Annotated in this window: 55 protein-coding genes (2 of these 55 running past the window's edge); 17 read left to right on the top strand and 38 right to left on the bottom strand. The window is 53.0% G+C overall.

The window, feature by feature from the left end:
• Nucleotides 1–1,155, top strand: the 3' portion of a protein-coding gene (locus BCM14_RS06945; RefSeq protein ID WP_106227275.1) for a type II toxin-antitoxin system HipA family toxin. Its footprint begins 21 nt before the window's first position; the window shows 1,155 of its 1,176 coding nt (coding positions 22–1,176); its start codon lies beyond the left edge, outside the window; the stop codon is at nucleotides 1,153–1,155.
• A 50-nt stretch (nucleotides 1,156–1,205) separates the two neighbouring features.
• On the opposite strand, the gene BCM14_RS06940 is transcribed toward BCM14_RS06945, so the two are convergent.
• The 5 genes from BCM14_RS06940 to BCM14_RS06920 all read right to left on the bottom strand — a co-directional run bounded on the left by BCM14_RS06940 (nucleotide 1,206) and on the right by BCM14_RS06920 (nucleotide 7,050).
• Nucleotides 1,206–2,453: a TIGR03862 family flavoprotein gene (locus BCM14_RS06940; protein ID WP_259673469.1), complete on the bottom strand. Its 1,248-nt coding sequence runs from the start codon at nucleotides 2,451–2,453 to the stop codon at nucleotides 1,206–1,208.
• On the bottom strand, nucleotides 2,453–3,328 hold the full coding sequence (locus BCM14_RS06935; RefSeq protein WP_259673468.1) for a dienelactone hydrolase family protein: 876 nt from the start codon (nucleotides 3,326–3,328) through the stop codon (nucleotides 2,453–2,455). Before BCM14_RS06935 ends, BCM14_RS06940 begins: the two co-directional genes overlap by 1 nt.
• 49 nt (nucleotides 3,329–3,377) lie before the next feature.
• Entirely contained in the window at nucleotides 3,378–4,409 is a 1,032-nt protein-coding gene (locus BCM14_RS06930) for a Bug family tripartite tricarboxylate transporter substrate binding protein (protein WP_106227274.1), read from the bottom strand.
• Between the two features lie 97 nt (nucleotides 4,410–4,506).
• Nucleotides 4,507–6,270 (bottom strand): IlvD/Edd family dehydratase, encoded by a 1,764-nt coding sequence (locus BCM14_RS06925; RefSeq protein WP_106227273.1) that lies wholly within the window; start codon nucleotides 6,268–6,270, stop codon nucleotides 4,507–4,509.
• A 102-nt stretch (nucleotides 6,271–6,372) separates the two neighbouring features.
• Nucleotides 6,373–7,050 carry an SOUL family heme-binding protein gene (locus BCM14_RS06920; protein WP_259673467.1) on the bottom strand — a complete coding sequence of 226 codons (678 nt, stop codon included), beginning with the start codon at nucleotides 7,048–7,050 and terminating at the stop codon, nucleotides 6,373–6,375.
• Nucleotides 7,051–7,312: 262 nt separating this feature from the next.
• Here BCM14_RS06920 and BCM14_RS06915 point away from each other — a divergent pair, with 262 nt between their 5' ends.
• On the top strand, nucleotides 7,313–7,741 hold the full coding sequence (locus tag BCM14_RS06915; protein WP_106227272.1) for a PRC-barrel domain-containing protein: 429 nt from the start codon (nucleotides 7,313–7,315) through the stop codon (nucleotides 7,739–7,741).
• A gap of 59 nt (nucleotides 7,742–7,800) precedes the next feature.
• On the opposite strand, the gene hpxZ is transcribed toward BCM14_RS06915, so the two are convergent.
• The 8 genes from hpxZ to ssb all read right to left on the bottom strand — a co-directional run bounded on the left by hpxZ (nucleotide 7,801) and on the right by ssb (nucleotide 14,823).
• On the bottom strand, nucleotides 7,801–8,175 hold the full coding sequence (gene hpxZ / locus BCM14_RS06910) for an oxalurate catabolism protein HpxZ (protein WP_106227271.1): 375 nt from the start codon (nucleotides 8,173–8,175) through the stop codon (nucleotides 7,801–7,803).
• A complete protein-coding gene (locus tag BCM14_RS06905; RefSeq protein WP_311042724.1) occupies nucleotides 8,176–9,612 on the bottom strand; it encodes an AtzE family amidohydrolase in 1,437 nt (478 codons plus the stop codon).
• Nucleotides 9,575–9,766 (bottom strand): AtzG-like protein, encoded by a 192-nt coding sequence (locus tag BCM14_RS06900; protein ID WP_106227269.1) that lies wholly within the window; start codon nucleotides 9,764–9,766, stop codon nucleotides 9,575–9,577. Before BCM14_RS06900 ends, BCM14_RS06905 begins: the two co-directional genes overlap by 38 nt.
• Nucleotides 9,763–10,584 carry an ABC transporter ATP-binding protein gene (locus BCM14_RS06895; protein ID WP_106227268.1) on the bottom strand — a complete coding sequence of 274 codons (822 nt, stop codon included), beginning with the start codon at nucleotides 10,582–10,584 and terminating at the stop codon, nucleotides 9,763–9,765. Before BCM14_RS06895 ends, BCM14_RS06900 begins: the two co-directional genes overlap by 4 nt.
• A 2-nt stretch (nucleotides 10,585–10,586) precedes the next feature.
• The gene (locus BCM14_RS06890; protein ID WP_106227267.1) at nucleotides 10,587–11,357 is read right to left on the bottom strand and encodes an ABC transporter permease; all 771 of its coding nucleotides are present in this window, start codon (nucleotides 11,355–11,357) and stop codon (nucleotides 10,587–10,589) included.
• 2 nt (nucleotides 11,358–11,359) lie between these two features.
• On the bottom strand, nucleotides 11,360–12,379 hold the full coding sequence (locus BCM14_RS06885) for an ABC transporter substrate-binding protein (protein ID WP_106227410.1): 1,020 nt from the start codon (nucleotides 12,377–12,379) through the stop codon (nucleotides 11,360–11,362).
• Between the two features lie 26 nt (nucleotides 12,380–12,405).
• Nucleotides 12,406–14,142, bottom strand: coding sequence for an allophanate hydrolase (gene atzF / locus BCM14_RS06880; RefSeq protein ID WP_259673466.1), 1,737 nt, complete (start codon nucleotides 14,140–14,142; stop codon nucleotides 12,406–12,408).
• Nucleotides 14,143–14,331: 189 nt separating this feature from the next.
• The gene (ssb, locus tag BCM14_RS06875) at nucleotides 14,332–14,823 is read right to left on the bottom strand and encodes a single-stranded DNA-binding protein (protein ID WP_106227266.1); all 492 of its coding nucleotides are present in this window, start codon (nucleotides 14,821–14,823) and stop codon (nucleotides 14,332–14,334) included.
• Nucleotides 14,824–15,124: 301 nt separating this feature from the next.
• Here ssb and BCM14_RS06870 point away from each other — a divergent pair, with 301 nt between their 5' ends.
• The 5 genes from BCM14_RS06870 (at nucleotide 15,125) to BCM14_RS06850 (ending at nucleotide 19,594) form a co-directional block, all read left to right on the top strand.
• Nucleotides 15,125–16,021, top strand: a complete 897-nt coding sequence (locus BCM14_RS06870; protein WP_106227265.1) for a TauD/TfdA dioxygenase family protein — start codon at nucleotides 15,125–15,127, stop codon at nucleotides 16,019–16,021.
• Between the two features lie 25 nt (nucleotides 16,022–16,046).
• Complete coding sequence (locus BCM14_RS06865) at nucleotides 16,047–17,036, top strand: Bug family tripartite tricarboxylate transporter substrate binding protein (protein ID WP_106227264.1); 990 nt, start codon at nucleotides 16,047–16,049, stop codon at nucleotides 17,034–17,036.
• A 19-nt stretch (nucleotides 17,037–17,055) separates the two neighbouring features.
• Entirely contained in the window at nucleotides 17,056–18,210 is a 1,155-nt protein-coding gene (locus BCM14_RS06860) for an alpha-hydroxy acid oxidase (protein ID WP_259673465.1), read from the top strand.
• Nucleotides 18,211–18,292: 82 nt separating this feature from the next.
• Complete coding sequence (locus tag BCM14_RS06855) at nucleotides 18,293–18,598, top strand: HigA family addiction module antitoxin (RefSeq protein ID WP_106227262.1); 306 nt, start codon at nucleotides 18,293–18,295, stop codon at nucleotides 18,596–18,598.
• An 18-nt stretch (nucleotides 18,599–18,616) separates the two neighbouring features.
• Nucleotides 18,617–19,594 carry a tripartite tricarboxylate transporter substrate-binding protein gene (locus BCM14_RS06850; RefSeq protein ID WP_106227261.1) on the top strand — a complete coding sequence of 326 codons (978 nt, stop codon included), beginning with the start codon at nucleotides 18,617–18,619 and terminating at the stop codon, nucleotides 19,592–19,594.
• A 53-nt stretch (nucleotides 19,595–19,647) separates the two neighbouring features.
• Here the strand turns inward: BCM14_RS06850 and BCM14_RS06845 are convergent, their stop codons facing one another.
• Nucleotides 19,648–20,874, bottom strand: a complete 1,227-nt coding sequence (locus BCM14_RS06845; protein ID WP_106227260.1) for an MFS transporter — start codon at nucleotides 20,872–20,874, stop codon at nucleotides 19,648–19,650.
• 148 nt (nucleotides 20,875–21,022) lie between these two features.
• Between BCM14_RS06845 and uvrA the strand changes: the two genes are divergently transcribed.
• Nucleotides 21,023–23,911, top strand: a complete 2,889-nt coding sequence (gene uvrA / locus BCM14_RS06840) for an excinuclease ABC subunit UvrA (RefSeq protein ID WP_106227259.1) — start codon at nucleotides 21,023–21,025, stop codon at nucleotides 23,909–23,911.
• Between the two features lie 32 nt (nucleotides 23,912–23,943).
• Here uvrA and BCM14_RS06835 read toward each other — a convergent pair whose 3' ends face one another.
• The 4 genes from BCM14_RS06835 to BCM14_RS06820 form a co-directional block, all read right to left on the bottom strand.
• The gene (locus tag BCM14_RS06835) at nucleotides 23,944–24,582 is read right to left on the bottom strand and encodes a hypothetical protein (protein ID WP_106227258.1); all 639 of its coding nucleotides are present in this window, start codon (nucleotides 24,580–24,582) and stop codon (nucleotides 23,944–23,946) included.
• Between the two features lie 61 nt (nucleotides 24,583–24,643).
• Complete coding sequence (locus BCM14_RS06830; RefSeq protein ID WP_106227257.1) at nucleotides 24,644–25,780, bottom strand: deoxyguanosinetriphosphate triphosphohydrolase; 1,137 nt, start codon at nucleotides 25,778–25,780, stop codon at nucleotides 24,644–24,646.
• A gap of 21 nt (nucleotides 25,781–25,801) precedes the next feature.
• Entirely contained in the window at nucleotides 25,802–26,881 is a 1,080-nt protein-coding gene (gene aroB, locus BCM14_RS06825) for a 3-dehydroquinate synthase (RefSeq protein ID WP_106227256.1), read from the bottom strand.
• Entirely contained in the window at nucleotides 26,869–27,525 is a 657-nt protein-coding gene (locus BCM14_RS06820) for a shikimate kinase (protein ID WP_106227255.1), read from the bottom strand. Before BCM14_RS06820 ends, aroB begins: the two co-directional genes overlap by 13 nt.
• Before the next feature lie 79 nt (nucleotides 27,526–27,604).
• Between BCM14_RS06820 and BCM14_RS06815 the strand changes: the two genes are divergently transcribed.
• Nucleotides 27,605–30,049 carry a penicillin-binding protein 1A gene (locus BCM14_RS06815; protein WP_106227254.1) on the top strand — a complete coding sequence of 815 codons (2,445 nt, stop codon included), beginning with the start codon at nucleotides 27,605–27,607 and terminating at the stop codon, nucleotides 30,047–30,049.
• Between the two features lie 39 nt (nucleotides 30,050–30,088).
• On the opposite strand, the gene cyaY is transcribed toward BCM14_RS06815, so the two are convergent.
• Entirely contained in the window at nucleotides 30,089–30,418 is a 330-nt protein-coding gene (cyaY, locus tag BCM14_RS06810) for an iron donor protein CyaY (RefSeq protein WP_106227253.1), read from the bottom strand.
• Nucleotides 30,419–30,451: 33 nt separating this feature from the next.
• On the opposite strand from cyaY, the gene BCM14_RS06805 reads away from it, so the two are divergent.
• Both BCM14_RS06805 and lysA read left to right on the top strand, forming a co-directional pair.
• The gene (locus tag BCM14_RS06805) at nucleotides 30,452–30,727 is read left to right on the top strand and encodes a lipoprotein (protein ID WP_106227252.1); all 276 of its coding nucleotides are present in this window, start codon (nucleotides 30,452–30,454) and stop codon (nucleotides 30,725–30,727) included.
• Between the two features lie 15 nt (nucleotides 30,728–30,742).
• A complete protein-coding gene (gene lysA / locus BCM14_RS06800) occupies nucleotides 30,743–32,035 on the top strand; it encodes a diaminopimelate decarboxylase (protein ID WP_106227251.1) in 1,293 nt (430 codons plus the stop codon).
• Between the two features lie 23 nt (nucleotides 32,036–32,058).
• Here lysA and BCM14_RS06795 read toward each other — a convergent pair whose 3' ends face one another.
• The 5 genes from BCM14_RS06795 to BCM14_RS06775 all read right to left on the bottom strand — a co-directional run bounded on the left by BCM14_RS06795 (nucleotide 32,059) and on the right by BCM14_RS06775 (nucleotide 38,602).
• On the bottom strand, nucleotides 32,059–33,078 hold the full coding sequence (locus BCM14_RS06795) for a histone deacetylase family protein (RefSeq protein WP_106227250.1): 1,020 nt from the start codon (nucleotides 33,076–33,078) through the stop codon (nucleotides 32,059–32,061).
• Nucleotides 33,079–33,126: 48 nt separating this feature from the next.
• Complete coding sequence (locus tag BCM14_RS06790; protein ID WP_259673464.1) at nucleotides 33,127–34,344, bottom strand: MFS transporter; 1,218 nt, start codon at nucleotides 34,342–34,344, stop codon at nucleotides 33,127–33,129.
• Entirely contained in the window at nucleotides 34,345–35,694 is a 1,350-nt protein-coding gene (ccsB, locus tag BCM14_RS06785; protein WP_106227249.1) for a c-type cytochrome biogenesis protein CcsB, read from the bottom strand.
• Nucleotides 35,691–37,790, bottom strand: a complete 2,100-nt coding sequence (locus BCM14_RS06780) for a cytochrome c biogenesis protein ResB (RefSeq protein ID WP_375318470.1) — start codon at nucleotides 37,788–37,790, stop codon at nucleotides 35,691–35,693. Before BCM14_RS06780 ends, ccsB begins: the two co-directional genes overlap by 4 nt.
• 113 nt (nucleotides 37,791–37,903) lie before the next feature.
• Nucleotides 37,904–38,602, bottom strand: coding sequence for a c-type cytochrome (locus BCM14_RS06775; protein ID WP_106227248.1), 699 nt, complete (start codon nucleotides 38,600–38,602; stop codon nucleotides 37,904–37,906).
• A gap of 88 nt (nucleotides 38,603–38,690) precedes the next feature.
• Between BCM14_RS06775 and yihA the strand changes: the two genes are divergently transcribed.
• Together yihA and hemB are read left to right on the top strand one after the other, a co-directional pair.
• Nucleotides 38,691–39,317 carry a ribosome biogenesis GTP-binding protein YihA/YsxC gene (gene yihA, locus BCM14_RS06770; RefSeq protein WP_106227247.1) on the top strand — a complete coding sequence of 209 codons (627 nt, stop codon included), beginning with the start codon at nucleotides 38,691–38,693 and terminating at the stop codon, nucleotides 39,315–39,317.
• Nucleotides 39,314–40,330 (top strand): porphobilinogen synthase, encoded by a 1,017-nt coding sequence (gene hemB / locus BCM14_RS06765; protein WP_106227246.1) that lies wholly within the window; start codon nucleotides 39,314–39,316, stop codon nucleotides 40,328–40,330. Before yihA ends, hemB begins: the two co-directional genes overlap by 4 nt.
• Here hemB and BCM14_RS06760 read toward each other — a convergent pair.
• From BCM14_RS06760 to cutA, 5 genes are all read right to left on the bottom strand, one after another.
• Nucleotides 40,288–41,502, bottom strand: coding sequence for an MFS transporter (locus BCM14_RS06760; RefSeq protein WP_106227245.1), 1,215 nt, complete (start codon nucleotides 41,500–41,502; stop codon nucleotides 40,288–40,290). The genes hemB and BCM14_RS06760 overlap by 43 nt on opposite strands.
• 6 nt (nucleotides 41,503–41,508) lie before the next feature.
• A complete protein-coding gene (locus BCM14_RS06755) occupies nucleotides 41,509–42,747 on the bottom strand; it encodes a M20/M25/M40 family metallo-hydrolase (RefSeq protein WP_106227244.1) in 1,239 nt (412 codons plus the stop codon).
• Nucleotides 42,744–44,465, bottom strand: coding sequence for a hydantoinase/carbamoylase family amidase (locus tag BCM14_RS06750; protein ID WP_106227243.1), 1,722 nt, complete (start codon nucleotides 44,463–44,465; stop codon nucleotides 42,744–42,746). The genes BCM14_RS06755 and BCM14_RS06750 overlap by 4 nt, the downstream gene beginning before the upstream one ends.
• A gap of 61 nt (nucleotides 44,466–44,526) precedes the next feature.
• The gene (gene dsbD, locus BCM14_RS06745) at nucleotides 44,527–46,461 is read right to left on the bottom strand and encodes a protein-disulfide reductase DsbD (protein WP_106227242.1); all 1,935 of its coding nucleotides are present in this window, start codon (nucleotides 46,459–46,461) and stop codon (nucleotides 44,527–44,529) included.
• Nucleotides 46,461–46,823: a divalent-cation tolerance protein CutA gene (cutA, locus tag BCM14_RS06740; protein WP_106227241.1), complete on the bottom strand. Its 363-nt coding sequence runs from the start codon at nucleotides 46,821–46,823 to the stop codon at nucleotides 46,461–46,463. Before cutA ends, dsbD begins: the two co-directional genes overlap by 1 nt.
• A 191-nt stretch (nucleotides 46,824–47,014) precedes the next feature.
• Here cutA and BCM14_RS06735 point away from each other — a divergent pair, with 191 nt between their 5' ends.
• Genes BCM14_RS06735 through BCM14_RS06720 form a run of 4 tightly spaced genes read left to right on the top strand, consistent with a single transcriptional unit; the run spans nucleotide 47,015 to nucleotide 51,285 of the window.
• Entirely contained in the window at nucleotides 47,015–48,304 is a 1,290-nt protein-coding gene (locus BCM14_RS06735; RefSeq protein WP_259673463.1) for a malonyl-CoA decarboxylase, read from the top strand.
• Nucleotides 48,305–48,349: 45 nt separating this feature from the next.
• Nucleotides 48,350–49,390 carry a TRAP transporter substrate-binding protein DctP gene (dctP, locus tag BCM14_RS06730; RefSeq protein ID WP_106227240.1) on the top strand — a complete coding sequence of 347 codons (1,041 nt, stop codon included), beginning with the start codon at nucleotides 48,350–48,352 and terminating at the stop codon, nucleotides 49,388–49,390.
• Between the two features lie 9 nt (nucleotides 49,391–49,399).
• Nucleotides 49,400–49,915 (top strand): TRAP transporter small permease, encoded by a 516-nt coding sequence (locus tag BCM14_RS06725; protein ID WP_106227239.1) that lies wholly within the window; start codon nucleotides 49,400–49,402, stop codon nucleotides 49,913–49,915.
• Nucleotides 49,916–49,917: 2 nt separating this feature from the next.
• On the top strand, nucleotides 49,918–51,285 hold the full coding sequence (locus BCM14_RS06720; RefSeq protein ID WP_106227238.1) for a TRAP transporter large permease: 1,368 nt from the start codon (nucleotides 49,918–49,920) through the stop codon (nucleotides 51,283–51,285).
• Here BCM14_RS06720 and BCM14_RS06715 read toward each other — a convergent pair.
• The 9 genes from BCM14_RS06715 to secY form a co-directional block, all read right to left on the bottom strand.
• A complete protein-coding gene (locus BCM14_RS06715; RefSeq protein WP_106227237.1) occupies nucleotides 51,275–52,900 on the bottom strand; it encodes an NAD(P)/FAD-dependent oxidoreductase in 1,626 nt (541 codons plus the stop codon). The genes BCM14_RS06720 and BCM14_RS06715 overlap by 11 nt on opposite strands.
• Nucleotides 52,901–52,988: 88 nt before the next feature.
• Nucleotides 52,989–53,384 (bottom strand): 50S ribosomal protein L17, encoded by a 396-nt coding sequence (rplQ, locus tag BCM14_RS06710; protein ID WP_106227236.1) that lies wholly within the window; start codon nucleotides 53,382–53,384, stop codon nucleotides 52,989–52,991.
• 111 nt (nucleotides 53,385–53,495) lie between these two features.
• Entirely contained in the window at nucleotides 53,496–54,482 is a 987-nt protein-coding gene (locus BCM14_RS06705; protein WP_106227235.1) for a DNA-directed RNA polymerase subunit alpha, read from the bottom strand.
• 118 nt (nucleotides 54,483–54,600) lie between these two features.
• On the bottom strand, nucleotides 54,601–55,224 hold the full coding sequence (gene rpsD, locus BCM14_RS06700) for a 30S ribosomal protein S4 (RefSeq protein ID WP_106227234.1): 624 nt from the start codon (nucleotides 55,222–55,224) through the stop codon (nucleotides 54,601–54,603).
• 11 nt (nucleotides 55,225–55,235) lie between these two features.
• Nucleotides 55,236–55,637 carry a 30S ribosomal protein S11 gene (gene rpsK / locus BCM14_RS06695; protein ID WP_106227233.1) on the bottom strand — a complete coding sequence of 134 codons (402 nt, stop codon included), beginning with the start codon at nucleotides 55,635–55,637 and terminating at the stop codon, nucleotides 55,236–55,238.
• Between the two features lie 13 nt (nucleotides 55,638–55,650).
• On the bottom strand, nucleotides 55,651–56,016 hold the full coding sequence (gene rpsM / locus BCM14_RS06690) for a 30S ribosomal protein S13 (RefSeq protein WP_106227232.1): 366 nt from the start codon (nucleotides 56,014–56,016) through the stop codon (nucleotides 55,651–55,653).
• Between the two features lie 43 nt (nucleotides 56,017–56,059).
• Nucleotides 56,060–56,173: a 50S ribosomal protein L36 gene (gene rpmJ / locus BCM14_RS06685; protein WP_003805360.1), complete on the bottom strand. Its 114-nt coding sequence runs from the start codon at nucleotides 56,171–56,173 to the stop codon at nucleotides 56,060–56,062.
• A gap of 35 nt (nucleotides 56,174–56,208) precedes the next feature.
• Entirely contained in the window at nucleotides 56,209–56,427 is a 219-nt protein-coding gene (gene infA, locus BCM14_RS06680) for a translation initiation factor IF-1 (protein ID WP_028816445.1), read from the bottom strand.
• A 9-nt stretch (nucleotides 56,428–56,436) separates the two neighbouring features.
• Nucleotides 56,437–57,671: the 3' portion of a preprotein translocase subunit SecY gene (gene secY / locus BCM14_RS06675; RefSeq protein WP_106227231.1), read on the bottom strand. It continues 91 nt past the right edge of the window; only the last 1,235 of its 1,326 coding nucleotides appear in the window; its start codon lies off the right edge, out of view; the stop codon is at nucleotides 56,437–56,439.

Genomic DNA, 57,671 nt, shown 5'->3' with positions numbered 1-57,671 from the left:
TATATTCATACTACCCAAGGCTACGCGGGTGAATTGGCACGCGAAAGCCAATTTGTCTTCAATTATCGATCGGATCGCCCCGAGACAGAAATATCTCTGACAATGCCGCTACGATCTAAGAGTTACTCGGCCAATATTTTGCCCGGAGCGATTCGGCAAAATCTCCCTGAAGGCTTTCTCAAAGATTGGATCGTCGAACATTTTGCCAAGGTCACCAAAATGGACGATATGACTGTTTTGGCAATATCTGGGCGGGAAGTCATCGGTCGCGTGCGTAGCTTGATGACTGAAAATGAAAATCCCACTGAGTTCAGAAGTGAAAGCCTAAGTGACATTTTGAGCTGGAAGGGTACAGAGGATCTTTTTGACCATCTTGCGAACCAGTACGCGCTGGCGTCTGGCATCTCAGGCATCCAGCCAAAAGTGCTTGTCGCCAGCAGAGTTCACGAAGCTAACGACTCAATCGACAAAGTATCGATGAAAAACCGAAGCTTGATCATTAAGTCGAGCGGCTTTGATTATCCGGATCTCGCTGAAAACGAATTCAACTGTATGTCCATCGCACGCAAAGCGGGATTACAAACGCCCGATTTCTGGTTGTCTGACGATAAGAAACTTTTCGTCATTGAAAGATTTGATTTGTCTGAAGAGGGCTATCTTGGTTTTGAAGATATGACTTCTTTGATGAATAAGCAAAACGAGGATAAATACAACAGTAGCTATGAGGATGTCGCCAAAGCGATTGGGCTATTTGCCTCACCCGCTCATGTCACCGAGTCATTGCTCGAGTTCTTCAAATCCGTCACGTTGTCGCTTGCGTTACGTAACGGCGATGCGCACTTAAAAAATTTCGGTTTGTTATATACCAACCCACAAACTGAAGACTGTCGCTTATCGCCACTATACGACGTAGTCAACACCACAAGCTATATCCCGACAGACTCTTTGGCGCTAAAACTCAACAAGACAAAGTCCTGGCCCACCCGTCAAGATTTAATTGACTTTGGTCAGACGCATTGCAGGTTGCAGCACGCCAGCGAAATAGTCGACCAAATCGTGGATGTTGCACAAAGCTGGACACCCGCCGAAAACTCGACAATCTGGGACTTAATGAAGCCACAGATTGATAAAGCCTGCTTTACGTTGACGCACTAAGCTAGTTAAGCGAGCCCAATTCTATTTGATGTGTCGTTCGTGAGTTTTTCTCATGGCATTGTCTTGCTTTCTGCTAACCACTCAATCGCGCCCTCGGCGGCTGCTTTACCTGAGGCCAGACAACCATTGAGCAAATAGCCACCGGTCGGGGCTTCCCAATCGAGCATTTCACCGGCCACGAACACACCGGGCAGCTGTTTAGACATCAAACCTTTTGTCAGGCCCTCAAACTTGACGCCCCCAGCAGTGCTGATTGCCTCGTCAATGGGACGACAGGCCACCAGCGTGATTGGCAATGCTTTGATCGCCCTGGTCAGTTTCAAGGGATCTTTGAAGGTCTCTGCGCTCGTACATTCGCGTAACAAGCCAGCCTTGAGGCCATGTAAGCCCAAGCGAGTGCGCAAATGCGAGGACATGGATTTGGATCCTCGTTCACGTGTGAGTTCATCAAGCACGCGTTGTGCTTCGTGATCGGGCAGCAGATCGATGGTGAGGCTCGCCTTGCCTCGGCTCAGGATCTGATCGCGCAACTCTGCGGATAAAGAATAAATAACCCCACCTTCAAGCCCTTGAGCTGTCAGCATGCATTCGCCACGGATAGCCACCGATTTGGCAGCTGAGGTCTTAAAGGTCGCGGTCTTGATCGGTTGCCCGGCATACTGGTCAATGAAGTGTTGAGACCATTTCGCCTCAAAGCCACAATTGCTTGGCAGCAAAGGATTCAGTTCGACGCCTTGTGCTTGCAGCCAGGGCCACCACGCACCGTCAGAGCCAAGCGATGCCCAGCTACCACCGCCCAGGGCTAGCACTGTTGCATCAGCGCTGACGTGTTTGGCGCCAGCTGGTGTTTCAAAGTGCAGCACGTGACTAGGGGGGTGAGCCAACGCTGCATCCCACCCCAGCCAACGATGTCGCATATAAAACTGGACACCCTGACCGCGCAACCTGTGCAACCAGGCACGCAACAAGGGAGCAGCTTTCATTTCTTGCGGGAAAACACGGCCTGAGCTACCGACGAAAGTCTCTATCCCCAAGCCCTGTACCCAAGCGCGTAAAGCTTGTGCGTCAAAGCCCGCTAACAAGTCACGCATCTCTGTGTGCCGACCGCGATAACGGGTCACGAACTTCTCTGGCAGCTCTGAGTGGGTGATGTTCAACCCGCCGCGCCCAGCCATCAGAAATTTTCTGCCGACAGAGGGTTTGGCTTCGTAAACTTGAACAGTAAGACCCTGTTTGACAAGGGTCTCTGCCGCCATCAAGCCTGCAGGTCCTGCGCCAATGACGGCAATCGTAGTCACTACAGGTACTGCTTAAACCACGCTTGCATCTTGAGCCAACCGTCTTTTGCTTCCTTTTCGCGGTAGCTTGGACGGTAATCTGCGTGAAACGCATGACCCACGTGAGGATACAGAACAAACTCAGAAGCCTTGGCAGCCGCATCACCCGTTTCTAACGCAGTCTTCATCATGTTGATGCTGGCAACCGGGATGCCCGCATCTTCACCGCCATACATGCCGAGAACCGGCGCATGCAATTTGCCGGCCAGCTCAACGGGTTGGACGGGATGCAACGCATCTTTATCACCCACCAAACGGCCATACCAGGCCACAGCAGCTTTGAGCTTGGGATTGTGTGCAGAGTAAAGCCACGCCACGCGTCCACCCCAGCAGAATCCTGTGATACCCAGCCGCGCGGCATTGCCGCCATTCGCGGCAGCCCAGGCCGCCGTCGCATCGAGATCACCCATCACTTGTGCATCAGGCACCTTGTTAACGACTTCGGTAAATAACTTGCTCATTTCAGGGTATTTGGACGGATCGCCCTGACGCGAGTACAAATCGGTCGCGATGGCCAGGTAACCGAGCTTGGCTAAACGACGACAGACATCCTGAATGTATTCATGAACGCCAAAGATCTCCTGCACGACCAGAACGGTAGGTAGATTTTTCTTACCAGCGGGTGCTGCGCGGTAGGCAGGCACACTGCCGCCTGCAACAGGAATCTGCACTTGACCGGCGATCAAGCCTTTGTCGTCAGTCTTGATGGCTGTTTGTGCCATCACGGGACCAGCGGCCAAGGCAAAGCCACTCATCACCGAGGTCGTCAAAAAACCACGACGATTCAACACCAAAGGCGGTAACAAACTATCAAATTCAGGGGTAGGTTTATTCACGGCAAGTCTCCTGAGAGGATGGGCGGGCAAGAAGCGGGAAGTCAAAAGCTTAATTCAGTTTGATATTAGCTGCCTTTGCAACGGCTGCCCACTTAGCAATCTCGGCAGCAACATATTTGCGGAAATCTTCTGGCGAGCCCCCCGCCACAAAAGCGGAATCCTCGGCAAACTGCGCCTGTGTCTCTGGTCTTGCCAGCACGGTCAGTGCGGCTTGTGACAACTTCTGAACAATAGCGGGAGGCGTGCCGGCTGGCGCAAAGAGGCCGTTCCATGAGCTCACCTCAAAATCTGGTATGCCCTCTTCTTCAACCGTTGGCACGTTCGGCAATTGTGGCAAGCGCTTAACCCCTGCTACCGCAATCGCCCTAAGCTTGCCGCTTTGTATTGAGGGCACCAAACCCGCAGCAGTCATGAAGCCCATCGACACATTACCTGCCATGATGTCGGTGATCGCTGGTGAAGCCCCTTTGTAAGGCACATGCAGCACATCGATGCCCGTTCTCAGTTTAAGGAGTTCACCTGCAAAATGGGTTGAACCGCCCGTACCCGTCGTTGCATACGTCAGTTTTCCTGGGTTTGCTTTCGCGTAGGCGATCAGCTCTTTTAAGTTGTAGATGGGCACCGCGGCATTCACCACGAGAACACTAGGCGATGACATGAAGTGCGTCACATGCACGAAATCCTTCATCGTGTCGTAACGCATGTTGTCGTACACCGACATATTGGTGGCGTTAGAGATCGTGCCGACGAATAAGGTGTAACCGTCAGGCGCAGCGCGCGCAACTTGCTCGCTGGCAATGTTCGAACCGCCACCGGGCTTATTCTCGACAATCATGGGCTGCCCAAGAATCTGCTCCATCCCGTGGGCCATGTAGCGTCCGATCAGATCGGTGGGGCCGCCAGCCGAATAACCGATCACAAGCTTGATCGGCTTAGATGGATAAGGTGAAGCAGGTTGTGCTTGCGCAGTTAACCCGCTTAGCCCGGTTACCTCGGTTAAGCCAGTCAGCGCGAGCGCTGCTAAGCTCAACAAGGCTTGATTCAAGCTTCTGCGCACGATCCCGCATTTATTTTCTGACATACTTTGCTCCTCACTTACTTTGGCTTGGCTGTTCGGTTTAACTTGCTGACAGCCTTTTATTTTTGCTTTTGCTTTTGCTTGATACTTTTCAATACCGCTATTTGTCTTTTGGAATACTACCTGCCGTGGCGGGTGGCATCAGAAAATCAAAATCTGCACCCTTATCTGCTTGCGTGACGCTTTGCAAAAACAGCTTGCGATAGCCGCGCGTTGCAGTGGGTTCAACCACTGGTTTGGCTTGTGCCCGGCGACCGAGCTCTTCTGCATTAACCAGCAAGGTCAATTCTCGGTTAGCAACACTGAGCTTGATCCGGTCACCGCTTTGCACATAGGCCAGTGGACCACCGATGGCGGATTCTGGGGTCACGTGTAAAACGATGGTGCCAAAGGCGGTACCGCTCATGCGGCCATCTGAAATCCGGATGATGTCTTTGACCCCTGCGCGCGCAAGCTTTCTGGGGATGGGCATATAGCCAGCTTCTGGCATGGCGGCACCCTTGGGACCGATGTTTTTAAGCACCAGAATATCGTCGGCCGTCACATCCAGATCATCTGCATCAATCCGGTTGGCCATGTCTTCAAGGTTCTCGAACACGACCGCGCGACCTTCGTGCTCCATGAGCTTGGGATTGGCTGCCGACTGTTTGATGATGGCGCCACCCGGTGCAAGGTTACCGCGCAAGACTGCAATACCGCCTTGAGGATAAATAGGGTTGGCGCTTGTGCGCACGACGTGTTGCTCAAAGCCAGGGCCTTGCGCGTCAAGTTCTTCGCCCAGCGTGCGACCCGTGACGGTTAAGGCATCAAGATGTAACAAAGGCTTGAGTTCTCGCAACAGTGTGGCCATCCCGCCTGCGTGGTGGAAGTCTTCCATGTAATGATCACCAGATGGCTTGAGATCCAGCAGGACAGGTGTGTCGCGACCCATACGATCCAGTGCGTCAAGATCAATCTCAAAGCCCATGCGGCCCGCAATCGCAGTCAAATGAACGATGCCGTTGGTTGACCCGCCAATCGCCAGTAACACCCGCATGGCATTTTCAAACGCCTTGGCCGTCAGGATCTTGTCAATGGTCAATTGTTTACGCGCGATCTCCACAGCCAATTCACCACTGCGTTCTGCCACGCGGATACGATCAGCCGTGACCGCTGGTGGCGAAGCACCGCCTGGCACTGTCATCCCCAGAGCTTCCGCGATGCAGGCCATGGTACTTGCCGTGCCCATGACCGAACAAGTGCCAACGCTCGCCACCAGTTGATTGTTCACATCCGCAATTTCTTCCGCGTCGATTTCATCGGCGCGAAACTTACCCCAGTAGCGGCGGCAATCCGTACAGGCGCCCACACGCTCACCGCGATGGGATCCGGTCAACATTGATCCTGTGATCAACTGAACTGCAGGTAAGCCCGCTGAGGCCGCCCCCATCAATTGGGCAGGGACGGTTTTATCGCAACCACCGATCAATACCACGGCATCCATCGGCTGTGCGCGCAGCAACTCTTCAGTATCCATAGACATGAGGTTGCGCAGGAACATGCTGTTGGGCGACGAGAAACTCTCGTGAATAGAGATGGTCGGAAAGTCCATGGGCAAGCCACCGGCCATCAAGACACCGCGCTTGACTGCCTCAATCAGCTGTGGCGCGTTGCCGTGGCAGGGGTTGTATGAACTACCAGTATTGGTGATGCCAATCACAGGCCGGTCAAGCGCCTTGTCGGTATAACCCGCGCCTTTAATAAAGGCTTTACGCAAAAACAGCGAAAAGCCGCGATCGCCGTAATTGGTCAAGCCTTTAGACATGCCATCCAGGTTGGCCGAGGGATTGATGTTGTGGTTACTGGGTTTGTCTTGGTTTGACATGTCGATGTGTTCAAAAAGGATAAAAGTTCAGGCGCTGAGGAATAAACTGGATCTGGGTAAAGAATAAGAATAGGTTATTTGCGATTCATACACACCTGGAAGTTATTGTGTCTTCGCCAAGTGCAACCAGATTTCATTCCTGCGTAAAAACCACAGCGTGAACGGTGCGTTGTAACGCGAATAGACTGGCTCGCCTTCAGTAACTAAATTAGCCTGGCGCAAGGCGGCCTGCAACTGATCTAAGTGCTCGTTGTAGTTAGCGTCAGACCAGAATCCCGAATACTGTATGACAGCAATCTTTTTTGGGGCGATGTCTCTCAGCTTGACCCTTTCGTCAGTCGGCTCGGGTGCGTTCGCAACCGTGACCCCTTTGGGCAAGACAAACTGAACGATAAAGCCGTCTGCAGCCGCGGTCTGAGTGACAGGTGCCGTCATCTCTAATTTCACTGGCTCAGCGGTCTGGGTCACCGGCGCGGTCATCTCTAATTTGCGCTCGCCTTTGTTTTTGCCAAAGATGTAGCCTGCAAGGATGGGGAAGGCGGTGTTACCCGCTTCGCTGGCGGAGCCTTGAACAAGGACTTCAGCAACGGCGTAGGTGCCGTATTCACGGATCTCGATATCCTCGGTGAGTTTCTGCACAACTTTATAGTCAGGTTCTTCGGTTGCGTGACTAGTCATGGTGTATGAGAGCAAGAGGAAACCACTGGAAATAACCGCTGCACCTAAAACCAGCAGCTGATAATTTCGAAGATGTTGGGGAAAAAAGCGGCCCAGTTTCATTGTTCTTCGTCCGGTTGTTTGGGGGTTTCATTATCCGATACGCCTGCCGGTTTGGCTGTACGGCAACGCACGGAGCAGATTAAACAAAAAATATACCAGAACTGATTGCTTTTCCTTTGTATGCGAGCGCACCGACCTGGTACACGACCAACGCTAATCTGACTCAGGGTTCAAGCCACATTCGCAATCGAGGCGATTCCTTGCACCCACGGCGATTGTTGAAATTGATTGCCCGTCCACTCACAGCTTAGAGGAAACATCCATGAATTATCTAGAACAAGATACCTACGGTATGTACACAGTGCCTGATCACCACGGCCCGGGCCCGAGGCTGATGGGTGCCCATACGCTGATCGGCAACGACGTGTACAACCGCCAGAATGAGCACCTTGGTGATATCAAAGAGATCATGCTTAACGTGGCTGCCGGTCGCATCTGTTATGCCGTGCTGTCTTTCGGTGGTGTACTGACCCTGGGCGAAAAGTTATTTGCTGTACCTTGGGAAGCGCTGACCCTTGACACCGAAAACAAGCGCTTCATTTTGCATGTTTCTAAAGACCGGCTGGCTGACGCACCCGGTTTCGACAACGAAGACTGGCCTAATATGTCAGATCAAACCTGGTCTCATGGCGTACATAAGTACTATGGGACCAAGCCGCATGAAGTCTATGAGAGTGCAATAGAGGATTAACGGTACTCAGCCGCGTCCAAGCCGCACCTTAAACGCCCTCCTCAGAGGGCGTTTAGCTTTCATCCCATCAAACTAACGTGTGCTGCCACCACACGCCAGCCCTCGGGCGTCCTCAGCCAGGTTTGGCTCTGACGACCGATACGGTCATTACCTGCGCGTTTAAACTCGGTATTAGCCGTGGCAAAGTCGCGGCCATAGGTCGTAATGACAATGTTCATTCTCTCCCGAGCCAAGCCTTGGGAAGGTCGGTTCGCGCGAAAAGCCTGAATGGCTTCATAACCATACAGATTTTCGGTCGCACCATAACGCAAGGTATGGGGGCTGTTGTAGAACAATGCATCGAGCGTCACGACATCGTTGTTGACCAGCGCCTCTTCGTATTGTTCGAATACTGCTCTGACTTCAGCCAGTACCTCCGGCAAATTAATGTCCATTCAAAACTCCACTGGGTTCAGATGCGCCACGCCGCTCGTTTCTAAAACATGGGCGACCCGAAACGCAAGTTCTTCGCGCCATGGCGCCGCAATGACTTGCACGCCCAAGGGCATGCTTCCCGCAGCCTCCGGCCAAAGCGGCGAGACCAATACCGGGCAGCCAGCAAAGGAAATCGGCTGGGTCAAGATCCCCATTGCTGCTCTGCTAGGCAGTTGCTGATTATTTAAGCTCAGCCACTCTGTGCCAATCGCTGGGGCAGTTACCGGCGTCGCGGGCGCTAACAAGACATCCCAGTTTTCGAACAATTTATTCACGCGATCCCGATAGACGCGGCGAAAGCGCTGCGCCTGCACATACCAGGCTGCGGGTTGCAACGCTCCGGCCATAAAACGATCAACCGACAGGGGCTCGAGGTCTTGCGCTTGCGTACGCAGGTGGTCCAGATGCAATTGCCCCCCTTCGCTTGCGGTGACAATAAAAGCTGCTGCGCGTGCTAATGCTGCGTCAGGCCACGTGACGTGAGCGGTCACACCGAGCGCGCGGGCAGCAGCCTCTACCGCTTGGAGAGCGGAGGCACTCGCGTTTTCATGGAAGTAACCGTCGAGTATGCCAATGCGCAACCCTTGCAGGCCTGCCGTCAGGGCCGTCGATACAGGCTCGATACGTCTGGCGTGACACCCGGGATCCAGGTGGTCTGGACTTTGCAAGGCGTCGTAAGCCAGCGCAAGGCCACTCAGTGAGTCGGCAAATGGCCCTAAGTGGTCAATACTGTGCACAAAGGGATAAGAGCCTCTTCTTGAAAGACGACCAAAGGTTGGCTTCAAGCCCCAAACACCGCACAAGGATGCGGGAACTCTGATCGACCCGTTGGTGTCTGATCCCAGCGAGAGGGACACTTGGCGCGCAGCTACGGCCGCACCCGATCCACCAGAAGAACCCCCTGCAATGCAAGCCAGATTATGGGGGTTGTGGCTTGGCCCATAGTGCGAGTTCTCTGTTGTGAAGCCATAAGCGAACTCATCCATATTGAGTCCACCCATGAGCACAGCACCGGCTGCCTGCAGCCGTTGCACCAAAAACGCGTCAGCTTGCGCTGGTGGGTTGGCTTGGTTGACTTTTGAGCCAGCGAAGGTAACCACCCCCTTTATATCGAACAGGTTCTTCACCGCATAAGGCACGCCTGCCAGAGGCGGAAGCGGCTCGCCTTGAGCGCGACGCCCGTCAATGGCTTGGGCTTCTTGAAGCGCGCGGTCAAAACAGCGCGTGGTGAAGGCGTTGACTTTTGCCTCGGTGTCCTCGATACGCTTGATGTAAGCCGCCACGACCTCGCCAGCAGTGAAATCACCACGGGCGATACCACTAGCCAGTTGATCTGCGCTGAATGCTTGTGTGTTCATGTCACTGTGGCTTTGGGCAGAAGATTTCAGCAGGCTCATCAAACGGTGTCAACGCTGCACTCTCGAGCATCTTGGCCATTGCGGCCGTGCGCTGCAAATGCGCGGCGACTCTTTCTGCACAGGCTGCGTCCATGGGAATACCCAGTGCTTTGGCACTGATCAACACAAAATCAAGGGTCTCTGCTTGGTTCATTTACGTACCTCACGCTGGAAAATTTCAAGGCTTAGTTTCTTGGCCTCAATAAAGCTCGGTTGAGACAAGGTTTCGATGGTGCGGGGACGCGGATCGTCGTAATTCAAGATTTCGGCGACACTAGTTGGTCTCTTGGTGAGCAACAAGATTTGATCGGCCAAGTAGACGGCCTCTTCTAAATCGTGTGAGACCAGCAGCATGGTGGTGCCGGTTTGCATGAATACGTCTTGCAATTTCTCACGGATAAACAAGGTCATCTCAAAATCGAGCGCCGAGAATGGTTCGTCCAAAAATAATACTTCGGGCTTGGGTGCCAGAGCACGCATGATCGAGGCTGTTTGTTGCTGGCCACCCGACAATTCATAGGGGTAGCGCTTAAGGTCGAAATTCACATCAAAGGAGACGATCAGCTCTTCCATGCGCTGCGCGACTTCCGCTTTTGACTTCCCTTCAAGCTTGAGCGGATAGGCAATGTTATCAATGGTACGCATCCAGGGGAACAGTGCTTCGCGGTAGTTCTGAAACACATAACCAATCTTGGTCTCGCTTAAAGATTTGCCATCAAACAGAATCTCGCCACGATCGATCGGGATCAGGCCCGCAATCATGTTGATCAGTGTGCTCTTGCCGCAACCATTGGGACCAAACACCGAGACGATTTTGTTTTTCGGGATGTTTAAATTGAAGTCCTCGTATAACGGAGCACCGGCAAAATATTTGGTCAGATTGCGAATCGTGATGTGCGTACCAACTGGGCCGGGAACAAACGCCGGCGGCGGTGGATCGGGCGCGATCAGGGGGTTCAGGACGACGCTCAACTTTATCTCCCACTCCAGTGCACGATTCGTTTTTCGAACACTAAAAATATAATATTTAAAACGTACCCGAGTGCACCAGCGGCCAGGATGGATGCATACATATCCTTGACATTCATGACTTGCTGCGAGTCGATGATGCGATGGCCAAGACCTCGCTCAGAACCAATGAACATCTCCGCCACAATGACAATCACCAGTGACATGGATACGGCGCTTCGTAAGCCTACAAACGTTGGCTGCAGACTTTCCCAGATCAGCACATCTTTGAAAATCTGAAAGCGACTGGCGCCCATCACCTTGGCCGCCATGACTCGCTGCTTGCGGGCGTTAATCACCCCATAGGCGCTATTGAACAGGACGATCAAGAGCGCACCAAAGGCGGCGATTGCGACCTTGTTGATATCAGAAACGCCAAAAATCATCAGAAACAAGGGGATGAGGGCTGACGAGGGGGTGGAGCGAAAGAAATCAATCACAAACTCGACGCTCCGGTAGGCACGCTCGTTACTGCCCAGCAATACGCCCAGCGGGACGCCCATCACCGCTGCAATCAGAAAGGCTTCTGACGTTCGCAGCAGGGTGTACGCGAAATCGCCAGACAGGCTACCCCCTCCCATTCCGGTAAAGAGTGCGCCCAACGTTGCCCACGGCGAAGGTAAAAGGATGGGGGGTATTAGCTTGAACCTCACCACCAGATCCCAGATCAAGAACAGGGCCACTGGGCCTATCAGTGGCATGAGCCGTGCTGGATTCCAGCGATTGGTATCCTGCATGACTATCCCTTGTACAGCATGGACTCGACCATGGGGCGCGACGTGAAGATCCCTTTATCAAAGAACAGATCGAAGAATTTCTGAAAGTATTCGATATCTTTGGGCGTGAATTCGTTGTACATCGTATAGGCAGCCATCGGGACTTCTGCCGTGAGATCGCCTTCGATCGCGGTGTAGCCCTTCAAGTACTGACGCGCCTCAACGGTACTCTTGCGCACGTAATCAATACCTTTGCCATAGGCCGTGACAAATTTCTTGGTCTCAGCCGGATACTTTTTAACAAAATCTGCGGTCAGTGAAGCCGAACCACCGAACCACGGAGCCATCGCATCACCGAGGATGTACTTGGAGATGACGCCAGCTTCCAGGACGCGGGTGGCGCCATTCAAACGGCCAATCGTACCGGTCGGCTCCAGGGTATAGACAGCATCAACCTGACCTGCCGCAAGTGCTGCCACGTGTTGTGCAATCGGCAGTTCAATCACGGTCGCCCCGGTAGCGCCTGCGCGCTCAAGTACTGTTCTGGCCAGCGTCAGGTTTTGAATGCCCGGTCCGGAGGCTACTTTTTTACCTTTGAGCTCAGCCATGGTTTTTACTGGGCTGCTGGAGGCGACTAAAAATTCGTCCAACACGTCTTTGACATTACTTGGGTTGGACGCAAAGATTTTGAAAGTACCAGGGGAGGCAACTTCACCGATGCCTAAGTTGGCTGAACCGGTACCGTTGGCACTACCGTCACAACGACCGGCAAGCATTGCTTCCATGATCTGTGCAGCGCTGGCGAATTTAACGCCTTCAACGTCCAGACCAGCCTCTTTGAAGTAGCCTTTTTCAAGCGCCGCATAAAAGGGCAGACCCGCCGCAATGGGCCAATACCCGATGCGGATTTTTGGGGTGGTTTGCGCTTGAACCAGAGGGTGCGCTCCCAGGACGCTCAATGCACCGGTGGCTACGCCAGCTTGCAAGAGCTTGCGGCGCGAAGTTGAGACATGGGACTTAGCTGTCAAGGTGCGATGGGTCATGAAGAACTCCACGGGTGGGTAAAAGGTCAATTGGTTGAGTGGGTCAAGCTGTTTACGTAGGCGCGCCATCCGCCCAGGTGAGTAATATCCGTCGCGGTTGTTAGCGCTTGTGCTTCACAAACGAAGCCTTGTACTGAAGAGCCATCGGCGAGTGTCAAGGTGCCAATCCCCAGCGGGGCTGGGATCAACGCAACGAAGGAACCGTAGTGGGTTAGCGGCATCTCCCAGATCTCGAGGGCGATTGCGGCCCCCTTGCCTGGCTCCACACGCAACAAACCAGGTTTGGGCGGTTGCGAATTTGCTAACGCAAAAAAGCGATAGTCTGGTGCCGTATGCGTAGCCTCGACCAAGGTCGCATCCCGCTCAGTCAGTTGCCAGTTCAAGGACATACCGCTAAGGTGAGCCCCTACCACTGCGACCCTTACCGTAGCTGGGGCTTGCAAGGCTGCGATGGGTGCTGGCTCAGGCAAGGACCGTGTGGTTGCGCCAAGCGATAAACCCGTGGCATGGTGATAGCGCTGGCCCAGATCGGCCAGTTGCCAGTCACTGCCAGCAGGGCCAATCAGGGTGACGCCAAAGGGCAATCCATCAGGCCTCATCAGACTGGGCACCGACAGCGCAGCGTAGTCAAACAGATTAACGAAGTTGGTGTATTGCCCAAGGTTACGGTTAAGGGCGACAGGATCCGCTTGCATTTGATCGATGGTGTAGTGCGTCGGTGCGGTCGGCACAAACAGTACGTCTATCTCTTGCCACATCCGACCGGCGACTTGACTGAGGGCCAGCATATCAATCTCAGCACGAATGTAGTCGGCGGCGCTATATTGCCGTCCTTTGGCGATGATGCTGCGTACCGGCTCGATCACCTCTTCTTCATGGGCATCAAAAAATGCTTGGATGGCGGTATACCGCTGACTGACCAATGCACTGTCGTAGAGCATGGCCGCGGCCTGCGCGAGCGGTGCGTAATTAATCGTCACCGCGGTACCACCGAGGCCCGTCAGCTGCTCAAGGGACTGGGTAAAAGCCGCCTCAGCGAGTTTGTCGCCAAAGAATTCAAGGGTATCGGGTACGCCAAAGCGAAACTTTGCTGGTAAGGGTTTCGATGCCATCGTAACCCTTCGGGAAAACGGATCCGCCTCGTCATAGCCTATGCAAGCCTGCAACACCTTCGCTGCCGTTGAGACTGTCATTGCAAAAATCGAGACGCAATCGACGTTTTGTGCTGCGGGCACCACCCCTCGGGCCGAAATCAAACCACGAGTCGGTTTCAGGCCCACAATGTTGTTCAAACCGGCGGGCACACGGCCCGAGCCTGCCGTATCCGTGCCCAGCGAGAAGTCGGCCAAGCCTTTGGCCACGACGTAAGCCGAGCCGGAACTGGATCCGCCCGAAACATAGGCCGGGTTGAGCGCATTCGGAACCGGGCCGTAGGGAGAACGTGTTCCGTTGAGGCCGCAAGCAAACTGATCGAGGTTGGTTTTGCCTGCCAGGCGCGCGCCTGCCCGAAGCAAGCGTTCCACTACGTGGGCGTGCTCGCTCGGCGTGTAAGCAAAAGCCGAGCATCCGGCGGTTGTCGGTAAACCCGCTACGTCAATATTGTCTTTGACAGCAAAGTGCAAACCATCCAGGGGACCAGAGCCAGCCTGCGATTGCTGCTGATTGGAGGGCTCAGCGGACACGCGCGTGATCCACGCCGAATCGGCCTCTGTGGCCTCAGCGGTAGCTGGTCTGCGAGTGATTCCAGCGAATGGTGGCTGCACGGTATTGCGTCTCCCTGTTTTGTTCAGGGATATGAGCAATATTTGTGCCAACTTCAGGTGGTGGCGCTAGTCAGCGTGCAGATCTAGCTAGCTGCCTTCAGACGTGACGCCGATTTTGTCTTGTTTAAACAAAACGGGGTCATCTTCATGACCCCGCTGGCTTAATCGAAACTGCTAACAACACGGACTTTAAAACGGAATGTCGTCTTCCATATCCGCCAAATTGGCACCATTTGCCGCCGGTGCTGCTGGCCGCTGGCCTTGCGGTCTGGCCGCTGGACGCGACGCGGGTTGACTGTCGTTCATCCCATCCGGTGCCCCACCGCCCATACTGTCGCCGCCACTGTCACGGCCACCAAGCATCTGCATTTGATCAGCGACGACTTCAGTCGTGTACTGATCGACGCCTTCTTTGTTCTGCCATTTGCGCGTCTTTAGGCGGCCTTCTACGTAAACAGGACGACCTTTGCGCAAGTACTCGCCTGCGATCTCAGCCAGACGGTTGTAGAACACGACGCGATGCCATTCGGTTTCTTCACGGCGATCGCCGGATGTTTTGTCCTTCCAGCTGCTGGTCGTTGCAATCGACACATTACAGATTGCGCCGCCATCGGGGCTGTAACGCACCTCTGGATCGCGGCCAAGATTACCCACCAAAATTACTTTATTGACCGATGCCATGCCGATCTCCGTATATTCAAAAAACTATTCATCAAACGGGCTCGGTGGATAAACACCCAACCCTGTACAAACCGATATGATCAGACGACGAGTCCATTTGCGCTAGACGCAAAACTACCTAGCTCGTCACTGTCTTGGCACAGTTTAATCGACATCCAACAGTTTGAAACGAGCCAAAATGTTCTTCGCGTGGGCGGAGTCGCAGATATTGGGTCACAGATTGAGCCACCCCTTAGGTCGATCATTGTTTATATTGTGGCTACAGTCATTCACGAAAGCTAGTCAACAGAACGGAGCTCGCATGCTGAAAGTCACCCCCAGCGGTCAAGGTCTTGGTGCCTGTGTAGAGAACATCGACCTCGCCCAGCCTTTGTCCCACGCCACTTATAAAGAACTCGAAGCCTTGCTGGGCAAGTATGGTGTGCTTTGGTATCCCGCACAGACCCTCACCGGGCCCGCGCTCAAAGCGTTTAGCCAGAACTTTGGCACGCTCGAGGTGAACGTAGCCAATATGTACCAAGAGCCGGGGCACCCAGAGGTCATGATCCTCTCGAACAAGAAAACAGACGAAGGCAAACCGGTTGGCTTAGGTGACGCCGGCCAGGACTGGCACACCGACATGTCTTACAGCAAGATGATTGCTTTCACCAACGTACTCTATGGGATAGAAATCCCGCATCGCGATGGTCAGCCCCTGGGTGGTACCGAGTTTTGCAACATGCGTGCCGCTTATCTGGCCTTGCCAGATGAGCTAAAAACCAAGCTTGATGGCATGACCGTTCTGCACGACTTCAACAAGTTCTGGGAAAACATGCGCAAACAGCCAGGTAGTCTTCGCCCCCCGCTCACGCCCGAACAGCGCGCGGCTAAGCCACCGGTCTCACATCCCATTTTTCTGACTCACCCGATCACCGGTGAAAAAGTGCTTTACGCGAATCCCGGCTACTCGATCCAGATCAACGAGATGGATGCGGTCGAGAGCGAGCGCACGCTGGCTTTCTTGTTCGAACACCAATTACAACCCCAGTTTCGCTACCGGCATCGCTGGACGGAAGGGGATGTATTGATGTGGGACAACATGGGTACTATTCACAATGCTGTGGCGGATTACCTGCCTCACGAGCATCGGTTTATTAAACGATGCCAGGTGATGGCCGATCGTTATTTTCCCGTCGGTGATATGCCCCAAGCCGCTTGATTCATAAAACGAGAAGACAAATATCATGCAGAGAAAGATCCTAGGTGGTTTGCTTTTAATGGCGGCTGTAGTTGGGCTGAGCCTTCAGACGCAAGCTGTGCAAGCTCAAAATAATTACCCCTCGCAGCCGGTGAGAGTCTTGATTGGCTTTGCCGCAGGTGGCCCTACAGACGTGATTGGTCGGATTTTGGCGCAGCACATGACCCAATCCATGGGCCAAACCGTCCTGGTAGAAAACCGCACAGGGGCGAACTCGCTGATCGCCACGAAAGAAGTGGCTAAATCCAAGCCTGACGGCTACACAACCTTGTTTGCCTCGCTATCCCATAATGTCAACTTTTTGCTGCTGAAAAGCAAAGCCGAATACGATCCTTTAGGCAGCTTCGAGCCGATCTCTCTCGCTGCAAATTTGCCACTGGTTCTGGTGACGGCTTACGACTCACCTTACAAAACCGTCGCGGATTTGGTTGCGCAAGCGAAGAAAGAGCCCGAGTCAATCAGCTATGGCTCAGCAGGCAATGGCGGCTCAGCCCACTTGGCTGGCGCACTGATGGCGACGGTGTCAGGTACCAAGATGCTGCATGTGCCTTTCAGAGGCAATGCGCCCGCACTAACCGAAGTGATTTCTGGTCGCGTGTCTTTTATGTTCTATCCCATGATCGGCATTGCGGATCAAGTCGCTGAGAAGCGCATTCGGGTACTGGCTGTCGGTACTGCCAAACCCTTGGCGGATTTTCTGGGTGTACCGACCATGGATGCGTCGGGCTTCCCAGACTTTGAGCAAACTGCGCCCTGGGTTGGCTTACTGGCCGCTGCCGGCACACCTAAGCCGATTGTCGACCGTTTGAACAAAGAATTGTTGCAGGCACTCAATCAGCCCGAGGTGCAAAAGCGCTTGAAAGATCTCGGTGCCATCTCTGTCGGTGACTCACCTGCTGAGTTCAAAGCGTTTTTAGAGAAAGACAAAGCCCGCTGGGCCAAGGTGATTGAGGCAGCCGGGATCACGGCTGAATAATTTTGGGTAGAGAATGAGCATGAGCTTAGTGAAGAAAGCACAACGCGCCTTTAGCATCGATGATTTGAGACTGATGTCTCAGGCGCGTCTACCTCGATCGATCTTTGAATTTTTTGATGGCGGCGCAGAACAAGAGCTCACGCTGCGCGACAATCTCGCAGCCTTTCAGCGTGTTCGCTTATTACCCAAAGCGCTGAACGATGTATCGGTCGTTGATACGACGTGCAATCTTGTCGGTGGTCGGTCTAGTTTGCCCATCGCAGTGGCGCCAACGGGTGCTTTAAATTTCGGTCGGCCCGGCAGTGATATTGCGATCGCCAAAGCAGCCACCGCCATGGGCATCCCATACACACTATCCACCTCAGCCACCACCACCATAGAAGACATCGCGAACACGGCCTCGGGTCGGTTGTGGTTTCAGGCTTATATCCTGAGCAATAAAGAAAAACTCGCTGCGCTGATCGAGCGCGCCCGAGTCGCAGAATACGAAGGGCTGATGATTACTGTTGACTTACCCGTTGGAGGTAAACGCGAACGGGATTTTAGAAATCAGTTGAGCTTCCCCATGAAGTTCACGCCTAAAAACGTGCTGGGCTTTGCATCTAAGCCACTGTGGGCGCTTGCCATGCTCGCGAGCGGCATACCCGCCTTGGAGAACATCAAAGAACTTAAAGAAAATAATCCGGGTGGTAAAGCGCTGGTATCCAGTGTCGGTAAAAACTACGATCCAGCATTTAGCTGGGCTGACCTGCAAAAGATTCGCGACAAGTGGTCACGCAAGTTGATTGTCAAAGGCGTTATGCGTAGCGCCGATGCGGATCGATTAGCGCAAATGGGGATCGATGCCATCGTTGTGTCGAACCATGGCGGCCGTCAGCTCGACGGCGCAGCGGCAACCATGGATGCGTTGCCGGGGGTAGTTGAGGGGGCGGCTGGTCGTCTCCCTGTCTTGGTTGATGGCGGGGTCAGACGCGGGGTGGATGTGGTCAAAGCGATTGCCTCAGGCGCCCAGGGCGTGCTGATCGGTCGCGCGACCTTGTTCGGCGCACACGCCGCAGGCGATGCCGGTGCCAAGCGCGCCCTCGACATCCTGAAAGATGAACTCATCAGATCCATGCAATTATGCGGCGTTAAATCCATCAATGAAATCACTGCGGATTTGTTGTTGAAATAGCTACACTATTTATTCTGTCATAAAGGTTCTGCAAAACAGAATAAAATATAAAGTTCCTTTGTTTTGAACGCATGAAAATTACATGGCTAAAAGACTTGCAGAAATTCATCCAGGCGAGATTTTGCTTGAAGACTTTATGAAACCGCTGAGTATTACGGCCCGACGCCTTTCGAGCGACATTGATGTGCCAGCCAGCCGGATTAGTGAAATCGTGAATGGGCAACGGCCTATTACTGCTGACACCGCGCTACGGCTTGGTTTGTACTTTAAGATGGAGCCCCTGTTCTGGCTAAACCTGCAAACCGAATACGATATGCGAATTGCTACAAGAGAATTGAAGCGAAAACTTTTAAGTCGTATCCGAGTGTTTCAACCTCTCGCCGCTTAATCCATTTTGGTTATCAAAATGCCCAAACTTATTGCCGGTTTTTTACTCTCACTCAGCTTGTCGTTTCAAATGCCTGCCGCACAAGCGCAAGGCAGTGCGCCGCTGACTCAGCCCCTGACAATCATTGTTGGCTATCCCCCCGGTGGGGACTCAGATCGGGTGGCCCGCATCATCGGTGACAAACTGAAAGACGAGCTGGGCGTGCCGGTTATCGTTGAAAACAAACTGGGTGCAGGGGGCCGAATATCGGCTCAGGTTGCGAAAAAAGCCACGGCAACCGACAACGTTTTACTGATCGGCAACCCAGCCATCATGGTGATTGCACCGCTGGTCATGAATGATATCGGTTACGACCCGGGCAAAGATTTCAAGATCGTATCCATGGTTAGCAACTACCGCTTTGCAGTAGCGGTATCGACCGAATCCAATGTCAAACGCATGGCGGATCTGGTTTATCAGCTGGGCTACTATCCCGCCAAATACAACATCGGCGTGCCGGCCACAGGGAGTCTGCCCCATTTCTTTGTCATGATGATGGAAGAAAAAATTGGCGCACCCGTGCAAGTGATCGGCTACAAAGGATCCGCCCCCTTAATTAATGATCTCGCAGGCGGCCATTTGAACGTTGCGATGGATACGTTCAATTCTTTGCTACCCATGCATCAGGCCGGCAAGGTCAAAATTATCGCGGTATCCGGTGAGACCCCTGAAGCTTCTTTGCCCGATGTACCGACTTTTAAACAATCAAACCTGGCGCTGACCGGGGCGGGGTGGAATGCGTTTTTTGCCCCCGCCAGCATGCCACAGGATAAAGTTACCTTGCTGAGCAATGCGATTACCAGAGTGATGAAAGATGCGACCGTGCAACAAACGATTCAGGGGATGATGCTTGATCCGGTGGTGGCCGATTTAACTCAATCGCAAGAGATTTTGGCGAGCTTCAAAAAGCAATGGGAGCCCGTGATCAGGCAATCTGGATTCAGAGCAGAACCTTAGTCACCTGCGTTCGGATCGTGGGGTGACCCTGCTGGTTAATGGTTGAATGCTTACTAGTTGGGCGTTTGCGGGTTTGGTGCGGACGGGTTAGCTGTCTGCTGGTCCAGGGGCTTCAAACCCCAGGTCACCAATAACCAAGCTGCAGATAACCCACAGACCGCCCAAAAGACTGTATCGCTGCCGCCTCGTGACAGCAGTTCGCCACCAAGTGCCCCACCGAGAAACAAGCCAGCCGCTTGCGAGGTATTGTAAAAACCCAAGGCCAGCCCTTTAAGCTCTGGTGGCGCCATGCGCGAAACCAGTGAGGGCTGCAAGGCCTCAAGCACGTTAAACATGACAAAGAAGCCCGTCAGTGCAAAGGCAAGCGAATAAAAATCACCGCTGCTAGCAGGTAAGAGCGCACAGACGAGGACTAGCCCGGCCACGGCTACACGCAACAACTTTACGTGCGCTTTGCGTGTCTCGGCCCAGAAAATCGCTGGCACCATGAGTAAGAAGGATCCAAAAATAACCGGTAGATAGACCTTCCAGAGTTCGGCTGACTGCAGATCACCTAGCTTGATGAATAGAGGCGGCACCACAACAAACAAAGCCACCTGCGTCATGTGCAGACAGAACACCCCGAAATTTAGTCTGAGCAACGCTGTGTTAGTAAGCACTTGCAATGGTCGGGCGCTATCATCCATCTTGATCGTGACTGGTGCGCTGGGGATTACCCATCCCGCTACCGCGAGACAGATCACACCCAGCAAGGCAATCGTCCAGAACAAACCGGTCAAGCCCGAAGCACCGACAATCAAGGGGGCAGCAACCAGAGAAACCGCGAACGAGATACCAATTGATCCACCGACCATGGCCATGGCACGGGTGCGCACTTCGGGTCGAGTGGCATCGGCCAGCCAGGCGGTCACAGCAGCCGAAATCGCACCCGATCCTTGAATCGCCCGACCAATCGTGATCCAGAACACATCATTCGACAACGCACAGACGACGCTACCAAGAATGAACAACAACAAACCTGTCACCACCACAGGGCGGCGTCCCCAGCGGTCAGACGCCAAACCAAACGGGATTTGCATGAACGCTTGCGTCAAGCCATACATGCCCAGCGCTAAGCCGACCTTGGCCGGATCGTCTCCCCCGGGCAGGCCTTTCGCTGCCACCGCGAACACCGGCAGCAACAAAAAAAGGCCCAGCATGCGCGCAGCAAACAGGCCTGCCAGTGCGAAACTGGCTTTGCGTTCGATCGGCGTAAGGGACAGCTTAACTTTGCTAGACATGGTCAGATTTAGAAAATTTCAGGTTAGCGCAACCGGGCGACCAGATCGTCCCTGTTTCTTTGAGCGAAACCATCATCAGTTACGCCCGCGACATCCAAGCACGGTATAGTACCAAGTTGCCCGTCACAAATGCGATCAATCAGGCTCTATGGAAGAAATCCGCATTCGGGGTGCCCGCACCCACAATCTCAAAAATATTTCGCTAAACCTGCCTCGCCACCAATTAGTCGTGGTGACGGGCTTGTCCGGATCGGGTAAATCATCGCTCGCGTTTGACACGCTGTACGCAGAAGGTCAGCGGCGCTATGTTGAAAGCCTGTCGGCCTACGCGCGACAATTTTTACAATTGATGGATAAGCCTGATGTTGACCTGATCGAAGGCTTGTCGCCCGCGATTGCGATTGAGCAAAAAGCGGCCGGGCACAACCCAAGATCAACAGTCGGCACGATTACCGAAATTCACGACTACCTTCGCTTGCTTTATGCGCGTGTCGGCATCCCTTACTGCCCCTCGCACGGCTTACCCCTAGCGGCACAAAACATTAGCCAGATGGTGGATAGTGTGATGGGGTGGCCCGGCGAAACAAGGCTTGCCATCCTTGCGCCCGTGGCTCGCACGAAGAAAGGCGGGTTTGAAGACGAAGTCGCCAGCTTGCAGGCTCAAGGCTTTGTGCGGGTGAGAGTAGATGGTGAGATGGTTGATCTTGATTCCCTGCCCACACTGGCCAAGAACGAAAAACATGACATCGATGTGGTGATTGATCGTGTCCGGATCAAGCCAGAAAGCAAGCAACGTCTGGCTGAAAGTTTCGAGACCGCACTGAACTTGTCGCAAGGTCGTGTCATCGCCTTGAACATGGAGACCAATACCGAGCATCTGTTTTCAAGTCGTTATGCGTGCCCAGTCTGCAGCCATAGTCTGCCCGAGCTCGAGCCGCGGCTGTTTAGCTTCAACAATCCGGTCGGCGCCTGCCCAAGTTGTGACGGGATTGGCCATGTCGGCTACTTCGATCCGAATCGCGTCGTGGCCTTCCCCGAGCTCAGTCTGGGGTCTGGTGCTATCCGGGGCTGGGATAAGCGCAACGCCTTCACCTTCTCGATGCTCTCGAGTCTGGCCACGCATTATGAATTCGACATCGACCTGTCCTGGGATCAAATCCCTGAGACCATTCGGCAAATTATTCTCTTTGGATCAGGCGACGTCGAGATCCCATTTTTTTATCTGAATGAAAAAGGGCACAGCACGGTAAAGCGTCATGCGTTCGAAGGTGTTATCCCCAACCTGCAACGGCGCTGGTTAGAGACAGACTCGTCTGTTGTCCGCGAAGAACTAGGTAAATACCGCGCGACCCAGACATGCCCGGCTTGTCTCGGATCCAGGCTTAGGCCCGAGGCGCGTCATGTTCGCATTGGCGACGAGGTTATTGCACCACCTGAAAAGATTCAAGGTACCGCTGCAGAAGCGGGCTGGCAAGAGCGTGGTCTGGGGATTTATGAAGTCGAGGCCCTGCCTCTGTCGAAATGTTTGAAGTGGTTTCAAGCGCTGCAGTTAACAGGGTCGCGCAAAGAGATCGCTGACCGGATTGTGCAAGAGATCGCCTCGCGCCTGAGCTTCTTGAACAATGTGGGTCTTAACTACCTTTCGCTAGATCGCAGCGCGGACACCATCTCTGGCGGCGAGGCCCAGCGCATCAGGCTGGCCAGCCAAATTGGTTCGGGCTTGACCGGTGTGATGTATGTATTGGACGAACCCTCAATCGGCCTGCATCAGCGCGATAACGACAGATTGATTGGCACCCTGCAGCACTTGCGCAATCTGGGCAATAGTGTGATCGTGGTTGAACACGATGAAGACATGATTCGCCAGGCGGATTGGGTGGTCGATATGGGCCCGGGGGCTGGCGAGCATGGCGGCCAAATTGTGGCTGAAGGCACACCGAAACAGATCGAAGCAAATCCGCAATCGCTCACGGGCCAGTACATGAGCGGTACGCAACGAATTGAAGTGCCCGTGCGACGAGCCTTGACAGAAGAGCAAGCCTGGATCGAATTAACCGGTTGCTCTGGCAACAACTTGAAAGCGGTCGATCTCAAACTGCCCCTGGGCAAACTGGTATGCATCACTGGCGTATCGGGTTCTGGCAAATCGACGCTCATCAACGACACGCTTGCGGTGGTTGTCTCGCGTGCTCTCCATCACTCGCAAGTCGAGTACGCCCCCTTCGAGTCAATTAAAGGACTCGAACATATCGACAAAATCATCAATGTCGATCAGAGCGCGATTGGTCGTACTCCTCGAAGTAATCCTGCAACGTATACCGGCCTCTTCACCCCGATTCGGGAATTGTTCGCGGGCGTGCCCGAGGCGCGCACACGCGGCTATGACGTGGGACGCTTTAGTTTTAACGTGAAGGGCGGTCGTTGCGAGGCCTGTCAGGGCGACGGCGTGGTCAGGGTTGAGATGCATTTTTTACCCGATATGTATGTCCCTTGCGACGTCTGTCAGGGCAAGCGCTACAACCGCGAGACGCTTGAAATCCGTTACCGCGGACGCAACATCCATGAAGTGCTTGCGTTAACTGTTGAGCAGGCCATGGTTTATTTCGAGGCTGTCCCTATCGTTGCTCGCAAACTGCAAACGTTGATCGATGTTGGTTTGTCGTATTTGCGCCTCGGACAAAGTGCAACGACGCTCTCAGGTGGCGAGGCCCAACGGGTCAAGCTCTCGCTTGAACTCTCAAAACGCGGCACAGGTCGAACGTTATACATCCTTGACGAACCCACTACTGGGCTGCATTTTCATGACATTGCCTTGTTATTGCGGGTCTTGAATCAGCTCGTCGAAAGTGGCAATACCGTTGTTGTCATTGAGCACAATCTTGATGTGATCAAGACCGCTGACTGGGTCGTTGACATGGGACCCGAAGGCGGTGATGGGGGTGGCATGATTGTGGCCGAGGGCACACCTGAAGCAGTGGCCTCCAACCCAGCGAGCCACACTGGGCAGTACTTGAAGCGAGTCTTGAAACAGCGCTAACAAGGTCGACCTGCAGCTAACTTCAGCAACCTCTATCTAACCCCTGCCGCTTTAAGCTGATGAACAGCTTCGGTTAAACAACTCGACGTTGAAAAAATGGGCACAGTCGAGGTGCATTGCTGACCGTCTGGATAACTTAGCGGATCATACGGACGACCGGGCTCTACTAAGCGCTTACGGCCGGTAACACCATCCCACTGCCCCCAGACAGCACGCATTTGGTTGGCGTTTCGGCAGAGGTTGGCGCTTTGGGAATCGCAAGCCCGCAAGGCTGCTGTCAGTGCCGCGACGGGGTCTGAGTAGCCGCAGACGGTAGCGCTGCCCCTCAGCAATCCACCCGAGGACACCGTACCGTCTTGGGCTTGCACAGAAGCAACCCAGCCAGGCGAGCACTCAGCCTGCACAGAGACTCGATTACCCAGGCTCGTGTCACCCGCTCTGGCGAGATAGTTTTGAATGCTTTCGACAACATTCTCGCCCCGGTACGAATCGACAAAGCGCAACTGGCATTTAAAACCTTGTGCATTACAAAATTCAACAATAGATAGCTGGTCGGGTTGACGGGGTTGCGCCAAGGCCTGAGTAGGCAGAAGCAACGCCGTGAAACATCCTACTGCACCCAGACTGACGAGTGAAAGGACCTGCACGAATCTGGCAAAAGAGCGTTTCATGACGGATTACCTCAACAACAGCATTGAAAATCGGGCTATCAATGCGTTTGACAGCGAATTCTCAAAAATGTTCAGTCATGTTGAATAATCTTGCGTGCTCACGGATTGCATAGCGATCCGTCATCCCCGCAATGTAGTCAGCTACAGCGCGCCCCTGGATCGTGTCATCATCGCGCCGGTAGTCGGGTGGCAAGAGCCTTGGCTCGTGAATGAAGGCGCTAAACAGATCGCGGACAATCTTTCGCGCCTTATTGGTCATTCGAATCACTTTGTAGTGCCGATAGAGATTATCGAACAAGAACTTTTTGAGCACATTGGCCTGCGCCCGAATCTCTGGTGAAAACGCAACCAACTCACCACAGCAACGAGCTTGATCAACATCTTGGGGAGCAGCCTTTTGTAAATTGCAGGCGGTCGTCTGAGCAACATCCGAGATCAGCGTATTGATCATGCTTCGAATCGTTTCGGATATTGCGCGGCGCTGCGCAATTGCAGGCCAAGTATTCAATACCTTCGTATAGTGCCGCTCGAAAATAGGCACATTCAACAGCTGTTCAAGCGCGAGTAAGCCAGATCGTAATCCGTCGTCAATGTCGTGGTTATTGTAGGCAATTTCGTCAGCCAGGTTGGCAATTTGCGCCTCAAGCGAAGGTTGGGTCTTGTCGATGAATCGTTGGCCCACAGCCCCCAGCAAGCGGGCGTGTGACAGAGAGCAATGCTTCAACACACCCTCGCGAGTCTCGAAGCATAGATTCAAGCCATTAAAGGCGGCGTAGCGCTCTTCGAGCTCATCCACCACGCGTAAGCTTTGCAAGTTGTGTTCAAAGCCACCTCCCTGGGGCACGAACTCTCGCATACAGGCGTTTAGTTCATCTTGGCCGGCATGCCCAAAAGGGGTATGCCCCAGATCATGGGCCAGGGCGATGGCTTCAGTCAGATCCTCATTAAGCTTGAGGCTGCGTGCAAGCACGCGGGCAATCTGTGCAACTTCAAGCGAGTGCGTCAGACGGGTGCGAAACAGATCGCCTTCGTGATTAATAAAAACCTGTGTTTTGTATTCAAGCCGCCTGAAGGCATTCGCGTGGATGATACGGTCGCGATCTCGCTGAAACTCGCTTCGATTATTTGGGGCTGGCTCAGGATAGCGACGGCCTTTCGTAAGTTCGGGATGACATGCATAAACAGCGAGTTCTGACATGGCGCACCTTTTTTTAATGCGTTAAACCGTGTTGCGCGCAATCACTTGTGCGACCAAGGCGGGATCAGCCTTGGTGCGAACGGCTTCGCCCAAGCGGGGCATCAAGATGAACTGGATTTCGCCCGCTTCTGATTTTTTATCTCCCAGCATCAAGGACACCCATTGCTCAATCCCACCCAATCGAGGCGCGACCGTTGGGCAACCAATGGCTTGAACGAGGTCGCGCACCCGAGCAACATCAGCGCGGGCAAAGCCAAAGACTTCTGCCGATAAATCGGCGGCCATCAACAAACCGCAACCGACTGCCTCGCCATGTAACCACTCACCGTAGCCCAAGCCAGCTTCAATGGCGTGGCCAAAGGTGTGGCCTAAATTCAAGTAGGCACGCATGCCGGTTTCGCGCTCGTCTTCGGACACTACATAGGCTTTGAATTCGCATGAACGACGAATAGCCGTTGCTAAGAGCTCAGGATGACGAGCACGCAAACCGTTCACATTTTTTTCACACCAGGCGAAGAAGTCTGCATCCATGATGAGGCCGTATTTAATGACCTCGGCTAAGCCAGCAGATAGCTCTCGCTCTGGCAGAGTATTCAATACGTCGGTGTCGATCTCGACGGCGACAGGCTGATAAAACGCACCGATCATATTTTTGCCGCGCGGGTGATTGACCGCTGTTTTACCGCCCACCGACGAATCGACTTGGGCAAGCAGCGTGGTTGGCACTTGCACAAAGCGCACGCCACGCATATAGGTTGCGGCGGCAAAGCCAACCACATCCCCAATCACCCCACCCCCTAAGGCGACCATTACGGTGCGTCGGTCGAGTTTCGCTTCAAGCATGGCGTCAAAGATCAAATCCAGGGTTTCGATCGTTTTGAAGGCTTCACCATCGGGCAAGCTTATGCGAATAATCTTTTTACCGGTTTGACTCAAAACCGAATGAACACGCTGTCCCATCAGGCTGTCGATGGTGGGATTGGTCACCAAGACGATGCTGGTCGCATCCGCCGGGATGGTTTGCGCTAACAGATCCAAGCGGCCGGGAGCAATGTGTATCGGGTAATGTCCACCCGGGGTGGTGACGTCTACGGCGTGCATGGGGGATTTCCGTTCTCTTGAAGCCAGACAATCTTGGGGCTGGTTCGTAATTGATCGACGACGACTGTCACCAGATTCGTCACACTGGTCGTACCCGTTTCAACAGTCAGGTCGGCGACTTCGCGGTAAAGGGGTTCTCGCTGCTGCAGCAAATGACGCAACGTCCCTTTCGGATCAGGTGTGGAGAGCAGCGGACGGTTGCGGTCGCGGCTGGTGCGGCGGTAAAGCTCGTCAACACCCGCGCGCAGATACACCACGATACCTCTCGCCTTAAGCAACTGCCGGTTGATCGGGGCGAGCACCGCACCGCCACCGGTCGCCAAAACAATCCGAGGGGTTCGCGTGCACGCTTCAAGCACTTGACACTCTCTTTTACGGAACCCTTCTTCGCCTTCGATCTCAAAGATGGTTGGGATGCGAACGCCGCAACGTGCCTCAAGTTCATGATCCAGGTCCACAAACTCTCTGTTCAACATTTTGGCCAAATTCTTACCGACCGTTGTCTTACCGGCCCCCATCATCCCAACCAAAAAAACCGGATGGTCGTGGCCGAGCAGGTCAACACCCCCCGACGGTAATTGCGGGGTAGCATGCGCCGGGCTGTCATGGCCCTCGGGAGCAAGTTGCGGATCGGCTTCATTCATCACGACATTATCCCATTACCTCGCCATTACCTGACAATACGTCGGGACAATCACCCCAAAACCATTAAAATAGCCGGCAATGAACAAATACTCCGACTCTTACGACGATGAAGACGACCAGCCTCAAAAGAAATCAGGCGGTTCTTTCATTATCAATTTTCTGCTTAAGTTAAGCATTTTAGGGCTAGGGCTGGCACTTTGTGGGGTTCTGCTCGCTGCCATGGCCTTATCGCTCGCCTGGCCCAACTTGCCTGAGCTGACCGCAATGACCGACTACCGGCCGCGCGTGCCACTGCGCATCTATAGCGCCGATAAGGTGATGATCGGCGAATTCGGTGAAGAACGCCGCAATGTGCTGCATTTTGCAGAAATCCCCGACGTGATGAAAGCCGCGGTTTTGTCGGCGGAAGACGACCGGTTCTATCAGCACGGTGGTATCGACTGGGCAGGTGTGCTTCGCGCTGGCCTGACCAACCTGATGTCCATGCAAAAGACTCAGGGCGCCAGCACCATCACTATGCAGGTGGCGCGTAATTTTTATTTGTCTTCTGAAAAAACCTATTCGCGCAAGTTCTATGAGCTTCTGTTGACCTTCAAGATTGAAGCGAGCCTCACCAAAGACCAGATCCTTGAACTGTATTTGAATCAAATTTATCTGGGTAATCGTGCCTACGGTTTTGCTGCGGCCTCACGGGCTTACTTAGGCAAAAATCTTGCCGATGTCACGCCGGCTGAAGCCGCTTTGCTCGCTGGTATCCCCAAGGCCCCTTCGCGCTTCAACCCCATCGCCAACAAACCTCGGGCCGTCATTCGTCAGCGTTATGTCCTGGGTCGCATGCACAACCTGGGCTATTTAACTGACACAGAGTACAAAACAGCGCTGGATCAACCCATCGTGGTGAAATCCGCTGAAGGCACGCCCGCTGGCGGTTATGCGGTTCATGCCGAATACATCGCAGAGCTTGCGCGTCAGCTGATGGTGTCATCTTATCCGGACAACGTTTATTCACGGGGCTTGAACGTCTATACGACCATCGTTGCCAAGGATCAAGAAGCCGCCTACGAATCCTTGCGCGAAGGCGTAATCGACTACACGAGACGGGCACCCTATCCCGGGCCAGAGGATACCGTAGAGGTACCCCCTGGCATCGAGAACAACCCTGCCAAGTTTGACGAGTTTCTCGATGGCGTTCTCGAAAAACATCCTGACCGCACGGATATGCTGACTGGTGTCGTCTTGTCTGCGAAGCCTGAAGAAGTTCGCGTGGCACGCAGCTCGTCAGACATCGTTTCGATTAAGGATAAGAAGGCACTGGGTATCATTCAGCGTGCATTGAACCCCAGAGCAGCGGCTGATCAACGGCTTCAGCGAGGCTCGGTGGTTCATCTGCACAAAACCGTAGATGGTTTTGAGATTCTCAATCCGCCCACGGTACAGGCTGCGTTTATCGCGATGACCCCGCAAGACGGTGCAATCAGAGCGATGGTCGGCGGCTTTGACTTCTATCATGGCAACTTCAATCGGGTGACACAAGCCTGGCGCCAGCCAGGTTCATCCTTCAAGCCATTTATCTACTCGGCTTCGATTGAAAAAGGTCTGACACCCATGACCTTGATTTCGGATCAGCCTTTCGAGTTATCGGCGGCACAAACCGGTTCTAAGCCTTGGTCACCAAAAAACTATGGCAATCAGTACGAAGACATGCTGACCATGCGCGATGCGCTGGCCAAATCGAAAAACATGGTTTCAATCCGCATCTTGCAGCTGATCGGTCCGCAATACGCGCAAGAGTATGTGACACGTTTCGGTTTTGATAAGTCTCGTCATCCAGCCTACTTGCCCATGGCGCTCGGTGCAGGTGAAGTAACGCCGTTACAACTGGCCAGCGCTTACTCAGTGTTTGCCAACGGCGGTTATCGAATCACGCCCTATCTGATTGACCGGGTCACCGACGCGAATGGGCAAGTCCTGATGCAAGCAAAGCCTGTGATAGCAGGGGATTCAGCAAACCGGACGGTTGATGGTCGGACCATCTACATCATTGACGATTTGTTGCGTAACAATGCGACAGTCGGTACCGCGGCGAAAGCGCGTCAGATACTCAAGCGTAACGACATTTCGGGTAAAACCGGGACAACGAATGAATCCTTTGATGCCTGGTTCGCTGGCTATATGCCGCAATTGGTCGGGATCGCCTGGATGGGTTTTGACAAGCCCAAATCCCTTGGCTCTGGTGAAACCGGCGGTGGGGCAGCCCTGCCAATCTGGGCGGGCTACATGATGTCGGCCTTGAAGAACTATCCCGAAGTGCCCAGAGCGCCGGCACCCGATGGCGTTATTGCTGAGGGCGGTAATTTATATCTAAGAGAGTTCCCACCGGGTCAAACGGTGACGCGCGTCGGCCTGGACGGGCCGCAAGGCCAGATTGGTGTGCCCATGCCACCTGTCTCCGGACAAGACTCGCTGGGTGATTTCTTGAATAATTTGGGGTCTTCAAATTCGCCCTACCGTGCTGGGCAATAAGCGGTAAGTAATCGAGAAGACTGGTTAAGAAACTGAGGATTAGAGACTCACAGTCAAGGCTTGCCCAGCCGCTTCGCTGCAAACAAGCGATAAGGCTTGGTGCAGGTCTGGCCCACCGCGTGTGTCTTTCCAGTAGGTGCCATCGAAACGGTAATGGAACCCCCCGCTGGGTGCGGCGAGCCACATTTCCATCAGGGGAGCTTGGCTGTTGATGACAATTTGATGTCCGTTATCAAAGATGAGATTGAGTACATTACCTTGACGGCGTGTCTCGACGTCAAGATCTAGTGCTTCAAACCAGTGGTCGGCTTGCGCTTCGATCGCATTGAGCAAAGCGGTCACTCGGTCAAGAAATTCGGTTTCGGTCATAATGTACCCTCGGGCATGACGGAGTTTGTTTAGATGGTTTTTACTTACCACCGCAAGATTAGTCGCATTGTAGCGATGCTTGGGCTCGTCGTAGCCCTCTCGGGTTGCGGCCTGAAAATGCCGATCTATATCGCGCCCCCTTATCCACCCAGAAAGCCGCCGGTCGATCGTACCTGGACACCGCCTGATTACGTCAAGGCTCCGCCTGCCGCTGAGGCGCAAGACGATATGCTGGATGAGATGGATCCCGCTGCGCCATTGTTCATGGATCGCGTCCCGCTCACGCCGCCTCCGATTGTTGTTGAATAAGCGTTTTATTTTTATATGACTACAAACTTAGCATCACTCGCAACCCCTGCGGGTGCACCTCACTTTCATTACGAGGGGTCGCAGCTCTATGCAGAAGGGGTTGCCCTCTCTGAGCTCGCCAAAGCCCTTGGTACGCCCCTGTATGTATACTCGCGCGCCGCCCTCAAGACCGCCTGGCAACATTACGCCCAGGCAACAGAGGGTCATCATGCGTTAGTTTGCTTCGGTATGAAAGCCAACTCTAATTTGGCAGTGCTGAAAGAGTTTGCGCGACTGGGTAGCGGTTTTGACATTGTTTCTGGCGGTGAGTTAGCGCGAGTGCTTGCCGTCGGTGCAGATCCCGCCAAAATCGTCTTCTCGGGCGTCGGTAAACAGGTGTGCGAGATGCAGGCTGCCTTAGAGGCCGGCGTTAAATGCTTTAACGTAGAATCGCTGCCCGAGCTGGATCGACTGTCGGAAGTAGCAACGGCTATGGGCAAGATCGCGGCGGTATCCTTGCGCGTCAACCCCGATGTCGATGCCAAAACGCATCCTTATATCTCGACTGGGCTAAAAGAAAATAAATTCGGTATCGCGATTGAAGAAGCAGTGACGGCATATATGCACGCAGCCTCCCTGCCCGGCATCAGCGTAGTGGGGGTAGATTGCCACATCGGCTCGCAAATCACAGAGGTAGGTCCTTACCTGGACGCACTCGACAAGTTGCTTAAATTAATTGCGCAGCTGGATCAGGCGGGGATCAAACTGCATCACCTCGATTTAGGTGGTGGGCTCGGTATCCGTTACGACGACGAAACCCCCTTGGCGCCCAAGGTGCTGCTGGATCAGGTCTTTGCCGAACTCAAAGCAAAAGGGTTTGATTATCTGCAGTTGGTACTAGAGCCTGGCAGGTCCTTGGTCGGTAACGCAGGTGTTTTGTTGACGACCGTAGAGTATCTAAAGCTAACCGAAAGCCGTAACTTTGCGATTATCGATGCGGGTATGAACGACTTGATCCGGCCAGCGCTGTATGAGGCCTGGCATGGTGTATTACCGCTCGTCGCACGCAATACGGCAACAACCCGCTATGACGTCGTCGGCCCGGTTTGCGAGAGCGCTGACTGGCTGGCAAAAGAAAGAGATCTGGCGCTTGAGCAGGGCGACGTGATCGCTATTGAGTCAGCAGGTGCGTATAGCTTCGTGATGGCAGGCAATTACAACAGCCGAACCAGACCTGCCGAGGTCATGGTTGATGGTGACAAATACTACGTGATCAGACAGCGTGAGACGTTTGCAGATCTGATCAGGGGTGAGAGTTGTTTACCTTAATCTGCAGAAAACAGACGGCCAGTTTATCGACCAAGCAGACCCGAGAAAAAACTAACCGTATTAGCCGCCAACGAGCCATAGTGGTACCCGCCTTCTTGCACCACCAAGGTAGGTAGGTTCAACCCTGCAATCAGTTTACCCAGTCGGTTAAAGCCCTCGGTTGTCACTGCCACTTTGGTTTGAGGATCTTCTTCATACACATCGAAGCCGAGTGACATGACCAGCACATCGGGCTTGAAGTCTTTGATTGCAGCGAATGCAGCGTTTACCTTGTTGAAGAAAACTTGTTCGGTTGAACCGTGCGGGATGGGTAGATTGAGGTTAAAGCCTTTACCTGCCCCCGTGCCTGTCTCGTCATCAAATCCTGCGACAACTGGATAAAAGTTCGTTGGATCACCATGTGTAGAGATGTAGAGCACATCATCCCGATCATAGAAAATATCCTGAATACCTTGGCCGTGATGGACGTCGGTATCGAGGATCGCCAAGCGTGAGTATTTTTGTTTGAGGTATTGGGCTGCGACAGCGGAGTTGTTGACATAGCAGAACCCACCTGCAGCATCCTTACGCGCATGATGGCCAGGTGGACGGCACAAGGCATAGGCCTTGCTGTCACCGTCGAGCAAGGCTTGCGCACCCGCCACCGCCGCTTGTGCTGACCAATAGGATGCCACCCAGGTTTGCGCGCCCACCGGGCAGCTACCATCGGCCAGGTATTTTGCGGCCTCAGCCATGATGCCGCGCAAAGGGTTGCCTTCGCGGATAAAGACATTCGAGATCACTTCATCACCCCAGTCAGGGCCGGTCTCGACCCAACGTGGGTGTGCGGTCTCAAGAAACGTCAGATAACCAGCATCATGGACTGCCAACAGCGGCTCCAGGCCGTAATCCTTGGGTTGCTCGACTGGCAGTCCCAGCTGAGCAATGCCTTCCAGTATTTTCTCGCTACGCAAGGGGATTTCTTGCGGGACACGCATTTTGCCGCGAGACAGATAGGTCTGTGGATGATGGAGATTTTGATCAGGATGAAAATAGGTTTTCATGGGCGCGGTAAATGGACGAAGTAAATAGGCGAAAAGATAGACTGGGGATTAGTTAGCTGAGTCAGGACGGCGATATAGCGAAATCAGTATAGACAAGATGATCAAGGCTGGGATTGCTAGAAACCCGTAGCTGACCCCGTAACTATGCAAGGATCCTGCCAGCACACCGAACATCGACGGACCTGTCACGACACCTAGGAAGGTAATACATAAAGATCCGCCCGTCGCCATGCTGGTTTGGCCGTTAGGCGCTTGGCGTGCGACTTCAGCAAGAAAAACGCCGTTCCATCCGATTGCGGTAGACCCGAATACGATCAACAAAGGGAACAACAACCAAAGTGAAGTGTGCTCGTTCACAAAGGGTGTAACCAAAGCTGACAGCATCAAGAGGGCAGCAACAATGATGAGCATCACAACCGGGCCGCGCCAATTATCAGAAATATATCCCCACACAATTCGACCGCCCACGCCCGCGGCCTGGGCCAGCGTCAAGGCGGCACCCGCGGCGACCAGGCCCCAATGCAGATCCTCATACAAAAAAGTCACCAAATAGGCCATCAGCGACATCTGACAAATAGCAAACAAGAAAGAACAGGCCGCCAACAAGCGAAGCACCCGATGCTTGAGCACCAGCCGCAAGGGATCGATCAGGCTAGCAACGAGAGAAAACTGTACGGTTGAATCTCGATCGTCATCGAGTTCTTCGCGCAAGGGTTGAACAAAATACGCGCACAGCGCGCAAGCAATGCCCGAGGCGATAAAGGACCATTGCCAGCCTATCCCTAACGCCATAGACGGGATCACCGCACCTGCCACCATGCCACCAAGCGGCACGCCGGTCTGTTTGATCGAGAAGACAAAAGATAGTTGATTAGCTGGGGTGGTTTTGATCAATAAGTGCGAGCTGGCGGGGGTAATCGGCCCGTAACCCAAGCCAATCAGCACCGCACCTAACAGGATCACCGCCGGGTTCGGGACGGCGCACAAACACAAGCCTATCGCATCAATGCACAAGCCTGCCTGACTTAAGCGTATCGCCCCCCAGCGCTTGACAGCTGCGCTACCCAAGAGGCTCGCGATCATCGCACCCAGATAAACGGTGGCAACGTAAACGCCCAAGTATGCTGTCGACACCCCTATGTCTTTAGCAACTTCTGGCGCAACCACCGGCAATGTCATCAGAGCCATGGCCACGAGGGCCTGTACACAGGTGGTAGCGGTCAGCACCACCCATGATTGAGCGGGTGGTTTAGCTGGTGTCGACAATCAGATTGCTCCGTATGAATGCAGCCCAGATAAAAACATATTGACGCCCAGGAAAGCAAACCCGGTGACAAGAAGACCCACCAGGGCCCAGTAAGCCGCCATTGTGCCTCTGAGGCCTTTCATCAGGCGCAAATGCAACCAGGCTGCGTAATTCAGCCAGACAATCAAGGCCCAGGTCTCTTTGGGATCCCACTGCCAGTAGGCGCCCCAGGCGTCAGCCGCCCATAGGGCCCCGAGAATCGTGGCAACGGTAAAGAAAGCAAAGCCGATCGCAATCGAGCGATACATAATGTCGTCGAGGACTTCAAGCGAGGGCAAACGATCCGCGATCGGTCGGCGAAAGAACAGAATCGCCGCGACAATCATTGAACCAAAGCCGAAATAAAGCATCCAGGTCGCCGATAAGCCTTGTGTGCGAAAGACCATGGGCTCAATACAGAGCAACACCCCCAGCACGAAAAGCGGGGCGAGCTTTAGCCACGAACGCGTGCGCCCGTGCTCTTTGATCAGATAGGCAAAGGCCACCATGGCCGCTAATGAAAACGTGCCATAGCCGATAAAGTTCGCCGGGACATGGATTTTCATCCACCAGCTTTTGAGGGCAGGAACCAGAGGCTGTATCTGTGCAGCATCTCGGCTAAACGAATACCACAGCAAGAAAACCACCGCCGAAGTAATCACAAGCAGCACGAAACCGCCCAAGGCACGAGTGTTGTAACGACGCTCATAAAACAAATAAAACAAGGCGGTAATCAAGGCGAAAAGAACAAATACCTCGTACAAATTACTGACAGGTATGTGCCCAATATCGGAGCCCATCAGGTGGCCCTCGCGCCAGCGAACCATCATCCCCGTGGTCCCTAAAAACACCGCACACCAAGTCAGGACAGTGCCGAGCCACGCCGCGGTTGGGCTGATAAATCCTATCCAGTAGCACACGGTCGCCAGCACAAACAGGGCACACATCCAAAGGATGGCAGACTGAGAAGAGAAGAGGTATTTCAGTAAAAATACTGTTTCGGCGCGGGCCAGATCGCCTTGATACAGCCAAATCGCTAAACCGGCCGCCAGTCCCACTGCAATCATCAACAGACGAAGCGGGCGCCAGAGCCAACCCATCCAGGTCAATACCGGCACGGCGCAGCACAGGATCACTTGCTCGTAGTAATCCATAGCGCCACTGAAACGATCGAGAGTGACGCCTGCACCGAGCGCCAGCAAGACGAAAAACACCAAGTCGTACCAGTTGGGACGGCTGCGCAGCAAACGGGTGTCGCCCGTATCAGACAAATCGTCCCAATCGTTCGTCAGTGGCAGTGCTTGAGTGTTTGCGGCGGACAGATTACTCATGATGGATCTTTACCTTCGACAAAGCTTAAACGGCTCAATGCTTGTTTGAATCGGTCAAATTCGCGATTGAAATCAAGTGTACGCTTCTGGGAAGTCATTGCCGCTAATACATGGGTGCCGCTTGAGGTCTCTGAGGATTTCAGCCAGATCCAGATACGGCGATCATGGACAAAAAACATGGTGAAGACACCCACAACAAGCAGTAAACACCCTAAATAAACAATGTTTTTGCCGGGGGTGCGGGACACTTGAAAGACACTGGCCTGAACTTGTTCAAAACTTTTCAATGTCAGCAGCATGGCGGACGGATAAAGTTTGAGATCTGACAAGGCGGCGACTGCTGTGCGCGCCCAATCGACATTGCGATCCAACTCATCAGGCGCATTGCTTAGCGCTGGCAACCCAGCTCGTTGGCGTGCAATATTGCGCAACTCGGCCACTGAAGAGCCCAATAGGCGTATGACCACATCGGCTGCACGCGCTTGCTCGGCTTGCGGCACATTAGCTTCAAGAAACGTTGAAATAGCCTGTAAGCCGCCCGCTTCAAACGTATCGATCGCCCGCTGTGCGGACAGTCTGAGGGCCTGCTGATCTGAGCTCGACGCCCCGTAGTTTTTTGCAAAACGCTCAACAGCCTCTTGTCTGGCCAGAGGATCGGCGAGGGTCGCACGCAGGCTCATAAATTCTTTGACTGTTCCTTCAGCATCAGCCGGGATTCTCATATAGCGAAAGCCGCCGCCTTCGTTAACCCCTGCCAAAATAACTTGAAGGCCGTCGAGTTCAACAGGCACCATGTAATTATGAAACAGCGTCGCTTGCCCGCTTTCATTAATTATTCTGTATTCAACACTGGGCCCGACGTTATGCAGGTTTTTATTTTTTTTGCCCGCTGCGCTTCCGGTCACTGACGCAACGTGCTCGGCAAAAGCCTTCTGTTCAGCCGGCTCGCCACCCGAAAAATCTTCGACATTGAACGGTCTCAATTTCGTGACTTCTACTTTGACACTTTTACCGCTCGCGCCCAGTGCGACATCTGAGGCGTCGCCAACTTTACCTTTGACATCAAAAGTCAGATTAGCGCTACCACCCAGCGGATATCCAAGCAACTCAACCGTGCTGCCACCGTCATCAAAACTGGACTGATAGACTGTGACGCCCCGGTAACGAAGAGGTTCATTGACTTCAATTGTTGTTTCGAATTTTTTATCATTCTGCGGGTCAATGACTTCTACCTGGCTGGCAAAACGGCTGGGCATACCAGTTGAATAAAACTCAACGTCAAATTTTTTCAGTTTCAACGTAAAGGGCAACGGCTGAACCAGGGCGCCATCATCCACGCTCACGATGGCACTGCTTCTTTCTGAACCCTCTGGTATCAAGACGTTGGCTCTGAAGCTCGGATTATCGACCGATAAACGACCCCGCTGCGGTACGTTGGCAATCAACATGTTTTCGACGATTGGAGTCTTGCCGAGGAACATGATTTGCAGGCGTGTCGGCAGCTCGCTGTCGAGCAAGCCGCCCACACAGATGATCACAATCGCTGCGTGAGCACAGATATATCCCAGACGATTACCGCTGCCTTTTTTCGCGGCAACGAGCAGGGCCTCACCGTCTTCTCGCACTTTGACCGCATAACCTTGTTTGGCCAGCCAGCCTCGAACGGCACGGCCTGCGTCACTGATATCTCGGGCCGTCTGAACGTCGACTTTATGATGAAAGGACCTGAGACTTGAGCTGCGGATATTCTCGCGAAATGACCGGGCATCTTTCAGCATCTTGGGTGTGTTGCGGATCAAGCATAGGCTTGTCGACGTCACGAGAAATGCCATGGTGATCAAAAACCAGGCGCTGTTATAGATATGCCAGAGTGAAAATTTATCGAGTACTTCGTACCAGAAAGGGCCGAACATATCGATGTAGTTTGAGGCGGGCCGACTTTGGGGCAACACTGTGCCGATAACGCTGGCCAGGCAAATGAAAACCAGCAAGCTAATGGCGAAACGCATTGAACTCAGCAATTCAACGAATCGCACAAAAAAACCGTCTCTCGATGTTGCCACCGTTGACTTTAGTGCCGTCTCAGCTGAGCTCATGGTATTGACTGTTGCTTAGTGAAGAAAAAAGGGGTGCCTTGACGACGCCCCTTTTTTTACGAGATAGACCTGATCATTTCGCTTTGGCGAACTGACGCGCTTTTTATCTCTGTTTAACGCAAACCCGCTGCGTAATCTGACACCGCTTTGATATCAGCATCATTCATGCGACCGGCTACCGCGTTCATCATTGGAGCGCTGCGATAACCTGCACGGAAATAGTTCAATTGTGTGGCGATGTAGTCAGGATACTGGCCGCTCAACCGTGGGTATTGAGCAGGGATACCTGAACCGTTAGGCGAGTGGCAGCCAGCACAGGCCGGGACGTTGCGCTCAGGAACGCCGGCGCGCCAGATCTTCTGACCTTGTTCAACCAGCTTTGGATTTGTTGCGGTCGCAGGCGCTGTCAGCTTCTGTTGTGACAAATAGCCCGCGAGGTTGTCCATATCCTCAGTAGTCAGTGGACCAGCCATCGCAGCCATGACGGAAGGAGCACCATCAGCGCCCCGACGAACCGCAAGCTCGGCGCCAGGCAGCACCTTGAAGTTACTCAGTTGCTTGGCGAGATACTCATGCGACTGTGCCGACAGATTGGGATTGGTTGGCAAAACGCTATTGCCACCTGTGCCATGGCACGTTAGACAGGCGATGACGCCTCGGGCTGGATCGCCTTCGTTGAAGAGTTTGGCACCCTTGGCAACATCAGGTTTGACGGGGCCAGCGACATCGTTGGCCAGTACAACAGTACTGACTGAACACGCACCTAGCAGTGCAACGCTGGAAAATAAGAGCCGGGACAGCAAATGCTTCATTGAAGACCTCGACGACCGTAATCTCGATATTACGTAGAATTAAGCCTCTGATTATACAATACGGGTTGACCCCTGTTATTGGCTAATTGTGTCCATCCTCCATCGCGCTTCTTTCTTTACCTCTGCCGCCAGGCTTGACCAACTTCCCCCCGCCGGGCCGCCCGAGGTCTGTTTTGTTGGCCGATCAAATGTAGGCAAGTCAACCGCCATTAATGTTCTGGCTAACCAAAAGCGACTGGCGTTCTCAAGTAAAACCCCGGGCCGGACAAGGTTAATTAATATGTTTGGTATGCCCGACCCGCTCGATCCCGAAAATAGCCAGCTTGGGTTTCTCGTCGATTTACCAGGCTACGGCTATGCCTCGATTGCACAACGGGCACGGGAAGAATGGGCAGATATTCTCGGTGGCTATCTGGCGGATCGCCCCTCACTGGCAGGTATCGTGCTCCTGATCGACATCCGGCGTGGCGTGACTGATTTGGATCGTCGCCTCGCGAACTGGATCGCCCCCACGGGTCGTCCAGTCATGACCTTGCTGACCAAAGCTGACAAGTTTCCTTACGGCCAACGCATCAAGGCCGTATTTGCGGTAAAAAAAGAACTCGCTGATATCGGTGCCTTGAACGCAGTCCCTTTCTCTGCGACTGCCCGTATCGGCTTGGAAGAAGCAACACAACAAATCGAAAACTGGATTTCTCCTCAGGTGGTGCCATGACAACTCCTCACATAATCCTTGCGGATTACCCGATTAATCGCCCCCGTCGTCTGCGTCGGGATGACTTCACGAGACGCCTTGTTCGTGAGCACACACTAACGGTAAATGACCTTATTTATCCTGTTTTTGTGACCGAAGGGACTGGTATCCAGCAGCAAGTCGGATCCATGCCCGGCATTTTGCGTTATTCGCTAGACACCCTGTTGCCGGTTGCTGAGGATTGCGTCAAGCTCGGCATCCCCGTCATGGCTTTGTTCCCTGTGATTGAGCCATCGCTCAAAACACCAGACGGGTCAGAGGCGCTGAATCAAAGTGGCTTGATCCCGCGGGTCGTGTCAGCGCTTAAAAAACGCTTTCCCGATCTCGGCATTCTGACTGACGTCGCACTGGATCCCTACACCAGCCACGGGCAAGACGGCGTCATTGACGACGATGGTTATGTGCTGAACGACATCACCAAAGATATTCTCGTACAGCAGGCCCGCGTACAAGCTCAGGCAGGTGTGGATATTCTGGCACCCAGTGACATGATGGATGGTCGTATCGGTGCTATCCGGCGTATGCTCGAAGCAGAAAACCTCATCAACACGCGCATTATGGCTTACTCAGCCAAATACGCCAGCGGTTTTTACGGCCCCTTCAGGGATGCGGTTGGGTCTGCCGCAAACCTAGGCAAATCAAACAAGATGGCCTATCAAATGGATCCTGGCAACATTGATGAGGCGCTGCGAGAAGTTGCCGCTGATTTGCAAGAAGGCGCAGATATGGTCATGGTCAAACCAGGCATGCCTTATCTTGATGTCTTACGCCGGGTCAAAGATGCTTTCAGGGTGCCAACCTTTGCCTATCAGGTCAGCGGTGAATACGCCATGTTGCAGGCAGCTGCAGCCAATGGCTGGCTTGATCTTGAGAAGGTCATGATGGAATCCCTGCTCGGTTTTAAACGCGCTGGGGCGGATGGTATTCTGACCTACTTTGCACCCGCTGCTGCACGCCTGCTTAACAAAGCCTGAGCAAACAGCAGTGCCAGGGCCGGGATAGCTGCCGCGCCAAGTACAAAGACCCATACCAGGCCAAAGCTATCCCCAATCCAGGCGTTGAGTGAAACGCCAATGGACTGACCCATAAATAAAAACGACGCAAATAAAGACACCGCAGTGCCTCGCACGGCCGGGGCCATTTGCGTCGCGTTGGTTTGCAGCACGGCATGCAAGAGGTAAAAACCAAAGCCCAGCAACACACTGGCCAGCGCGGCAAAGGGCCAGAAGCTTGACGCCCAATAGCAGGTGTAGGCGATTGCCATGACAAACCCACCCCACTGCGCCATTTTGCGCTCGCCAAGTCGTTGCACCAGCGAGTTCGATTGAAAAACATAAATCAAAGCACCAATGGCGAACATACCCCCAATGATGCCGGCCGTTGAAGGCGAGACCCCATGATGATCTTGTAAATAAGACGGGACAAACGCCAGTGACCCGAATACCAGGGCGCCTTCGGTAAAAACGGTCAGCAGAATCACTCGCGCCCAGCGCACGGCCAGCACTTGTTTAATCGACCCCAGCAGAGAGGTGTCTTGACCCGGGACTGGCTTTTTCTCAGGAACGGTTTTTAGCTTACTTAACAGCAAAAGGCCCACCGTCACGTAGGTGGCTGCGAGAGCGTAAAACGCCGCCCGCCATCCCAGGGTATCGGCGAACACGCCTCCCATCAACTGCCCCAGCGACACGCCGAAAATGGTGCCCGTAATAAACTGGGCCAAGGTAGCCTGTCGTCTTTCATAAGGGACATGATCACCAATCCAGGCCATGGATAGCGGGACAATACCTGCCGCCGTTGCGCCAGCCAGAAACCGTCCGAAGACCATTATTTGCAAGCTCGGTGCTGTCGCCACAATCAAGCTGCCAACCGCGCACCCCAAAGTCGCATAAGAAAGTGTGCGAAATTTGCCGTACCGGTCGGCAAGCGGGCCGTAGAAGAACTGCAAAACCCCATAGGCCACTGAAAACGACGTGACGACGTAAGATGACTCTGTCAGGCCAACAGCAAACTCGCGCGCCAGCAAAGGCAATAAGGGATCGCAAACACGGAACGCGCTTGAGCTGGCGAAAGCTGCCAGGGCGAGCAAAAAGATGACGCCTTGAGTGGATGACTGAGGTTGCTGCGAAGTAGTGGCTTCGGTAGCCATAGATTTTTATACTTTGAGGATATCCAGCAATGTGCGGGCAAGCACTTTTGTAGCACGGCGCAGATCTTCGAGCACGAGGTGTTCGTCAGCACCCTTGGCATTCGACTCGGCTACTGTCCTTGGCCCCGCACCGTAAATAACAGCAGGGATACCTCTTTCGCTAAACAAACGAGCGTCGGTGTAGAGCGGCGTCCCGGACGCACTAATCGGCTCGCCAAACAACTCAGTTGCGTGTTTGCAAAGTGGATCCGCCAACTGTTCAAACCCGGGCAAGGGTTTCATTGCATTTGCAAGAAGCAGCCGTTTTATCTCTACTTTGATCCCGGGCAGCGTTGTCGCCGCCATCGTCATCAGCTCACGGATGTAGGCTTCAACCTCAGCTGGATTTTCTTCAGGAATCATTCGGCGATCGATTTTTAAAATCACCTGACCGGGTACAACGTTAGTGTTTGTGCCACCAGCAATTTGCCCAACATTGATATAGCCAAAGTTAATTCCCTTGACAGCACTTTTGAATTGCCGCAAACGAGTATTTTCTTCATACAACGCTACAAGCACTCGGGTGGCCGCTTGTAGCGCGTCGACACCGGTCTCCGGCACTGCAGCATGACCCATTTTTCCCGTAATGGTTACTTCGAGCTGCAGGCAGCCGTTATGAGCGGTGATCACTTCATAACTGAAGCCGGCCGCAATCTCTAGGTCAGGTTTGGTCAAGCCTTTTTCAAGAAGCCACTTGGGCCCAAGTTCACCGCCGAACTCTTCGTCATAAGTAAATAGCAAATCAATGCCGCCTGATAAGGGAACGCCCGCGGCCTCGATGGCTCTGGTAGCAAACGCGAAGGTTGAGAAATCAGATTTGCTAACGGCTGCTGCTCGACCATACAACCTACCAGCGACGATCTCACCACCATATGGCTCATGAGACCACCCAGCACCCGGCGGTACAACATCCCCGTGGGCGTTGAGCGCAATGATTTTGCCAGGTGCTTGATAGCGGCGACGGACAACAAGATTAGTAATAGACTGCAAGCCACTTACCTTCACCGTGGCATCGGGCACTTCGTAAGCAGCTGCTTCAAAACCAAACTCTGCCAACAGCTCGCGTGTGCGCATGGCGTGCGGGGTATTGTTGCCCGGTGGTGTATCAGTAGGCACGCGCACTAGGTTTTGTAAAAATCGAACCTGCTCAGCGAAGTGCGCATCGACAAAAGCATCTGTTTCGGTATAAAAATCGGTTGAACTCATGCAGGATCCTGACTCAAATCATTGAGCAAAGTTTGAAACGCCTCGACGCACAACTCAATATCGTGGCTGGTAGTTGACTCAAGCGGGTTATGGCTGATGCCGGCATTCTCACCTCGAACAAACAACATTGCTTGCGGCATGATCGCGTGTATTTTCATTGCGTCGTGGCCCGCACCGCTCGGCATTGGAAAAACCGGCAAGCCTGTCGCAGCTACGGCACGCTCCCAGCGCGATTGCCAGGCTGGAGAACTTGGCGCCGCCGACACTCGCATTGCCTCTTCAAGGCGATAGGCAACACCTCGCCTGCTGCAGATGGCAGCTAGTTCTTTACACACATCATCAATACATGCATCGCGCACTTCGTCGGTCGTCGCCCTGATATCAAGACTGAAATGACAACGACCCGGCACCACATTGATCGACCCATTTGGAACTGAAAGCATACCGACGGTCGCAACAAGGTCAGCGACCGCGCTCGCACGTTTCTCTGCGAAGAGTATTAATTCGGCAACAGCGGCTGCGGCGTCCCTGCGACTATCCATGGGCGTGGTACCGGCATGGCTCGCCATCCCCATCACCTCACCCAGAAATCGAACGCTTCCGTTAATAGACGTCACAACACCAAGCGGCAAATCTAAATCATTGAGCACGGGCCCCTGCTCAATATGAACCTCGACAAAACCCAAGTAGTTTGCGGCATCGCGCCTAAGCTTGGGAATATCTGCAACCGCTAAACCTGCATGCTCCATGGCCTGTCTCATACTGATGCCATCAACATCAGTTTGCTCAAGCCAAGCAGGATTAAAGTCGCCAGTCAAGGCCCCCGAGCCCAGGAAAACTGCCTTGTAACGCTGGCCTTCTTCTTCCGAGAAGGCCACGACCTCTATGCCAAAGGGCAACCGACGGCCCGCGCGCGCAAGGGCTTTAACACATGCCATGGGTACCAGAATACCTAACCGGCCATCATACTTACCGGCATTACGCACCGTGTCGTAATGGCTGCCAGTGATCAGTCGCTTGGCCGCTTTACTTTCGCCGTGGTAAATGCCGACGACATTACCGACTGCGTCTGTACTGACCTCATCAAATCCGCATTCATTTTTCATCCAGTCCGTCAGACGCTTCGCCACCGCGCGATGCGCATCAGTCAGATAAGTCACGGTCAGTTGACCACGCTCGGCGTAATCTGGGTCGCTATCGCTAGCCAGATGCTCAGCCCAATCCCACACCTGATTACCCAGGCTTGGCTCAACTGAAAACATTTCATCCAAACGGAGCTCAGCCTGACGGTGAAGGTTACGTAACGCTTCGGCAAATTCAAAATCAACATGGTTACCGAGCCGACGCTCAATCGTTGAGATGATTTGCTCGCTAGTCAGACCTGTTGCACGAGGCCCTTGCACAGCGAACACAAAAGGAAATCCAAACCTCTCGCGGTAACTGGCCAGCTGTGCTGCAACCAGTTCAACTAATGCAGCCGACACGAACGCAGGGGCAAGTTGCTCGGCTGAGTGAATCAACGCCAGCTTTCGGCTGCGAGCGCTCTCGCGGACGGCACAAACCATCGCTCGTTTCAGCGCTGCAAGACTTTTGAAAGGCCTAGTGTTGTAAGCGGTTTCAGCTACCCAAGATCCTTCTGGATAAAGCGCCCCGAGCAGTGCGATGAAGCCATCTCGACTGACTGAATTAAGTTGGTCTAGCGAGCTTGCCGAAGACATATTTGATCCTGTAAGGTAGGCTAGTTTTGTGGTGAATCGATGACGGTTTACCGAAGCAGACTTAGTTGAGTACGCGATCAAGTGTTGCACTAAAACGCCCGGCATCCTGAAATCCGATCACTCGGATATCTTCGCGCAGCGCCCCACCTGCTGCGAAAAACATGATGCCTGGTGGTCCGAACAATTTGAATCGTTTCAATAATTCGCGATCCTGCGCATCGTTAGCGGTCACATCAGCTTGCAGAAGTATCATCTGCCCAAGTTTTTGCGATACCTTGGGATCGATAAAAGTGAAGGCTTCCATCTCTTTGCAAGACACACACCAGTCAGCATAAAAATCCAGCATGACCGGTTTAGTGGCTTGCGCCAATAAGGCGTCAAGCTCTTGCACTGACTTGATTCGTTGAAAGGGTCGTTCAAGTGCCAACGCTTTGGTCGTCAAGCCTGGCACCGTTAACTGACTGACGCTCGTTTCTTGAAGCGCCGCAAGATGTGCCAGCGGCGCTAACAGAGAACGTCCACCACTGGCAACACCCACCAGCCAGAGCACACTTAAAACCGTTAGCAATAGACCGATTGTTTTGCGCAATACCTTATTGAAGTATCGCCGGTGATGACTTACCGGGGTCATCGGCAAGGCGTCAAAAGTTCGCAATAAGACGGCTGCAAAAAGAGCCAGGGCTGCGCAACCAATAATCTGTATCCAGCTCGGCAACAACGGCGTCACCATCCACCACGCTGTGGCCAACAACAGCACCCCAAAAAAATGTTTAACGCCATCCATCCATGCACCAGCTTTTGGCATCAGCTTACCAGCCGATGCACCCATGACTAAAAGCGGGACACCCATCCCCCAGGCCATGGCAAACAGTGCGGTTCCGCCCAGTACCACATCACCCGTCTGAGAGAGATAAAGCAAAGCACCTGCCAAGGGCGCCGCGACACAGGGCCCAACTATTAACGCAGATAACGCACCCATCACGACTGCAGCAACGATGCGCCCACCTCTTAAAGATGCTTGGTGTTGGGTCAACTTTGTTTGAACACTTGGGTGCATTTGAAACTGGTAGATATCAAACATGGCCAAGGCCAACGCTGCCAGTAACAGTGCAAAAACTGTCAGTACCCACGGCGTCTGCAGCCAGGCGGCCAGGCCTGCGCCACTTAAGCCTGCCGCGACACCCAGAAGGGTATAGACAACTGACATGCCAGAGACATAGGCCATGGCGAGAATGAAGCCACGCCCGCGATTCTCGCGCAGCTCACGCTTATCGCCTGTCTGCCCGAGCAACAAAACCGACAGGATCGGTACCATAGGCAAAACACAGGGCGTTAATGCCAACAGCACACCAAGCCCGAAAAATAACAAAGCAGTTTCAAGCAAACCACTTGATGCCAGCAAGCTCGCCAGACTGACGTCATCGGATCCGAACAACAGGTTGCCCCACTTCGCGCCAGACAACTTGTCAGGCTGAGCGGCCTTGAGATGGTCGAGCACAACATATGACCTGGCATCGGGTGAGGCTGATATTTTGATAAAAAAATCCATCGGTGGATAACAAAGTCCCGCCGTTGCGCAGCCCTGACCAGTCACCTTGAGCGTAAAGGGCTCCGTCGCCTGTCCGGTTGGCCAAGCGGTTAGCGGCACACTAATGGATAACTCATTGAAGTAGAGCTCCATATCCTGATTGAAGGTGGGGTCGTGCTTGATCTTGCCGGGCGGGAAGCTCGCTTCACCCAGTTGAACAAAAGTATTGACCTGCTCGGGTTCAATCGCAAAGCTAAAGCGCGAGCGATACATGTAGTAATTTTTTGCAATATCAAAACGCAGTTCGACTTTATCCGGGGAGCCCATCCTGGCGGTTACAACGAAGGCTTGCTCTGGCTCTAGAAAATCTGGCTCCCCTGCATTGGCGACGGATAGCGTCAGCCCTACACTGGCAAAAATACCAAGCAGGCATATACGGACAAGGCGATCAAAATATTGGACGCGCATTAGCTGGCAACCTTGGGGTCAGCTATCGCGCTTGTAGCTGCAACCACCCAGTCGAGATAGGGTGCATAGCCACCACTGACCGGCAGAACGATAACTTCAGGCACATCATAGGGATGCAGTTCGGCCAGTCGCTGAACGAGAAGCTCTTGAACGTGTCTGGTCGTTTTAATAGTCATGGGGATTTCTTCGGCCGCCTGAACATCACCGTCCCAACTATAGACAGACAAGACGGGTGTCCCCAGATTGATGCAGGCGGCAAGATGTTCTTCGATCAATAGGTGTGCGATGCGCTTTGCCAAAAGCAAATCAGGGGCGGTTGTTAACACCACCAACACGTCATCGTGCTTAGGCTCTGAGACCATAACTATCCAGTGGATGAAGAGTGTCGTTGGTGTTTTTTTGCGCAAAACCAACGATCAAAAGCCTATTGTAGCGATTGCTGATGGCCACCCGCTCGGGATTACCCTATGAAAATAAAGTTTCCTCGTGTTAGTCCTGTCATCAAGGCGTAAAATTCGCCGCTAATCTTTTCGCTCGTTCTCAAGGGACTTGAATGACCATTTTGCAAAAAATCGCTCAAGCGCGCTTATTATCGAAAGCGCTCGCCTCCGCGACCAAATTATTGTCTGAGCGGGGTGAGTCCAACAGCGCGAGCATGGCCACCGATTTACTGACTAGCTATAAAAGTTTAACGGACGATCAAAAAGCCACTTTTCTGTCTAATCTGGCTACCCAGTTCAACCCTGAGCCCGCCGCCGTCACTACCGCTGCACAGAACTATGCAGCCAAACCGTCTGCCAAAAGTCTGATCGAGTTAACCAAAGTTGCTGAGCCTCCACGCCAGGAACTCTTGCGTCGCATCAACCGCAGCCCCGGCGGTACGGTAGGGCTTCTGGAAATGCGCCGCGATCTGTTCAAACTGCTCAGCAAAAATGCCGAGCTCGCCGCAGTTGATTACGATCTGCGCCACTTGTTGCAATCGTGGTTCAATCCCGGTTTTCTTAAAATGCATCAAGTTGACTGGCGTTCTCCTGCCTTAATTCTTGAAAAAATCATTCAGCACGAGGCCGTCCACGAAATTGACGGATGGGATGACCTCCAGCGACGCTTGCAACCGGATCGCCGTTGCTTCGCGTTCTTCCACCCGCAAATCCCGGATACACCCTTGATCTTTGTTGAGGTAGCTCTCGTTCAAGATATCCCTGCGGCAGTCGGTCCGCTTGTGGACAAAAAATCCGCTGTGTCAGCCTCCAATAGTCCTCGCGTTGCGGTTTTCTACTCGATTAGCAACTGTGAGCCTGGGCTGCGCGGTGTATCGATGGGCAATTTTCTCATCAAACGAGTCGCCGAACACCTGAAAGCAGAGTTTGAGTCACTGCGAACGTTTGTCACCTTGTCGCCAATACCGGGCTTCATGGATTGGGTCATCGCTGGTGCGAAAGTCGGTGAAACGAACCCCAAGCTTGCCATTCCCCAGAGGCTAGAGAAAGCGCTCGACACACTGAACTTGAAAAAACAATCCTGGCCCGAACGCTTGTCCGGTGGCTGGTCTCCAGAAACTGCAACGCCCGCTGATAAAGAAGCGCTCGAGTCGTTGTGCTCAATCTATTTGATGTTTGTTACGCCTGAAAAGAACGGTAACCAGGTCGCGAAGTTCCATCTCAGTAATGGTGCAAAGCTTAACCGCATCAACTGGGCGGCTGATCTGTCGAAAAAGGGTTTACGTCAATCGGCTGGGTTGATGGTGAATTATCTGTACGATCTTGCCACGGTTGAAGAAAATCATGAAAAGTTCACCCAGGGCGAAATTATCTCGTCGCGTCTCGTTAGCCGACTGGTTTGAAGCAAGTAGCGTTATTAGATAAGAAAAATTAAAGGGATGCCTCCGATGAAAAACAATCAATTTATTAACCACACTCGCCGTCAATTCGTAATCGGTGCAGGGTCTTTATCTTTGTTGGGCAGCGGCCTCGCGTCAGCGCAGGGGACTGCTACCAATCTGAAGATTTCTCATCAATTCCCCGGCGGAACAATTGATGAGGGTGATTTCCGCGATCGTTTAGTGCGGCGCTTTGCGCAGGCCGTTGAGGGCCGTTCAAACGGTGCGGTGAAGTTTCAAATTTATCCTGGTTCATCGCTCATGAAGGTGAACGCGCAATTCAGCGCCATGCGCAAAGGCGCACTGGATATGTCCTTGTTTCCCATCCCCTATGCAGGTGGCGAGGTGACCGAAACGAATATCGGTTTGATGCCCGCCCTGGTAACAAGTTACGAACAAGCAACTAAATGGAAAACCGCAGATGTAGGCTCCATGTTTAATAAACTTCTGGCGGAGAAGGGGATCGTTATCCTGAGCTGGATCTGGCAAGCCGGCGGTGTGGCCAGCCGTAGCAAAGCACTCGTGAGTCCCGAGGATGCGAAAGGGTTGAAGGTGCGTGGCGGCAGCAAAGAATTCGACATGATGCTCAAGGACGCGGGTGCCTCTGTCATTTCATTGCCGTCGAGCGAAATCTACGCGGCGATGCAAACTGGCGCAATGGATGCTGCCTTCACCTCATCCACCAGCTTTATTTCCTTCAAGCTTGAAGAGCTGGCGAAGGCCTACACCGGCGCGCAAAACAAATCCTACTGGTTCATGCTTGAGCCTTTGATCATGTCGAAAAAGATCTTTGATGCGCTACCACCCGATCATCAGAAGTTGCTCATGGCGGTTGGCGCAGAAATGGAAGCCTATGGCATGACTGAAGCTAAAAAAGACGACATCATGGCTGGGCAAATATACGAAAAAGCTGGTGCAAAGGTTTTCGCGCTCGACGACACAGTGGTATCAAAGTGGCGCGATATTGCTGCCCGCACAGCCTGGAAGGATTTCAGCGACCGAAATGCAACGTGTGCGGCGCTGATGAAGGCCGCGCAACAGCTTATTTAGTAGACTGACATGAACATCATTTCTTATTTTCAAGGATTCATCTCACAGATCAATCGCTTGATGGTTGCCCTCGGCTCACTCGGGCTTGCGGCTGCTTCACTTATCTTGAGCTATTCGGTTGTGTCCCGTTCGCTATTTAATGCAACCACCGACTGGCAAGATGAAGCCGCCGTATTCTGTCTGGTCGGGGTAACTTTCTTAAGTGCCGCTTTTGTTCAAGAGCGACGTAGTCACATTGGCATATCGGCCGTAGCTGGTTTATTGCCAGGGTTTCTTGAAAAGTTACGGGTCTTTTTTATCGATTTGGTCAGCTTTGCTTTCTGTAGCTTCTTCACCTGGAAATCCTGGACACTGTGGCATGAGGCTTGGTCAGATGGGCAGGTCACCTCCTCCTCCTGGGGCCCTCCACTGGCCATTCCCTACGGGCTAATGGCTACAGGTATGTCCCTGCTCTGTATTCAGCTACTGCTGCATACGCTTGGTCATCTGTTCGGCGTGACGACAACTGCTGCCAAAGGCCACTGATCATGTCGATATTGTTATTAGGTTCTCTTTTTGTTGCCGTAACCTTGTTCGTGATGTTTTCAGGCATTCCGATCGCCTTTGCTTTAGGCACGGTTGCTTTGATTTTCATGGCCTGCTTTATGCCAGCAGCCTCGCTGGATATCGTGACACAAAACGTGTACGAGGAAATGGCCAGCATCACGCTACTTTCGATCCCTCTCTTCATCCTTAAGGGTGCAGCGATCGGACGCTCACGCGCCGGTCAAGATCTCTACGGTGCACTTCATGCCTGGCTAGGTAAAGTGCCTGGTGGGCTTGGGGTTGCTAACGTGCTGGCCTGCGCGCTCTTTGCCGCAATGGCTGGCTCTAGCCCTGCGACCTGTTCTGCAATCGGTAGCGCAGGTATCCCCGAGATGCGCAAGCGCGGCTATTCACCTGGTTTCGCAGCGGGCATCATCGCGGCGGGTGGCACGCTCGGTATTTTGCTACCCCCATCGATCACCATGATCCTCTACGCAGTGGCTGCTGAACAATCCTTGGGTCGGCTGTTTCTAGCGGGTATTGGGCCTGGCGTGATGTTGGTGGCACTTTTTTCTGCCTACACGGTCTGGCAGTTCAGGCGGCAATATAGCGAAGCGCTAGTTGAAATGAAAGCGTCGCCCGGGACGATAACCCCGGCGATTCTGCAAACAGAGTCTTATACTCTTGAGCAAAAACTATCTTACTTACCGCGCGTGCTTCCCTTTCTGTTGCTACTGACAGGCGTGATGGTTGCGCTTTACGGTGGCTTTGCCACCCCCTCTGAGACTGCTGGCCTCGGTGCAGTGCTTGCGTTCGTTCTGATCGCTGGTATCTACCGGCTTTGGCGAGTGCGCGACCTGAAGCCCATGTTTGAGGCAACAATTAAAGAATCAACGATGCTGATGTTTATCATCGGCATGTCTCTTCTGTTTTCAAATGTGATGAGCGATCTACACCTGAGCCAGTCTGCGGCTGAATGGATCGTGGCATTGAATCCTTCACGATGGGTTTTATTGGCCGCCGTGTTATTGCTCGTGATTGTGCTTGGATTCTTTTTACCACCGGTGTCGATTATCTTAATGACAGCGCCAATCATTCTGCCGCCGCTTCGTGCCGCGGGTTTTGATCTGGTCTGGTTTGGTGTGGTGATGACAATTGTGATGGAAACTGGCCTGATTCATCCGCCGGTGGGACTCAACATCTTTGTGATCAAAAATATTGCTCCAGATATTCCGCTGAGCGAGATCATCTGGGGCATTGTGCCTTTCGTCATCATTATGCTGTTATCGGTTGTTGTGCTTTGCTTCTTACCCCAAATCGCTACAGGCCTTCCGGATGCTGTGATGGGCGTTCTAGCAACTAAACACTAGCCAAGATATCCAGGGCGACGGCTTCAGCTACTTTGATTCCGTCCACCCCGGCCGACAAGATCCCCCCAGCATAACCGGCACCCTCACCGGCGGGGTATAGGCCCTTTGTGTTCACGCTTTGATAATTGTTGCCGCGAGTCATTCGAACGGGGGCTGAGGTTCTGGTCTCAACGCCCGTCAAAATCGCATCATGCATTGAAAAGCCAGCTATCTGTTTTTCAAAGGCAGGGATGGCTTCGCGGATCGCATCGATTGCATAGTTTGGCAGGCTTTCAGCCAGATCGGTTAAGTGTACGCCTGGTTTGTAAGACGGGATGACGCTGCCTAGTTGCGTTGATGGCTTTCCTTTTAAGAAGTCGCCGACCAATTGACCCGGTGCTTCATAATTTGAGCCACCCAACTCGAACGCCTTGGATTCAATTTGACGTTGAAAGGCAAGGCCCGCTAACGGTCCACCCGGATAGTCCTCTGGGGATACACTCACAACGATGCCAGCATTCGCATTTCTTTCATTTCGCGAGTATTGGCTCATCCCATTCGTCACCACACGGTTTAATTCAGAGGTCGCTGCAACCACAGTGCCTCCCGGGCACATACAGAAACTGTAAACCGCTCGGCCATTACTGGCGTGATGAACAAGTTTGTAATCCGCGGCGCCAACGATCTTATTACCGGCATGAGGGCCCAACCGTGCGCGATCAATCAGAGACTGGGGGTGCTCAATCCGGAATCCGATCGAAAATGGTTTGGCCTCCATGAACACCCCTGCTTCGTACAACACCTCGAAGGTATCTCGGGCGCTATGTCCGAGGGCCATGATGACATGGCTAGCTTCGATTGTGTCCCCGTTTTCCAGATGGATGGCTTGGATCGCTTGGTCGTGCAGCGTGACATTAACGACCTTTTGCGAGAAACGTATTTCACCACCAAGGGCGATTATTTCTTCCCGCATTTTCTCAACAATACCCACCAATCTAAACGTACCGATATGCGGTTTCGCTACGTAGAGAATTTCTTCAGGCGCACCCGCTTTGATGAACTCTTGTATGACCTTTCGACCATAGAATTTCGGGTCCTTAATCTGGCTGTAGAGCTTGCCATCAGAGAACGTGCCGGCACCACCCTCGCCGAACTGGACATTGGATTCAGGATTGAGTATTTTTTTACGCCACAGTCCCCAAGTGTCCAGCGTACGTTCACGCACTGGCTTACCTCGCTCGAGCACAATGGGCCTGAACCCCATCTGGGCGAGAAGCAAGGCCGCAAAGATTCCGCACGGTCCAAACCCCACAATGACTGGCCTCAGTGTGCCACGGTGACCTACTGGTATTGTCGGGGCCTGCGCTACATAGTGGTAACTCGTGTCAGGACTTGGCTTGACATGGATATCGCCGGCAAACTGGTCAAGGGTTTTCTCTTGAAGCGCAGGATCGAGGCTTACATCCAGCGTATAGATGAGCGTCAATTTGGTATTTTTTCTCGCATCATAGCTGCGCTTAAAAATATCAAAACCCAATAGCTGTGTTTTCGTAATTTTCAAACGCGCAAGCAGGGCGGCTTCAAGTGCCTCCGGCGGATGGTCGATAGGTAAGCGTAGTTCAGTGATGCGGATCATAATGTGCCGAGATCCTGAAAGAAAAAGCCCCGTCTGTTTCAGCGGGGCTTTTTTTATAAAGCTGGATTGACTGCTGACTTGTTAAAGTTTACTCAGCTGCAGCGTTATCAACAACTTCACCAATCTCTGGGCGATCGACGAGCTCCATGAATGCCATTGGTGCGTTATCACCTTGACGGAAACCCATCTTGAGCACACGCGTGTATCCACCATTACGAGCAGCATAACGTGGGCCAATTTCAGCAAAAAGCTTAACCACCACGTCGCGGTCACGCAAACGAGCAAATGCCAGACGTTTGTTAGCTAATGTTGGGGCTTTACCCAGTGTAATCAGCGGCTCAACGATACGACGCAACTCTTTTGCTTTGGGCAAAGTCGTTTTGATTGCTTCGTGCGTGAGTAAGGCAACAGCCATGTTGCGAAACATAGCCAGACGGTGGCTGCTGGTGCGGTTTAATTTACGTAATCCATTGCCGTGACGCATAATAATTTCCTTTAAATCTTGAATCGTGAATCGTGAAGGGCTTTTTTCGCCCGAGGATTTTTGCCGGCTCTTCTATCAGTAAACTGCGGGCCGGTTGGTACTAGCACTAAATTATGGACGCTCTAGACCCATTGGTGGCCAATTCTCTAACTTCATGCCCAAGGTCAAGCCGCGAGCAGCCAAGACTTCTTTGATCTCATTGAGTGACTTACGACCAAGGTTTGGTGTCTTCAACAGCTCGTTTTCGCTACGCTGGATCAAATCACCGATGTAATAAATATTTTCAGCTTTCAAGCAATTAGCCGAGCGAACCGTCAACTCGAGATCGTCGACCGGACGCAACAGAACTGGGTCAACCTGTGGCGCACCACGCGATGGCATCTCATATGAATCACCAGCACCTTCGAGTGCAGCGAAGACAGAAATCTGATCCATCAGAATACGCGCTGATTGACGAACCGCTTCTTCTGGAGAAATCACGCCGTTGGTTTCAACGTCTAGAATCAATTTGTCCAAGTCAGTCCGCTGCTCAACACGTGCGCTTTCTACTGTGTAGCTCACACGGCGAACGGGGCTAAAAGATGCATCAAGCACAATGCGGCCAATGGTGTGGGCGCGGTCATCGATCAACGCGCGCACGTTACCAGGCACATAGCCACGGTTTTTCTCAACCTTAATCTGCATCTCAAGCTTGCCCGACTCGGTCAGGGTTGCGATGACATGATTCGGGTTGATGATTTCAACATCGTGGGGCAATTCAATATCAGAGGCCAGTACCGCGCCCGAACCTTGCTTGCGCAAAACCAAAGTAACTTCGTCACGTGTGTGTAGCTTAAATACGACGCCCTTCAAGTTCAGCAGAATATCAACAACGTCTTCGCGAACGCCACCGATAGTCGAGTACTCATGTACGACACCGGTAATTTGAACTTCGGTCGCAGCATAGCCGGACATGGAAGACAACAAAATGCGACGTAGCGCATTGCCGAGTGTGTGCCCATAGCCGCGTTCAAACGGCTCCATGATGATTCTGGCGTGGTGTGTACCCATTGGCTCGACTTCGATCGAGCGTGGTTTGAGAAAACCTTGTGTTGACATGCTTTTTTCCTTTTCAATACCCTCGGTTCGTTACACCGATAAGGCTGACACTAAAATGAGTCGGCGACCTGTGCAAACACAGATCGCCTTGCTTACGTAAAACCAAAACCGAGCAATATTAGCGTGAATACAATTCAACAACCATTGACTCGTTGATATCGCGAGCGACGTCAGCGCGGTCAGGTACTTGTTTGAATGTACCGGACAATTTAGCTGTGTCGACGTCTACCCACTGGGGGATGCCGTTGCCACTAGCCAAGTCCATTGATTCACGGATCCGAGCCTGCCCTTTTGATTTTTCACGAACGGCAATCACATCGCCAGACTTGATCAACATTGAAGGGATGTCTGCAGTGTGGCCGTTTAGCTCAATCGCACGGTGAGCAACTAACTGACGCGCTTCAGCACGTGTTGAACCGAAGCCCATGCGGTAAACCACATTGTCAAGACGCGACTCAAGCAATTGAATCAGCTGTTCGCCAGTATTACCCTTGCGACGCTCGGCTTCAGCAAAGTATTTGCGGAACTGCTTCTCGAGCACGCCATACATACGCTTGAGTTTTTGCTTTTCGCGCAGCTGCATGCCATAGTCAGACGTGCGAGCACCAGAGGTGCGACCGTGTTGACCGGGCTTCGAGTCAAGTTTGCACTTTGAGTCGAGCGTGCGGCGTGCACTCTTTAAAAACAAATCGATACCCTCGCGACGCGAGAGTTTGCATTTAGGACCTGTGTAACGGGCCATTTGGCTTCCCCTTAAATACGACGGCGCTTAGGTGGACGGCAACCGTTATGCGGAATAGGCGTGATATCGGCAATGCTCGAAATCTTGATCCCTAACGCATTCAGTGCACGAACAGATGATTCGCGACCTGGGCCTGGGCCCTTGATGCGAACCTCGAGTGTCTTGATACCGCACTCAATGGCTACTTTGCCAGCAGTTTCAGCAGCGACCTGAGCTGCAAACGGCGTTGACTTACGTGAGCCTTTGAAACCAGCACCACCAGAGGTCGCCCAGGACAAAGCATTGCCCTGACGGTCAGTGATCGTGATGATTGTGTTGTTGAAAGAGGCGTGGACGTGAGCAATCCCATCCGACACATTCTTTTTAACTTTTTTACGGACGCGATTAGCGCCACCAGCAGAAGCTTTAGCCATCTTCTATTCCTCTTTATTTCTTCAGGCTTGCAGCAGCGCGACGTGGTCCCTTGCGGGTACGAGCGTTGGTGCGAGTGCGTTGACCGCGAACCGGCAGGCCGCGTTTGTGACGCATGCCACGGTATGTTCCGAGGTCGATCAATCGTTTGATCGAGAGCTGCACTTCACGACGCAAGTCGCCTTCAACCGCAAACACACCTACGTGTTCACGAATGCGCTCCAGCTCTGCGTCGGTAAGATCTTTGACCTTCTTTGAAAAGGGCACACCAGCTGCTTCGCAAATTTTGCGTGAGCGAGTACGTCCGATACCAAAAATGGCGGTCAAGCCGATCTCAGCGTGCTGATGCGGCGGAATGTTGATGCCAGCTATACGGGCCATGACTGTTCCTTGATGTAATACGTTGCGCTGTTGCTAACCAAAATTAGCCTTGACGCTGTTTATGCCGCGGATCGGTGCAAATCACTCGCACCACGCCGTGACGTTTAATAATCTTGCAGTTGCGGCAAATCCGCTTAACTGATGCCATTACTTTCATGGTTGACTCCTGTTTCTCTTCCGTTACCCGACCGCTTATTTAGAGCGGAACACAATTCTGGCGCGCGTCAGGTCATAGGGGGTGAGCTCCACTGTGACCTTATCGCCCGGCAGAATCCGGATGTAATGCATACGCATCTTGCCAGATATGTGCCCCAATACTACGTGGCCGTTTTCTAGTTTGACACGAAACGTTGCATTGGGGAGATTCTCAAGAATCTCTCCTTGCATCTGAATGACGTCGTCCTTTGACATTGTTCTCGCTTATCTCATTGGTAGATTCTGACTCTTGAAGTTGGCCTTCTTGAGTAAAGAATCGTACTGGTGAGACATCATGTAGGCCTGAACCTGTGCCATGAAGTCCATCGTTACTACAACAATAATCAGCAAGGAGGTACCGCCAAAATTGAACGGTACGTTCCAGCGCATGACTAAAAATTCTGGCACTAGACAAACCAACGTGATGTAAATCGCACCTGCCAAGGTTAAGCGCATCAAAATCTTGTCAATAAACCTTGCAGTTTGCTCACCTGGTCGAATACCGGGAACAAATGCACCGCTTTTCTTCAAGTTATCGGCTGTCTCACGGCTATTGAATACAAGCGCTGTGTAGAAAAAGCAGAAGAAAATAATCGCAGTGGCATACAGCGTGATGTACAACGGCTGGCGTGGCGCTAAGGCAGCAGCAATATCGCTCAACCAGCGCATATTCTCACTGCTTGAAAACCAACTGGTGATCGTTGCCGGAAACAAAATAATCGACGAAGCGAAAATCGGTGGGATCACACCCGCCATGTTTAACTTCAACGGCAAGTGGGAGGTCTGTCCGCCATATATTTTATTGCCTACCTGGCGTTTAGCATAGTTAACCGTGATCTTACGTTGACCACGTTCAACCAGAACAACAAAGCCAGTCACAAGCACAACCAGCGCAATGATAAAAAGTGCTGACAGGGGTGACATGGCGTTTGTCCGAACTAGCTCGAGCAACCCGGCCAGCGCATTGGGCAAGCCAGCGACAATACCCGCAAAAATCAATATGGAAATACCGTTACCGAGCCCGCGCTCAGTAATCTGCTCGCCAAGCCACATAACAAACATTGTTCCGGTCACCAACGTTACTACAGTCGTAAGGCGGAAAAACATCCCGGGGTCGATGACCAAACTAGGCTGCGACTCAAGTGCAACAGAGATACCGACCGCCTGAACGAGAGCCAGTAACACTGTTCCGTAGCGCGTGTACTGAGTGATCTTACGGCGACCGGCTTCGCCTTCTTTCTTGATTGCTTCAAGTGACGGCACCACTACCGACATCAGCTGCATGATAATTGACGCAGAAATGTAAGGCATGATGCCCAAAGCAAACACTGAAAAGCGAGATAAGGCGCCACCAGAAAACATATTAAACATACCCAGGATGCCACCTTGATTCTGGCGGAACAAGTCGGCCAATGCATCAGGGTTGATCCCGGGGACAGGGATGTGGGTCCCTGTGCGGT

It is taken from the genome of Jezberella montanilacus, assembly GCF_003003055.1.
In the GTDB taxonomy this organism is placed as follows: Bacteria; Pseudomonadota; Gammaproteobacteria; order Burkholderiales; family Burkholderiaceae_B; genus Zwartia; species Zwartia montanilacus.
The sequence above is the reverse complement of the archived record's forward strand: the minus strand, read 5'-3'. Positions and strand labels throughout refer to the sequence as shown.

Coding starts and splice junctions, on each gene's coding strand:
- BCM14_RS06850 (WP_106227261.1), top strand. CDS start 18,617: ATGCCCAAACTTATTGCCGGTTTTTTACTCTCACTCAGCTTGTCGTTT.
- BCM14_RS06925 (WP_106227273.1), bottom strand. CDS start 6,270: ATGTCAAACCAAGACAAACCCAGTAACCACAACATCAATCCCTCGGCC.
- BCM14_RS06750 (WP_106227243.1), bottom strand. CDS start 44,465: ATGTCTTCGGCAAGCTCGCTAGACCAACTTAATTCAGTCAGTCGAGAT.
- BCM14_RS06920 (WP_259673467.1), bottom strand. CDS start 7,050: ATGAAACTGGGCCGCTTTTTTCCCCAACATCTTCGAAATTATCAGCTG.
- BCM14_RS06715 (WP_106227237.1), bottom strand. CDS start 52,900: ATGATCCGCATCACTGAACTACGCTTACCTATCGACCATCCGCCGGAG.
- BCM14_RS06900 (WP_106227269.1), bottom strand. CDS start 9,766: ATGAACCAAGCAGAGACCCTTGATTTTGTGTTGATCAGTGCCAAAGCA.
- hemB (WP_106227246.1), top strand. CDS start 39,314: ATGACAACTCCTCACATAATCCTTGCGGATTACCCGATTAATCGCCCC.
- BCM14_RS06835 (WP_106227258.1), bottom strand. CDS start 24,582: ATGAAACGCTCTTTTGCCAGATTCGTGCAGGTCCTTTCACTCGTCAGT.
- BCM14_RS06870 (WP_106227265.1), top strand. CDS start 15,125: ATGCTGAAAGTCACCCCCAGCGGTCAAGGTCTTGGTGCCTGTGTAGAG.
- BCM14_RS06805 (WP_106227252.1), top strand. CDS start 30,452: ATGGTTTTTACTTACCACCGCAAGATTAGTCGCATTGTAGCGATGCTT.
- BCM14_RS06930 (WP_106227274.1), bottom strand. CDS start 4,409: ATGTCAGAAAATAAATGCGGGATCGTGCGCAGAAGCTTGAATCAAGCC.
- BCM14_RS06815 (WP_106227254.1), top strand. CDS start 27,605: ATGAACAAATACTCCGACTCTTACGACGATGAAGACGACCAGCCTCAA.
- BCM14_RS06855 (WP_106227262.1), top strand. CDS start 18,293: ATGGCTAAAAGACTTGCAGAAATTCATCCAGGCGAGATTTTGCTTGAA.
- rpmJ (WP_003805360.1), bottom strand. CDS start 56,173: ATGAAAGTAATGGCATCAGTTAAGCGGATTTGCCGCAACTGCAAGATT.
- BCM14_RS06735 (WP_259673463.1), top strand. CDS start 47,015: ATGACCATTTTGCAAAAAATCGCTCAAGCGCGCTTATTATCGAAAGCG.
- BCM14_RS06890 (WP_106227267.1), bottom strand. CDS start 11,357: ATGCAGGATACCAATCGCTGGAATCCAGCACGGCTCATGCCACTGATA.
- BCM14_RS06845 (WP_106227260.1), bottom strand. CDS start 20,874: ATGTCTAGCAAAGTTAAGCTGTCCCTTACGCCGATCGAACGCAAAGCC.
- BCM14_RS06830 (WP_106227257.1), bottom strand. CDS start 25,780: ATGTCAGAACTCGCTGTTTATGCATGTCATCCCGAACTTACGAAAGGC.
- BCM14_RS06725 (WP_106227239.1), top strand. CDS start 49,400: ATGAACATCATTTCTTATTTTCAAGGATTCATCTCACAGATCAATCGC.
- infA (WP_028816445.1), bottom strand. CDS start 56,427: ATGTCAAAGGACGACGTCATTCAGATGCAAGGAGAGATTCTTGAGAAT.
- BCM14_RS06885 (WP_106227410.1), bottom strand. CDS start 12,379: ATGACCCATCGCACCTTGACAGCTAAGTCCCATGTCTCAACTTCGCGC.
- aroB (WP_106227256.1), bottom strand. CDS start 26,881: ATGCACGCCGTAGACGTCACCACCCCGGGTGGACATTACCCGATACAC.
- BCM14_RS06865 (WP_106227264.1), top strand. CDS start 16,047: ATGCAGAGAAAGATCCTAGGTGGTTTGCTTTTAATGGCGGCTGTAGTT.
- BCM14_RS06820 (WP_106227255.1), bottom strand. CDS start 27,525: ATGAATGAAGCCGATCCGCAACTTGCTCCCGAGGGCCATGACAGCCCG.
- ssb (WP_106227266.1), bottom strand. CDS start 14,823: ATGGCATCGGTCAATAAAGTAATTTTGGTGGGTAATCTTGGCCGCGAT.
- BCM14_RS06705 (WP_106227235.1), bottom strand. CDS start 54,482: ATGTCAACACAAGGTTTTCTCAAACCACGCTCGATCGAAGTCGAGCCA.
- hpxZ (WP_106227271.1), bottom strand. CDS start 8,175: ATGGACATTAATTTGCCGGAGGTACTGGCTGAAGTCAGAGCAGTATTC.
- BCM14_RS06755 (WP_106227244.1), bottom strand. CDS start 42,747: ATGAGTTCAACCGATTTTTATACCGAAACAGATGCTTTTGTCGATGCG.
- rpsM (WP_106227232.1), bottom strand. CDS start 56,016: ATGGCCCGTATAGCTGGCATCAACATTCCGCCGCATCAGCACGCTGAG.
- uvrA (WP_106227259.1), top strand. CDS start 21,023: ATGGAAGAAATCCGCATTCGGGGTGCCCGCACCCACAATCTCAAAAAT.
- BCM14_RS06860 (WP_259673465.1), top strand. CDS start 17,056: ATGAGCTTAGTGAAGAAAGCACAACGCGCCTTTAGCATCGATGATTTG.
- ccsB (WP_106227249.1), bottom strand. CDS start 35,694: ATGAGTAATCTGTCCGCCGCAAACACTCAAGCACTGCCACTGACGAAC.
- BCM14_RS06760 (WP_106227245.1), bottom strand. CDS start 41,502: ATGGCTACCGAAGCCACTACTTCGCAGCAACCTCAGTCATCCACTCAA.
- rpsK (WP_106227233.1), bottom strand. CDS start 55,637: ATGGCTAAAGCTTCTGCTGGTGGCGCTAATCGCGTCCGTAAAAAAGTT.
- BCM14_RS06905 (WP_311042724.1), bottom strand. CDS start 9,612: ATGAGCCTGCTGAAATCTTCTGCCCAAAGCCACAGTGACATGAACACA.
- rpsD (WP_106227234.1), bottom strand. CDS start 55,224: ATGGCCCGTTACACAGGTCCTAAATGCAAACTCTCGCGTCGCGAGGGT.
- BCM14_RS06720 (WP_106227238.1), top strand. CDS start 49,918: ATGTCGATATTGTTATTAGGTTCTCTTTTTGTTGCCGTAACCTTGTTC.
- rplQ (WP_106227236.1), bottom strand. CDS start 53,384: ATGCGTCACGGCAATGGATTACGTAAATTAAACCGCACCAGCAGCCAC.
- BCM14_RS06915 (WP_106227272.1), top strand. CDS start 7,313: ATGAATTATCTAGAACAAGATACCTACGGTATGTACACAGTGCCTGAT.
- cutA (WP_106227241.1), bottom strand. CDS start 46,823: ATGGTCTCAGAGCCTAAGCACGATGACGTGTTGGTGGTGTTAACAACC.
- BCM14_RS06780 (WP_375318470.1), bottom strand. CDS start 37,790: ATGAGCTCAGCTGAGACGGCACTAAAGTCAACGGTGGCAACATCGAGA.
- lysA (WP_106227251.1), top strand. CDS start 30,743: ATGACTACAAACTTAGCATCACTCGCAACCCCTGCGGGTGCACCTCAC.
- BCM14_RS06775 (WP_106227248.1), bottom strand. CDS start 38,602: ATGAAGCATTTGCTGTCCCGGCTCTTATTTTCCAGCGTTGCACTGCTA.
- dctP (WP_106227240.1), top strand. CDS start 48,350: ATGAAAAACAATCAATTTATTAACCACACTCGCCGTCAATTCGTAATC.
- dsbD (WP_106227242.1), bottom strand. CDS start 46,461: ATGCGCGTCCAATATTTTGATCGCCTTGTCCGTATATGCCTGCTTGGT.
- cyaY (WP_106227253.1), bottom strand. CDS start 30,418: ATGACCGAAACCGAATTTCTTGACCGAGTGACCGCTTTGCTCAATGCG.
- BCM14_RS06795 (WP_106227250.1), bottom strand. CDS start 33,078: ATGAAAACCTATTTTCATCCTGATCAAAATCTCCATCATCCACAGACC.